The 57,671-nt window shown below is 74.0% G+C and carries 50 protein-coding genes and 1 riboswitch (2 of these 51 running past the window's edge); of the genes, 28 read left to right on the forward strand and 22 right to left on the reverse strand.

Annotated elements, in window-relative coordinates; all coding sequences use genetic code 11:
* The 4 genes from RZ50_RS27155 to RZ50_RS27170 all read right to left on the reverse strand — a co-directional run.
* Positions 1-206, reverse strand: partial view of an FtsX-like permease family protein gene (locus tag RZ50_RS27155; RefSeq protein WP_196952445.1) — the 5' portion only. It extends 2,389 nt beyond the left edge of the window; only the first 206 of its 2,595 coding nucleotides appear in the window; the start codon lies at positions 204-206; its stop codon lies beyond the left edge, outside the window.
* The gene (locus tag RZ50_RS27160; protein WP_196952444.1) at positions 203-1,009 is read right to left on the reverse strand and encodes an ABC transporter ATP-binding protein; all 807 of its coding nucleotides are present in this window, start codon (positions 1,007-1,009) and stop codon (positions 203-205) included. The genes RZ50_RS27155 and RZ50_RS27160 overlap by 4 nt, the downstream gene beginning before the upstream one ends.
* Before the next feature lie 149 nt (positions 1,010-1,158).
* A complete protein-coding gene (locus tag RZ50_RS27165; protein ID WP_196952443.1) occupies positions 1,159-1,947 on the reverse strand; it encodes an aminotransferase class IV in 789 nt (262 codons plus the stop codon).
* Entirely contained in the window at positions 1,940-2,953 is a 1,014-nt protein-coding gene (locus tag RZ50_RS27170; RefSeq protein WP_196952442.1) for a GNAT family N-acetyltransferase, read from the reverse strand. The genes RZ50_RS27165 and RZ50_RS27170 overlap by 8 nt, the downstream gene beginning before the upstream one ends.
* A 159-nt stretch (positions 2,954-3,112) precedes the next feature.
* Between RZ50_RS27170 and RZ50_RS30250 the strand changes: the two genes are divergently transcribed.
* Both RZ50_RS30250 and RZ50_RS27180 read left to right on the forward strand, forming a co-directional pair.
* Positions 3,113-4,501: a glycosyltransferase 87 family protein gene (locus RZ50_RS30250; protein WP_308272346.1), complete on the forward strand. Its 1,389-nt coding sequence runs from the start codon at positions 3,113-3,115 to the stop codon at positions 4,499-4,501.
* Positions 4,411-5,517: a glycosyltransferase family 4 protein gene (locus RZ50_RS27180; protein ID WP_374200000.1), complete on the forward strand. Its 1,107-nt coding sequence runs from the start codon at positions 4,411-4,413 to the stop codon at positions 5,515-5,517. The genes RZ50_RS30250 and RZ50_RS27180 overlap by 91 nt, the downstream gene beginning before the upstream one ends.
* 148 nt (positions 5,518-5,665) lie before the next feature.
* Here the strand turns inward: RZ50_RS27180 and RZ50_RS27185 are convergent, their stop codons facing one another.
* The 4 genes from RZ50_RS27185 to RZ50_RS27200 form a co-directional block, all read right to left on the reverse strand.
* On the reverse strand, positions 5,666-6,028 hold the full coding sequence (locus RZ50_RS27185; RefSeq protein ID WP_196948397.1) for a hypothetical protein: 363 nt from the start codon (positions 6,026-6,028) through the stop codon (positions 5,666-5,668).
* Positions 6,029-6,094: 66 nt separating this feature from the next.
* Positions 6,095-6,751 carry a response regulator transcription factor gene (locus RZ50_RS27190; RefSeq protein ID WP_196948398.1) on the reverse strand — a complete coding sequence of 219 codons (657 nt, stop codon included), beginning with the start codon at positions 6,749-6,751 and terminating at the stop codon, positions 6,095-6,097.
* Positions 6,736-8,091: a sensor domain-containing protein gene (locus RZ50_RS27195; protein ID WP_308272349.1), complete on the reverse strand. Its 1,356-nt coding sequence runs from the start codon at positions 8,089-8,091 to the stop codon at positions 6,736-6,738. The genes RZ50_RS27190 and RZ50_RS27195 overlap by 16 nt, the downstream gene beginning before the upstream one ends.
* 9 nt (positions 8,092-8,100) lie before the next feature.
* A complete protein-coding gene (locus tag RZ50_RS27200) occupies positions 8,101-9,012 on the reverse strand; it encodes a DMT family transporter (protein ID WP_308272350.1) in 912 nt (303 codons plus the stop codon).
* 171 nt (positions 9,013-9,183) lie between these two features.
* Here RZ50_RS27200 and RZ50_RS27205 point away from each other — a divergent pair, with 171 nt between their 5' ends.
* On the forward strand, positions 9,184-10,068 hold the full coding sequence (locus tag RZ50_RS27205; protein ID WP_196948400.1) for a LysR family transcriptional regulator: 885 nt from the start codon (positions 9,184-9,186) through the stop codon (positions 10,066-10,068).
* 309 nt (positions 10,069-10,377) lie between these two features.
* Entirely contained in the window at positions 10,378-12,024 is a 1,647-nt protein-coding gene (locus RZ50_RS27210) for a translation initiation factor 2 (protein ID WP_308272352.1), read from the forward strand.
* A gap of 150 nt (positions 12,025-12,174) precedes the next feature.
* Here RZ50_RS27210 and RZ50_RS27215 read toward each other — a convergent pair whose 3' ends face one another.
* Positions 12,175-14,235, reverse strand: a complete 2,061-nt coding sequence (locus RZ50_RS27215) for a tetratricopeptide repeat protein (RefSeq protein WP_196948401.1) — start codon at positions 14,233-14,235, stop codon at positions 12,175-12,177.
* Positions 14,236-14,453: 218 nt separating this feature from the next.
* Between RZ50_RS27215 and RZ50_RS27220 the strand changes: the two genes are divergently transcribed.
* Positions 14,454-15,770 (forward strand): carbohydrate-binding protein, encoded by a 1,317-nt coding sequence (locus tag RZ50_RS27220; RefSeq protein ID WP_254803069.1) that lies wholly within the window; start codon positions 14,454-14,456, stop codon positions 15,768-15,770.
* A 104-nt stretch (positions 15,771-15,874) separates the two neighbouring features.
* Here the strand turns inward: RZ50_RS27220 and RZ50_RS27225 are convergent, their stop codons facing one another.
* From RZ50_RS27225 to RZ50_RS27245, 5 genes are all read right to left on the reverse strand, one after another.
* Positions 15,875-18,805 (reverse strand): hypothetical protein, encoded by a 2,931-nt coding sequence (locus RZ50_RS27225; RefSeq protein WP_217680867.1) that lies wholly within the window; start codon positions 18,803-18,805, stop codon positions 15,875-15,877.
* A complete protein-coding gene (locus RZ50_RS27230) occupies positions 18,805-20,679 on the reverse strand; it encodes an HSP90 family protein (RefSeq protein WP_217680869.1) in 1,875 nt (624 codons plus the stop codon). Before RZ50_RS27230 ends, RZ50_RS27225 begins: the two co-directional genes overlap by 1 nt.
* Positions 20,680-20,843: 164 nt before the next feature.
* On the reverse strand, positions 20,844-21,896 hold the full coding sequence (locus RZ50_RS27235; RefSeq protein WP_254803070.1) for a hypothetical protein: 1,053 nt from the start codon (positions 21,894-21,896) through the stop codon (positions 20,844-20,846).
* 193 nt (positions 21,897-22,089) lie between these two features.
* The gene (locus tag RZ50_RS27240; RefSeq protein WP_217680871.1) at positions 22,090-22,917 is read right to left on the reverse strand and encodes a hypothetical protein; all 828 of its coding nucleotides are present in this window, start codon (positions 22,915-22,917) and stop codon (positions 22,090-22,092) included.
* A gap of 148 nt (positions 22,918-23,065) precedes the next feature.
* Positions 23,066-24,508, reverse strand: coding sequence for a glyceraldehyde-3-phosphate dehydrogenase (locus tag RZ50_RS27245; RefSeq protein WP_196948808.1), 1,443 nt, complete (start codon positions 24,506-24,508; stop codon positions 23,066-23,068).
* A gap of 299 nt (positions 24,509-24,807) precedes the next feature.
* Here RZ50_RS27245 and RZ50_RS27250 point away from each other — a divergent pair, with 299 nt between their 5' ends.
* The 15 genes from RZ50_RS27250 (at position 24,808) to RZ50_RS27320 (ending at position 41,783) form a co-directional block, all read left to right on the forward strand.
* The gene (locus RZ50_RS27250; RefSeq protein WP_308272354.1) at positions 24,808-26,958 is read left to right on the forward strand and encodes a UvrD-helicase domain-containing protein; all 2,151 of its coding nucleotides are present in this window, start codon (positions 24,808-24,810) and stop codon (positions 26,956-26,958) included.
* A gap of 120 nt (positions 26,959-27,078) precedes the next feature.
* Positions 27,079-27,558, forward strand: coding sequence for a GreA/GreB family elongation factor (locus RZ50_RS27255; protein WP_196948809.1), 480 nt, complete (start codon positions 27,079-27,081; stop codon positions 27,556-27,558).
* 280 nt (positions 27,559-27,838) lie between these two features.
* Complete coding sequence (locus RZ50_RS27260) at positions 27,839-29,104, forward strand: MFS transporter (RefSeq protein WP_196948810.1); 1,266 nt, start codon at positions 27,839-27,841, stop codon at positions 29,102-29,104.
* Between the two features lie 21 nt (positions 29,105-29,125).
* Complete coding sequence (fdhD, locus tag RZ50_RS27265; protein WP_196948811.1) at positions 29,126-29,989, forward strand: formate dehydrogenase accessory sulfurtransferase FdhD; 864 nt, start codon at positions 29,126-29,128, stop codon at positions 29,987-29,989.
* Entirely contained in the window at positions 29,990-30,907 is a 918-nt protein-coding gene (locus RZ50_RS27270) for a LysR family transcriptional regulator (RefSeq protein ID WP_196948812.1), read from the forward strand.
* A gap of 101 nt (positions 30,908-31,008) precedes the next feature.
* Positions 31,009-33,324, forward strand: coding sequence for an FdhF/YdeP family oxidoreductase (locus RZ50_RS27275; RefSeq protein ID WP_196948813.1), 2,316 nt, complete (start codon positions 31,009-31,011; stop codon positions 33,322-33,324).
* Between the two features lie 87 nt (positions 33,325-33,411).
* A riboswitch (M-box (ykoK) riboswitch) is annotated at positions 33,412-33,589 on the forward strand.
* 388 nt (positions 33,590-33,977) lie between these two features.
* Positions 33,978-35,627, forward strand: a complete 1,650-nt coding sequence (locus RZ50_RS27280; RefSeq protein ID WP_217680873.1) for an NRAMP family divalent metal transporter — start codon at positions 33,978-33,980, stop codon at positions 35,625-35,627.
* Positions 35,628-35,794: 167 nt separating this feature from the next.
* On the forward strand, positions 35,795-36,073 hold the full coding sequence (locus RZ50_RS27285; protein WP_217680875.1) for a hypothetical protein: 279 nt from the start codon (positions 35,795-35,797) through the stop codon (positions 36,071-36,073).
* 86 nt (positions 36,074-36,159) lie between these two features.
* Positions 36,160-36,420, forward strand: a complete 261-nt coding sequence (locus RZ50_RS27290) for a hypothetical protein (protein ID WP_217680877.1) — start codon at positions 36,160-36,162, stop codon at positions 36,418-36,420.
* A 103-nt stretch (positions 36,421-36,523) separates the two neighbouring features.
* Positions 36,524-36,934: a winged helix-turn-helix domain-containing protein gene (locus RZ50_RS27295; RefSeq protein WP_217680879.1), complete on the forward strand. Its 411-nt coding sequence runs from the start codon at positions 36,524-36,526 to the stop codon at positions 36,932-36,934.
* Positions 36,935-36,979: 45 nt separating this feature from the next.
* Positions 36,980-37,534, forward strand: a complete 555-nt coding sequence (locus RZ50_RS27300; RefSeq protein WP_217680880.1) for a hypothetical protein — start codon at positions 36,980-36,982, stop codon at positions 37,532-37,534.
* Positions 37,531-37,896, forward strand: coding sequence for a VOC family protein (locus RZ50_RS27305; RefSeq protein ID WP_217680882.1), 366 nt, complete (start codon positions 37,531-37,533; stop codon positions 37,894-37,896). Before RZ50_RS27300 ends, RZ50_RS27305 begins: the two co-directional genes overlap by 4 nt.
* Before the next feature lie 84 nt (positions 37,897-37,980).
* Positions 37,981-39,738 (forward strand): ABC transporter permease subunit, encoded by a 1,758-nt coding sequence (locus RZ50_RS27310; protein WP_217680884.1) that lies wholly within the window; start codon positions 37,981-37,983, stop codon positions 39,736-39,738.
* An 11-nt stretch (positions 39,739-39,749) separates the two neighbouring features.
* Complete coding sequence (locus RZ50_RS27315; RefSeq protein WP_217680886.1) at positions 39,750-41,135, forward strand: nitrate/sulfonate/bicarbonate ABC transporter ATP-binding protein; 1,386 nt, start codon at positions 39,750-39,752, stop codon at positions 41,133-41,135.
* 84 nt (positions 41,136-41,219) lie between these two features.
* Positions 41,220-41,783 (forward strand): nucleoside deaminase, encoded by a 564-nt coding sequence (locus RZ50_RS27320; RefSeq protein WP_254803071.1) that lies wholly within the window; start codon positions 41,220-41,222, stop codon positions 41,781-41,783.
* A 223-nt stretch (positions 41,784-42,006) separates the two neighbouring features.
* Here RZ50_RS27320 and RZ50_RS27325 read toward each other — a convergent pair whose 3' ends face one another.
* The 5 genes from RZ50_RS27325 to RZ50_RS27345 form a co-directional block, all read right to left on the reverse strand.
* On the reverse strand, positions 42,007-42,426 hold the full coding sequence (locus RZ50_RS27325) for a metalloregulator ArsR/SmtB family transcription factor (RefSeq protein ID WP_217680888.1): 420 nt from the start codon (positions 42,424-42,426) through the stop codon (positions 42,007-42,009).
* A gap of 194 nt (positions 42,427-42,620) precedes the next feature.
* A complete protein-coding gene (locus RZ50_RS27330; RefSeq protein WP_217680890.1) occupies positions 42,621-43,277 on the reverse strand; it encodes a response regulator transcription factor in 657 nt (218 codons plus the stop codon).
* Complete coding sequence (locus tag RZ50_RS27335; protein ID WP_308272358.1) at positions 43,241-44,557, reverse strand: histidine kinase; 1,317 nt, start codon at positions 44,555-44,557, stop codon at positions 43,241-43,243. The genes RZ50_RS27330 and RZ50_RS27335 overlap by 37 nt, the downstream gene beginning before the upstream one ends.
* A gap of 175 nt (positions 44,558-44,732) precedes the next feature.
* Positions 44,733-46,670: a hypothetical protein gene (locus RZ50_RS27340; RefSeq protein ID WP_217680892.1), complete on the reverse strand. Its 1,938-nt coding sequence runs from the start codon at positions 46,668-46,670 to the stop codon at positions 44,733-44,735.
* Complete coding sequence (locus tag RZ50_RS27345; protein WP_308272360.1) at positions 46,655-47,461, reverse strand: ABC transporter ATP-binding protein; 807 nt, start codon at positions 47,459-47,461, stop codon at positions 46,655-46,657. Before RZ50_RS27345 ends, RZ50_RS27340 begins: the two co-directional genes overlap by 16 nt.
* A 306-nt stretch (positions 47,462-47,767) precedes the next feature.
* On the opposite strand from RZ50_RS27345, the gene RZ50_RS27350 reads away from it, so the two are divergent.
* The 8 genes from RZ50_RS27350 to RZ50_RS27385 all read left to right on the forward strand — a co-directional run bounded on the left by RZ50_RS27350 (position 47,768) and on the right by RZ50_RS27385 (position 54,986).
* Positions 47,768-48,673: a sigma factor gene (locus tag RZ50_RS27350; protein ID WP_308272362.1), complete on the forward strand. Its 906-nt coding sequence runs from the start codon at positions 47,768-47,770 to the stop codon at positions 48,671-48,673.
* Positions 48,674-48,730: 57 nt separating this feature from the next.
* A complete protein-coding gene (locus tag RZ50_RS27355) occupies positions 48,731-48,895 on the forward strand; it encodes a hypothetical protein (RefSeq protein ID WP_217680894.1) in 165 nt (54 codons plus the stop codon).
* A gap of 148 nt (positions 48,896-49,043) precedes the next feature.
* A complete protein-coding gene (locus RZ50_RS27360; protein ID WP_217680896.1) occupies positions 49,044-49,922 on the forward strand; it encodes an aldo/keto reductase in 879 nt (292 codons plus the stop codon).
* A 30-nt stretch (positions 49,923-49,952) separates the two neighbouring features.
* A complete protein-coding gene (locus RZ50_RS27365; RefSeq protein ID WP_217680898.1) occupies positions 49,953-50,348 on the forward strand; it encodes a DUF427 domain-containing protein in 396 nt (131 codons plus the stop codon).
* Positions 50,349-50,799: 451 nt separating this feature from the next.
* Positions 50,800-53,184, forward strand: coding sequence for a glycoside hydrolase domain-containing protein (locus RZ50_RS27370; RefSeq protein WP_217680900.1), 2,385 nt, complete (start codon positions 50,800-50,802; stop codon positions 53,182-53,184).
* Positions 53,181-53,528 (forward strand): hypothetical protein, encoded by a 348-nt coding sequence (locus tag RZ50_RS27375; RefSeq protein WP_217680902.1) that lies wholly within the window; start codon positions 53,181-53,183, stop codon positions 53,526-53,528. Before RZ50_RS27370 ends, RZ50_RS27375 begins: the two co-directional genes overlap by 4 nt.
* Positions 53,525-54,238 carry a hypothetical protein gene (locus RZ50_RS27380; RefSeq protein WP_254803072.1) on the forward strand — a complete coding sequence of 238 codons (714 nt, stop codon included), beginning with the start codon at positions 53,525-53,527 and terminating at the stop codon, positions 54,236-54,238. Before RZ50_RS27375 ends, RZ50_RS27380 begins: the two co-directional genes overlap by 4 nt.
* A 274-nt stretch (positions 54,239-54,512) precedes the next feature.
* Positions 54,513-54,986, forward strand: coding sequence for a MarR family winged helix-turn-helix transcriptional regulator (locus RZ50_RS27385; RefSeq protein ID WP_217680904.1), 474 nt, complete (start codon positions 54,513-54,515; stop codon positions 54,984-54,986).
* A 55-nt stretch (positions 54,987-55,041) separates the two neighbouring features.
* Here RZ50_RS27385 and RZ50_RS27390 read toward each other — a convergent pair whose 3' ends face one another.
* The 3 genes from RZ50_RS27390 to RZ50_RS27400 form a co-directional block, all read right to left on the reverse strand.
* Positions 55,042-56,112, reverse strand: a complete 1,071-nt coding sequence (locus tag RZ50_RS27390) for an FAD-dependent monooxygenase (protein WP_217680906.1) — start codon at positions 56,110-56,112, stop codon at positions 55,042-55,044.
* A 179-nt stretch (positions 56,113-56,291) separates the two neighbouring features.
* Complete coding sequence (locus tag RZ50_RS27395; protein ID WP_217680908.1) at positions 56,292-57,320, reverse strand: transposase; 1,029 nt, start codon at positions 57,318-57,320, stop codon at positions 56,292-56,294.
* A gap of 176 nt (positions 57,321-57,496) precedes the next feature.
* Positions 57,497-57,671, reverse strand: partial view of an MFS transporter gene (locus tag RZ50_RS27400; RefSeq protein WP_217680910.1) — the 3' end only. The gene runs 1,058 nt beyond the window's last position; 175 of the gene's 1,233 nt are visible here — the last part of the coding sequence; its start codon lies off the right edge, out of view; its stop codon occupies positions 57,497-57,499.

Genomic DNA, 57,671 nt, shown 5'->3' on the forward strand with positions numbered 1-57,671 from the left:
TTCCGTTCGATCGTCACCTCCTGCCCGGCCGCCACCACCACCGGGCTCGCGGCGTAGCGCACCGGCGGGAGGCTCGCGGTCAGCCCGGTCTGCAACAGCGTGCCGCAGGCCACCACCACGGCGGCGCCCAGCAGCAGGGCGACCAGGGTGCCCACGAAGGAGGCGGGACGGAAGCGCACCGAGGCGCGGGCGAGTCCGTTCGTCATGCCGCCACCGCCACGCCCACCGGGCGGGCGGTCAGCGCGACCATCCGGTCCGCGACGGCCTGCGGGCCCGGGTACGGCAGGTCGTCCACGATCGCGCCGCCGGCCAGGAACAGCACCCGGTCGGCGAAGGAGGCGGCCACCGGGTCGTGGGTCACCATGACGACGGTCGCGCCCAGGTCGTCCACCGCCCGGCGCAGTAGTTCGAGCACCTCGTGCGCGGTACGGGTGTCCAGCGCGCCGGTCGGCTCGTCGGCGAACACCACGTCCGGGCGGGTGATCAGCGCCCGGGCGATCGCGACCCGCTGCTGCTGGCCGCCGGACAGCTGCCCGGGGCGGCGCCGGGCGTGCTCGCCCAGCCCCACCTGCGCCAGCAGCTCCCGCGCCCGGGCGCGGTCCTGGCGCTCACCGGCGAGCCGCTGCGGCAGCAGCACGTTCTGCTCGACGGTCAGCGAGGGCAGCAGGTTGAAGGACTGGAAGACGAAGCCGATCCGGCTGCGGCGCAGCTTGGTGAGCCGGTTCTCGCTCAGCTCGGTCAGCTCCTCGCCGCCGAGCCGGATCCGGCCCTCGTCCGGGCGGTCCAGGCCCGCCGCGCACTGGAGGAAGGTCGACTTGCCGGAGCCGGAGGGGCCCATGACGGCGGTGAAGCTGCCGTGCCCGAGCGCCAGGTCGATCCCGCGCAGCGCCTGCACGGTCTCGCCGCCGCGACCGTAGCTGCGGCGCACCCCGAGCAGTTCGATCGCGGGGCCGGCTTGCGGTGCGGCGGCGTACGGACCGGTGGTCGGGCGGTCGTGGCGGCGTGCCATGGATGGGGCCTTCCTTCGGGAATCGTCACTGGTCGGCGACGTGTTCCACGCTAGGGAGGCGGGCGTCCGCGAACCATGGAGGCCGCTGGCGGACGCGGGGTGGGGCTATCCCTACCAAGTGGGGCCGTCCCTACCAAGTGGGGCTGTCCCTACACCTCGCCGGAGGCGACCCCCAGGTAGGCGGCGCGCAGCTCGGCGAGCAGCGGGTGCGCGGGGTCGAAGGCGGTGGAGTCCACGGCGGCGAGCGGGCGCGGGCCGACGCCCGCGTTCACCGCGAAGGCCGCGTCGAAGCGGCCGAGCTCAGCCACCCGGAGCGGCTCACGGGACTGCGGGCCGCCGTACGCCCCGGCCAGCAGCGCCTCGGTGACGCCGGGCAGGCTGGGGCCCTCCGGCCACACCAGGTGCTCCCCGGCCAGGAAGCCGACGTTCCAGGTCGCGCCCTCGCACACCAGGCCGTGCTCGTCGGTCAGCAACACGTCGTCGAAGCCGGAGAGTTGGGCCAGGCGGCGGTGGTGGACCAGGCCGAACAGGCCGACGTGCTTCACCCCGGGCAGCTCGCGCCGGTACGCCGTCGTCCGCACCCGCAGCGGGGCGGGCGCGACCGCCCCCGCCGGACGGGTGGTCACCAGCAGCGCGGGCGCGGCCGGGGCGGCGGGGCGCTCCAGGCCGAGCGCCGGGTCGTACACGGTCACCCGGACGATCACCGGCGCGCCGTCGGCGGGCAGCACCGCGCGGATCCGCTCGCGCACCGCCGCCCGGTCCAACTCGGCGGCGAACAGCGTCCGGCAGTCACGGACCAGCCGGTCCAGGTGCAGCTCCAGCCCGCGCGCCCGGCCCGCCTCGACACGCAGGGTGGTGAAGTGCCCGTAGTTGAGCAGCCCCAGGGCAGCGAGCCGCGCCGCGTCGGCGGGCGCGCCGTCGATCTCGATCTCAGCCATCCCCCGAGTCTGCCAGCTGCGGGGACGCCGCCGGCCCGGGTCCGGGCTTCCGCTCCGGTTCGCACCCGGGTTCGCACTTGGGCTCGGGCTCGCGTTCCTGTCCAGGCAGGCGCACCGGGCGGTACGGGCTCACCGGCGTGCGCCCCGCCGTACGGGCGGCCTGCTCGAACTCCTCGATCTTGTACGCCAGGCCCTCCGGCTCGCCCGCGTCCGACCAGCGCCACGCCTCCGCCCACCACTGCGGCCCGCGCACCAGCGGACGGCCAGCGAGCGCCAGGTACAGCGCCAGCGTCGAACGGGCGTACTCGTGCACCCAGCCGTCGCAGCCCCGGTAGTCGGCGGTCTCGTCCAGCCGCAGCCAGCGGCCCTCCCGCCCGGCGGCCAGTATCGGCACCCAGCCGCGCGCCCGGTCCGCGACCAGCAGGAGCAGCCGCCCGTCCTCCTCCCGCACCCGGTGGAGCGGGAGTTGGGGCATCCGGGCCAGCGAGATCGACCGCTTCCAGCCGACCACCCACAGGCCCCGGCGCAGGTAGTAGCGCACGGCCGACTGCCAACTCCAGTGCGCCTCCAGCTGGAAGCCCGGCAGGCCCTCGGCCGTCGCCGCCCCGTACACCTCGTCCAGCGCGGCGGCGGCCAGCCCCCGGCCGCGCGCCCCGGGCCGCACGTAGAGGGAGGAGACGGCGAGTTGGCTCGGGCCCTTGGTCCAGTTGTCCACCGCGACCGTCCCGGCGACCGCGCCCCGCTCGTCCAGGATCCAGTAGCGCCGCCGGTACAGCTCACCGCCCGGCCACTCCCGGCCGCTCTCCCCCAGCCGCTCGCGCCAACCACGCTCGACCGGCGGCGCCAGCCCGTCCGGATCCACCAGCTCGCCCAGCTCGCCCTCCACCAGGGACGCCAAGTCCCAGAGGGCGAACCGCCGTTCCTCCCCCGCCAAGCAGGCCCGCAGCCGCGTCCCGGCCCCCAGCCGGTCCTGCGCCCGCTCCACCGCCGCATCCCACGACCTCACCACAGCGCCACACCATAGCGGCCCTCCGGGCACGACCCGTAATCCGTCAGCCACCGAACGTCAGCCCGATCCGGGGCCGGGCGATGGTGGGGAAAACCCGACCACAGGAGTCGACTTGGCCGTGCTGACCGCGCCGACCTGCGCCGATGCAATGGAGGGGTGAGCGAACGGGCGTGGTGGTGGTGCGGCGGGTGGCTGGTCGCGGCCGGGTGGGCGGGGGTTTTCCCGCTGGTGTCCGGGCTCGGGCCGCACCGGATGTGGGGGGCCTGCGCGGCCCTCGGGTACGGGGCGGCGGCGCTCGCCGCGGTGGTGGTGCGGCGGCGCGGACGCGAGGTGTCCGTGGCCGTCGCGCTGGTCGGGTCGGTGCTGGTGCCGCTGCTCGCGCTGGTGCTGACCGGGCGGGGGCAGAGCGAGGTCGGGGTGATCGAGCGCTCCGGGGTGCTGCTGCTGCACACCGGGACGCCGTACCTGGCCGAGCCGCGGACCGTCGACGAGTACAACCCGTACCTGCCGGGGATGGCCCTACTGGGCCTGCCCCGGGCGGTGCTCGGCGCCTCGCCGTTCGGGTCCTCGCCATTCGGCGATGCGCGGTTGTGGTGCGCGCTGGTGTTCCTGCTCTGCGCGCTGCGGACGGTGCCCGCCGGGCGCCGGCTCGGCGGGCACGCGCTCGGCGGGTACACGCTCGGCAGGCACGCGCTCGGCGGGTACGCGCTCGGCGGGCACGCGCTCGGCGGGTACGCGCTCGGCAGGCACGCGCTCGGCGCCTACACGCTCACCGCCTCGCCGGTGGTCGCCCTGCCGTTGTGCGTCAGCGGCGTCGACCTGCCGCTCACCGGCCTGTGCTGGCTCGCGCTGGTACGGGCCGGTGAACGGCGGCCGGTGGCGGCCGGGTTGGCGCTGGCGGCCGCCTGCTCGCTCAAGTGGACGGCCTGGCCGGCCGTCGCCGTGGTCGCCGCGCTGCTGGCGGCCACGGCCGGACGGCGCGCGGCGCTGCGCGGGGCCGCCGTCGCGGTGGGCGGGGCCGCGCTGCTGGTGCTGCCCGGCGCGCTGCGGTCGCCGGGGCCGCTGGTGCGGCAGGTGTTCGCCTTCCCCACCGGGCGCGGCGACCTGCCCACCCCGGCCGCCAGTCCGCTGCCCGGGCAGCTACTGGCCGGGTTCGGCCCGCCCGGCTGGTACGCCGCCGTCGGCCTGCTGCTGCTCGCCGGGCTCGCCGTCGGGGCCTCCCTGCTGCTGCGCCCACCCCTGAACACGGCGGGCGCGGCCCACCGGCTGGCCCTCGGGCTCACCGCGGCCTTCCTGCTCGCGCCCGCCGGCCGCTTCGGCTACCTCGCGCTGCCGCTCGTCCTCGTCCTGCTCGCGTCCACATCCGTTCGGAAAGGCCTGCCATGGGCTCCACCCTCGTCGTCACCAACGACTACCCGCCCCGCCAGGGCGGCATCGAGACCTTCGTCCACGCCATGGCCGCCCGCCTGCCCGGGGAGGTCGTGGTCTACACCTCCGCCGAGCCCGGCGCGGCCCGCCACGACGCAGGCCTCCCCTTCCCGGTGATCCGCGACCGCGCCCGCACCCTGCTGCCCACCCCGCGGGTCACCCGCCGCGCCGCCGAACTGGCCCGCGCGCACGGCTGCGACCGGGTCTGGTTCGGCGCGGCCGCCCCGCTCGCCGCGATGACGCCCGGCCTGCTGCGCCTGGCCCCGGACATCCGGCGCACCGTCGCCACCACCCACGGCCACGAGATCTGGTGGGCCCGCACCCCCGGCGCCCGCCGGCTGCTGCGCCGGATCGGGAGCAGCGTGGACGCGGTCACCTACCTCGGCGAGTACACCCGCGCCCGGATCGCCCCGGCGCTCGGGCCGGACGCCCGGCCGGCGCGGCTGGTGCCGGGCGTCGACCCGGCGGTGTTCCGGCCGGCCGGCGGCGTCCGGGGGCCGGGCCCGGTGATCCTGTGTGTGGCCCGGCTGGTCCCGCGCAAGGGGCAGGACGTGCTGATCCGCGCCCTTCCCGCGATCCGCCGGGCCGTCCCCGGGACGGTCCTGGTGCTGGTCGGGCGGGGCCCGTACGAGGACCGGCTGCGCGCGCTGGCGCTGCGGCACACCGAGCCGGGCAGCGTCGAGTTCGCGGGCGGCCTCGACCACGCCGCGACCGCCGCCCACTACGCGGCCGCCGACGTGTTCGCCATGCCCTGCCGCACCCGCCGCCTGGGGCTGGAGGCCGAGGGCCTCGGCATCGTCTACCTGGAGGCGGCTGCCGCCGGCCTGCCCGTGGTGGCCGGCCGCTCCGGCGGCGCCCCCGACACCGTCCTGGACGGCGTCACGGGTTCGGTCGTCGACGGCCGCAACCCGGCGGAGGTCGCCGCCGCCCTCACCCGGCTGCTCCTGGCGTCGCCCGCCGAGCGCGCCCGGATCGGCGCGGCGGGGCGGCGCTGGGCCGCGGAGCACTGGAGCTGGGAGTCCTCGGCGCGGCGGCTGGCCGAACTCCTGGACCCTGAGCTGCCGTTCACCGCTCCGGGCGATCCGACGTCGGCGCCCGGCCGGGTCACTCCGGCTGGCCCCGCCGGAGCCTGACCAGTTGCGCGACCGCGTGCGTCCCGCCGCCGCGACGGACCGCCTTCACCCACTTGCGGGCCTGGCTCCGCATGTCGTCGCGGCGCGGGCACGCGTAGCTGAACGCCTGGGCCCTGTCCGGGCGATCCGATGTCGGCGCCCGACCGGGTCACTCCGGCTGACCCCGCAGGCGCCTGACCAGTTGCGCGATCGCGCGTGCCCCGCCGTTGCCCTGCACCGCCGCCACCCACCTCCCGGCCTCGCCCCGCAGGTCGTCGCGGCGCGGGCAGGAGAAGCTGAACAGCCAGACGTGGGCGGACAGATCGCGTTCCGGCAGGGCCTGCCAGGCCTCGCCCCCGGCCTCGTCCAACGCCTTCGCGCAGGCCGCCAGGGCGCGGTCGCCGTCCGCGTCCCACTCGTGCCGCAGCCACAGCAGGAAGTTCGTCTCGGCCGCCGTGGCGTCGTCCCTGCTCGCCTCGCCCTTGAGCAGCCGGTTGACGATGGCGCTCTGCGGTTCCCGTACCCTTGCCATGACGCCATCGTTGAGCATCACCACCACGGTGACAAGTGGGCGAATCGGCTCCGCCCCGCGGCGGGTTCACTCCCCCCGCAGGTGCGCCAGCACGGCCAGCACCCGCCGGTTGCCCTCGGTCGGGTCCAGGTCGAGCTTCATGAAGATGTTGCCGCAGTGCTTGACCACCGAGGCCTCGGTGATGCTCAACCGGCCCGCGACGGCCTGGTTGTTGAGACCCTCCGCCATCAGCGCCAGCACCTCGCGCTCGCGCGGGGTGAGGCGGGCCAGCGGCCGGTCGGCGGACTGGGAGCGCAGCAGGACCCGGACCACGTCGGGATCGATGACGGTCTCCCCGGCCACGACCCGGCGCAGCGCGTCGAGGAAGTCGGCGACGTCGCCGACCCGGTCCTTCAACAGGTAGCCCAGGCCCGCCGGTTGGGCACCGGCGGCGGCGAGCAGCCGGGTGGCGTACGGGGTGGCCACGTACTGGGAGAGGACCAGGACGGGCAGGCCGGGGTGGCGCTCGCGCAGGGCGAGGGCGGCACGCAGGCCCTCGTCGGTGTGGTCGGGGGGCATCCGGACGTCGGTGACCACGATGTCCGGCCGGTCGGCGTCGACGGCCGCGACCAGGGCCTCGGCGTCGCCGACGGCCGCGGTGACCTGGTGGCCGCCGAGGCCGAGCAGTTCGACCAGTCCGGCGCGCAGCAGCACCGCGTCCTCGGCGATCACGACCCGGAGCACGGGACCTCCAGCCGCAGCGTCGTCGGGCCGCCCTTCGGGCTCGTCACCATCAACCGTCCTCTCAGCAGTGCCACCCGGTCGGCGAGTCCGGCCAGTCCGGCCCCGGCGGCCGGGTCGGCCCCGCCGCGGCCGTCGTCGGTCACCTGGACGACCAGCCGGCCGCCCACGACCCGCCCGTGGACGGTGATCGCGGTGGCGCCGCTGTGTTTGGCGGCGTTGGTGAGCGCCTCGGTGACGGTGAAGTAGGCGGTGGTCTCCACCGGCGCGGGCAGCCGCTCCGGGAGCTCGACGTCGGTGGCCACCGGGATCGGGTGGTGCAGCGCGACCTCGGCGACGGCGGCGGCCAGGCCGTGGTCGGTGAGCACCTGCGGGTGGATGCCGCGCACCAGCGAGCGCAGCTGCTCCAGCGCCTGCCGGGCCTCGCCGCGCGCCCGGGCGACCAGCTCCGCCGCCCGGTCGTCCGGGGAGGCCGGTTCCGTCGCCTGGTCCGCCCGCGAGGTCGCTTCCGCCGTCTGCGCCGCCCGGCCGCGCAGCTCGTACTCGGCCAGCCCGAGCGTCATGCTGAGCGCCACCAGCTGCTGCTGCGCGCCGTCGTGCAGGTCGCGCTCGATCCGGCGCCGCTCGGCCTCGAAGGCGTCCGCCAACCGGGCCCGGGAGCGGGTGAGTTCGAGCACCTGCCGGCCGAGGTCGTCCTCCCGGGGCCCGAGCAGGAAGCGGGCCAGCGCGACCTCCACCCCGGTCAGCAGCGCCCCCGCGTACGCGCAGAGCAGCAGCCCGGCCAGCCCGGCGGCGCTGAACGGCAGGGCGGCGGCCGGTCCGGACACGGCGTGCCCGGGCAGGAGCATCACGCTCTCCGGGGCGAGCGCCCAGACCACCAGCGGGGAGAGCAGGAACGCGCCGGAGAGCAGCAGCAGGGCGGTGCAGCCGAGCGAGGCGGCGGCCAGCACCGTCGAGGCGAGCCCGGCGTGGGCCAGCTCGCGCCAGGTGGCGCGCTCGCGCAGCCGGGTACGGATCCGGGCGCGGCGCCCGGCCCCGGGCAGCCGGCGGTGCGGGTCGGGCACCGGGACTGGCTCGACCAGCCGCAGCCGCCACCGCTGCACGGTGGCCACCGGAATGCCCGCCAGCGCGAGGGCGAGCAGCAGCGGCAGCCCGATCCCGACCACCGACAGGCCCACCCCGGCGACCAGCAGCACCGCGAGCACGGCCAGCAGCGGCGGCCCGAGCAGCACCCCGCCCAGCAGGTGCGCCCAGCAGCGCGGCACCCAGCCGGTGAGCGGGAAGCGCAACGGACGGGCCCGCAGTGCGGCCCAGACGGCCACCGGCTGCGGGTCCTCGTTCACCCGATCACTCTAACCAACCCGCTGACGGTCCTTCGGGGCGGCGACGGGCACCTTGCGGGGCCTGGTCAGGGCGACGGCGGCGATCACCAGGGCCCCGCCCACCAGCGCGTTCCAGCCGACCGGCTCGGCCAGGAAGGCCGCGCCGAGGGCGGTGGACCACAGCGGCGTCACATAGGTGACCGCGGAGGCCACCGCCGTGCCCGCCGCCCGGACCAGGCCCAGGTTGAGCAGGTACGCCAGGCCCGTACCGAGCGCGCCGAGCACCAGCAGGGCGGCGGCCGCGGCGCGGCCCGGCCAGTGCGGGGCGCCCGCCACGACCGGGGCGACCAGCGCCAACTCGACTGCGGCGCAGCCGATCTGGAGCGCGGAGAGGGTGGTCACCGACTCCGGGCGGCCGGACAGGAAGCGGCGCAGGTACGCGAACCCCGCGCCGTAGCAGCAGGCCGCGGCCAGGCACGCCAGGCCCCCGACGATCACGCCGGAGCCGAGGCCGTGCCAGACCCCGAACACGGTGAGCACCCCGAGGAAGCCCAGCGCGAGGCCGGAGAGCCGACGGGCACCCGGGCGGCGCTCCTCGGGAACGGTGAGCACCGCGAACAGCAGGGTGAACAGCGGGGTGGTCGCGTTCATCACCCCGGCGAGCACCGAGCTGACCCTGGTCTCGCCGAACGGGAACAGGATGAACGGCACCGTGTTGAGCAGCACCGCGACCACCGCCGAGTGCCCCCACAGCGCCCGGTCGCGCGGGGCCCGCTCACCGCGCAGCAGCAGGACCGCCCACAGCGCGACGGCCCCGAACAGGCAGCGCCACAGCGCCACCCACACCGGCGGCACGCCCGCGTCGACCGCCACCTTGATCAGGGCGAAGCTCGCGCCCCAGATCGCCGACAGTGCCACGAAGCCCGGCAACCAGCGCCGCACCCCGACCACCTCCGTCCTCCCGTTGTCCGCTGCTCGCGGCTCGCCGTTCGCGGCTCGCCGTTCGCTGTTCGCTGTTCGCTGTTCGCTGTTCGCTGTTCGCTGGACAGAGCGTGGCCCTTCGGCAGAGCATGAGTCCAACAAGTGGCAGTGCCGGATGGATGAGGAAGTCTCATGGCCTCGGAGGTCAACCTGGCCCAGCTCAGGGCGCTGGTCGCGGTCGCCGACACCGGCGGCTTCGGCGCGGCCGCCGACGAGCTGGGCATCAGCCAGTCCGCCGTCTCGCACGCCGTCGCCGCGCTGGAGCGCACCCTCGGTGCACCCGTACTGCGGCGCGGTAGCCCCTGCCGGCCCACCCCGCTCGGCGAACAGGTCCTGCCGCACGCCCGCACCGCCGTCGCCTCCGCCGCCGCCGTCCGCACCATCGCCACCCGGCACACCGGCGGCCTGACCGGCACCGTACGGCTGGCCGCGCCCACCACCGTCTGCCAGGCGCTGCTGCCCAGGCTGCTGCACGAGTGGAAGGCGGCGTACCCGCAGGTCACCGTGCGGGTCTTCGAGGGCGAGGACGACGAACTGGCCGCCTGGCTGGAGGCCGGCACCGTGGACGCCGCCGTCCTGGTGGACGCCGGGCCGCTGCCGCCCGGGGCGGTCACGCTCGGCGCCGACTCGATGCACGCGCTGCTGCGCCGCGACCACCCGCTCGCCGGACAGGAGAGCGTGCACGTCGCCGAGTTGGAGGACGACGACTTCCTGCTCTCCGAGGGCGGCTGCGAGCGCCACATCCGTGAGGCCTACCGGCGGGCCGGCACCCGCTTCACGCCCCGGCACCGGATCCGCGACCTCAACACGCTGATCGGCATGGTGCACGCGGGCGTCGGAGTCTCGGTGATGCCCGCGCTGGCGCTGACCATGCTGCCGGCCGACTGCGTCCTGGTGCCGATCCGCCCGGCCACGCACCGCACCCTCACCCTGACCGGGCCGACCGGACGGCCCTGGACCCCGACGGTCAGCGGGCTGCTCGCGGGGGTGGGGGCGGGAGTGACGGTCGGCGCCTGACCTGCCGGAACGGCTCCGAGCCGGGTCGCGTAGATTCGGTTCCGGCTGACGGGGCGTCCGGTGAGGGGGAGCGGTGGGGCGGAATGCGCTGACCCCCGCCGTCCGCACGCCCCGACCGTTACCATCGCCCCTATGCCGCCGCAGGACCGCCCCGACCACGCCGAGCCGGTGCCACCGCACCCTCGACGGGGGGTGCTGAGGTGTGCTACCGAACCATCGGCCCAGCCAGCCAGCCAGCCAGCCAGCCAGCCAGCCAGCCAGCCAGCCAGCCAGCCGACGCCGCCCCGCTCCTCGGACTCCCCCGCCGAGGTGCTGTTCGCCGTGCGCTCGGCGGCCGCGCTGCACCGGCTGCTCGACCTGCTGCCCGTCTTCGAGGGTGACGACCGCGTCCGCTGCCGCTTCACCCTGGTGCCCGGCTCCCACTTCTCGGCCGACGCGCTCGCGGCCGTGGACGCCGCCGGGGCGCGCTGCATCCCGTGGGCGCAGGCCCTCGCCACCCCGCACGACCTGATCCTCACCGCCAGCCCCAAGGGCGGGCTCGACGGCCTGCGCGGCCGACAGGTGCTGCTCCCGCACGGGGCGGGCTTCAACAAGGCGCTGCCGCAGGAGGGCTCGCCGGAGCTGCCGTCCGGCCTCGACCCGGCGTTCCTGCTCAGCGACGGCCGCCCCACCGCCGCCCTGCACGCCCTCGCCCACCCCGACCAGGTCGAACGGCTGGCCGCCCGGCTCCCCGAGGCCCGGCGGCACGCCGTCGTGGCCGGGGACCCCACGCTCGACCGGATCCTGGAGTCACTCGACCGGCGCCCCGCCATCCGCGCCGCGCTCGGCACCGGCGGCCGGCGACTGGTGGTGCTCTCCTCCACCTGGGGGCCGCAGTCGCTGCTCGCCCGCCGCCCCGAACTGCCCGCCGAGCTCGCCGCCCGGCTGCCGTACGACGGGTACCAGCTGGCGCTGATCGTCCACCCCAACGAGTACAGCCGGACCGGCTCCTTCGACCTCGCCCGGCGCCTGCGGCCCGCCCTGGACGCGGGGATGGTGCTCACGGCGCCGTACGAGGAGTGGGCGGCGCTGCTGGTCGCCGGGGACGTGCTGGTGACCGACCACGGCTCGGTCGCGCTGTACGCCGCCGCCCTGGACCTGCCGGTGGTGGCCGCCTGCGACGGCGCGGGCGAGCTGGTCCCCGACAGCCCGATGGCCCGGCTGCTGGCCGCCGTACCGCGTCTGGACCCGGCGGCGCCCGCCCTACCGGAGAGGCTGAGCGGGCCGAACGGGCCGGGCGGCACCCGGCGGTTCGCCGACCAGGCCTTCGCGCTCGCCGGGCGGTCCCTGGAGACGCTGCGGCCGGAGCTGTACAAGCTGCTCGACCTCGCCCCTCCGCCGTACCCCGTGCAGCCGCGCCCGCTGCCGGTGCCCGACCGCGCCCCGCACACCCCGGCGGCCTTCGCCGTCCGGGCGTCGATCGAGGGCGGCCTGATCGCCGTCGACCGCCTGCCGCCCTGGGCCGACCCGCCCTTCCACCACCGCGCCGCCGAGTACGGCCGGGCCGGCACCCGTCAGCTGCAGAGCGCCGCCCTGCTCTACCGGCGCGCCAACACCACTGCGGTGGCGGCCGGTTGGCACCAGGAGTACCGGACCGCCGCCGACTGGACGGCCGAGGTCTTCGAGGAGTACCCGAACTGCCGCACGGCCGCCGTGGTGCTCTCCCCCACCGTCTGCCTGCTGCGCCGCGACGGTGGCACGCCCTTCAGCGTCCACCTCGCCCCGGCCCGCACCGGCACCCGCGTCCTGCGCGCCGACCCCGCCGCCGCCCTCTCGGCCGTCCACACCTGGCTCGCCGCCCACCCCGATGGCAGCCACCCCCTCCTCCCCGCCACCCTGACCGCCCGCCTCGGGCCCGCCACCCACCGCATCCGGCTGGAACCCGCCACCGAGGCGGAGTCGGAGCAGCTGGTCTGACCCGCCGCCCACCGCGGGTGCCGGCCGGGCGGCCGGATGACAGCGAACAGAAGACAGGAAACAGATGACAGATAACAGATTTCGAAATCTGTTATCTGTCATCTGTTTCCTGTTTGCCTCACCGGGGCCCCACGCTCCCCCCGCAGCGGGCTACCCGCGCAGTCGCGCCGCCTCGGCCCGGTAGCCGGCGGCCTCCTCGGCCTCGCCCAGTTCCTCGTGGAAGGCCGCCAGCCGGTCCAGCACCCGCAGCTGGTCGGTGGACGACTGCCGGGCGCGGGCGCCGGCGAGGGCTGCCCGGTAGTGCGGCTCGGCCTCGGCCGGGCGGCCGGCCGTCCACAGGGCGGTGCCGAGCTCGAAGGCCGTACGGGAGATCATCCGGTCGCGCCGGAGCTCGGTGGCGACCTCATGGGCCTCGGTGAGCAGGGTGACGGCCCGGTCCGGGTCGCCGAGGGCGAGGGCGGCGCGGCCGAGCAGGTAGGTCTGGAGCATCGCGCCGTAGCGGTTGTCGATGGCGAGGTGCTCGGCCCGGGCGGCCTCGAAGTCCGGGATGGCGGCGGCCCAGTCGTTCTGGACGGAGGCCAGCTTGCCGCGGAACTCGGCGGCGGAGGCGCGCAGTTTGCGCTCCAGCACGGTGGAGCCGAGGAGCCCGGCGCGCTCGACGGCGATGTGCAGGTTCTCGGCGGCCTCCTCGTAGCGACGCTGCTCCCAGAGCGGGCGGGCGAGTTGGCAGCGCATCCGGACGGCGGCGAGCGGGTCCTCGGCCCGGTCCGCGGCGGCGACGCCGAGGCCGAAGGCGTCGATGACGTCGGCGTAGTGCTGGTGGTCGAGGAAGTGCGTCCAGAGCGGCTCGCACAGCGCGACGGCGTCGGCGTCCAGACCGTCCTCGTAGGCGATGCGCACGCAGCCGTACAGGGCGAGGTGCTCGCGCTCCAGCCAGTGCATGGCCTCGTGCGGGGAGGCGAACGACACGTCGAAGGCCACGTCGGGCTCCTCGCCGGGCGTCCGGGAGACCACCAGGCGCGGGCCGGCCGCGACCAGGTCCGCGCGGGCGGCCTGGCGCCGGTACCAGCCGACCAGTCGGCGCCGGGCGGCCGCGGCGTCCTCCGCCTCGTCGCCCTCGGCCAGTCCGGCCGCCCGCCGCCGCGCGTGGCCGCGGATCAGGTCGTGCAGCCCCAGCCCGTCGGGCCTCGGGTGCAGCAGCCCCGCCTCCTCCAGCTCCTCCAGCGCCTCCTCGGCGGGCTCCGCGCCGGAGTCCAGCAGGGCCGCGGCCGCCCCGACGGTGACCACCGGCCCCGGGTGGTGCGGCAGCAACCGGTACAGCCGGGCCGCACCGGGGCTCAGGCTGGCGTACGCGGCGTCCCAGACGGCTTCCACCACAGGCACTCCGTCCCGGTGCAGCTCGACGGTCAACTCCTCGATGAGTCGCCCCAGTTCGCGACTGCGGTGTTTGCGCACCCAGCGCCCGGCGACCTGCAGGGCAGCGGGCAGCCCGGCACAGCGGCGGGCGAGTTCGGCGGCCGCCTCAGGGTCGGCGGAGAGCCGGGGGTCGGAGACGGTGGCGCGCAGCAGGCCGGTGGCGTCCTCGCCGTCGAGCGGGCCGAGCGGCAGCTCGACGGCGCGGGTGCCGTCGAGGTCGTGGAGGCGGCCGTGGCTGGTGACGATGACGATGCCGGCGGCCGAGGAGGGCAGCAGCGGCAGCACCTCGGCTCCGCTGCGGGCGTTGTCGAGGACGAGGACCAGCCGCTTGTCCTGGCTGGCGGACCAGTAGCGGCGGCGGCGGTCGGCGTAGCCGGGCGGGAGGACGGCGTCGGGGTCGAGGTCACGGGTCAGCCGGCCGAGGGCGTCGGCGAGTTCGACGGCGCCGTCGCGGCGCAGGTCGTCCAGGTCGAGGTGGAGGATGCCGTCGGGGCAGCGGCCGCGGTCGCGCAGGACGCGGGCGAGCTGGAAACCGAGGGCGGTCTTGCCGATGCCGCCCATACCGCTGAGGGCGACCACCAGCGGGCCTCCGGCCGTGGGCACCTCGGTGGCGGCGGCCAGGACCTGCTCCTGCTCGCCGGTCCGGTCGGCGAAGTGGACCAGGTCGGGCGGCAGCTGCCACGGGACCACCGGCGGCCGCTCCGGCGGCAGGTACAGCCGCTCGACGGTGTGCGCCTGGACGATGGCACCGGCCCGCACCTGGCCGCCCACCCTGTTCTCGTTCTCCTTGGCCACCCGTCAACTCTAGGGCCTGCTGTACGGCGGCGGTCGGCAGCGGCAGGCAGCGGGTGGCTTGACCATTTTGGGGTTGACCGTCATTCCTCGACAGGTCTATACCAGTGAAGACCTTCGGCAACTACCAGCCGCCGATGGCCCGTTCGGCCGCCACGCCACCCCCCACACCCGGCGTGACCAGGCCCGATCCCCCCACTGCCGCTCCTGGAAAGGTTCCGATGGAACGCGCCCTTCCCCCACAGCACACCCCGCCGGCCCCCCGCCGACGCCGCCGCAGCCGGGCCGCGCTCGCGGTGGCCGGGGTGCTCGGCCTGGTCGCCGGAGGCGCCGCCGCGCTGACCGGCACCGTCTCCGCCTCCGCCGCTGCGACCGCCGGCACCACCGGCCTGGGCAGCAACTGGTACGCCTCGGCGCCGTACCTGATGCCCGAGGACAACAGCCCGCCGGACGCCGCCGCCGTGATGGACGCGACCGGACAGAAGGCCTTCCAGCTCGCCTTCATCCTCGCCCAGGGCAACAGCTGTTCCCCGGCCTGGGGCGGCACCTCGTCGATCGACTCCGACACCACCATGCCGAACGTCATCCAGACCATCCGCGGCAAGGGCGGGGACGTCTCGGTGTCGGTCGGCGGGTACGGCGGCACCAAGCTGGGCCAGGTCTGCGGCACGCCCGAGGCGACCGCCGCCGGCTACCAGCAGGTGATCACCAAGTACAACCTCAAGGCGATCGACTTCGACCTGGAGGAGCCGGAGTACGAGAACACGGCCGCCATCCACAACGAGATCGGCGCCGCGCGGATCCTCCAGCAGAACAACCCCGGCCTGTACATCTCGATCACCACCGCCGGGACCAACGCGGGCACCGGCTGGTTCGGCACCCAGATGCTCAACGAGGCCAAGTCCCAGGGCTTCACGCCCAACAACTTCTCGATCATGCCGTTCGACGGCGGCTTCAACGGCGCCGCGGCGCAGACCGACGCACTGGTGAAGTTCAACCAGATCCTCCAGACGACCTTCGGCTGGAACGAGGCCACCGCGTACGCCCACGAGGGCGTGTCGATGATGAACGGCCGCACCGACGCCGCCGAGTACTTCCACCAGGCGGACTTCCAGACCGTGCTGGACTTCGCCACCGCGCACGGTCTGGCCCGCTACACCTACTGGTCGGTCAACCGGGACCGCCAGTGCCCGGGCACGGTCGACCCGGGGCTGTCCGGCTCCTGCTCCAGCGTGGCGCAGAACGACTGGGACTTCACCAAGTACACCGTGAAGTTCGCCGGGGCGACCCCGCCCACCACCCCGCCGACCACGCCGCCCACCACTCCCCCGACCACCCCGCCGACGACTCCCCCCACCACGCCGCCGACCACCCCGGGCACCTGCACCGCCCCGGCGTGGAGCGCGAGCACCACGTACAACGCGGGCGCCAAGGTCTCGTACAGCGGGCACAACTACCACGCCAAGTGGTGGACCCTGAACGAGGTGCCGAGCGCCAGCGGCCAGTGGGGCGTCTGGGCCGACGACGGCCCCTGCTGACGGAACCCCCAGGAACCCCGAGGTCAGGGGGCGGGCGTCCACGACGCCCGCCCCCTTTCCCGTTCCTACCGGTCCTGCCAGTCCTGCCGGTCCAGCCGGTCCCGTCAGTTCGACGTGAACCGCTCGCGCAGCTCCGCCAGCACCCGCGCCGCGTCCGGCAGTCCGGCCGCCTCGCAGCGGGCGATCCCGGCGGTCAGCCGGTCCACCGCCGCCCGGGGCCGGCCGAGGTCGCTGCCCTCGATCAGCGCGGCCAGCCGGAGGGACTCCGCCCGCGGCGACTCGGCCCGCTCGCCGCCCCGCTCGTACACCGCGATCGCCCGCTCGGCCTCGGCCAGCGCCTCCTCGTGCCGGTCGGCGATGGCCAGGCAGCGCGCCCGCTCGTAGTGCGAACCGCCGCGCAGGTACCAGTCGCTGTACTCCTGGCCGAGCCGCTCGGCGGCTTCGCCGACGGTGTCCGCCTCGGCCAGCAGGGCCAGCGCCGCGTCCAGCCCCTCGGCACCCTGCGCCCGCATCGTCAGCCGCGCCAACTCCCGCAGAGTCGCGGCCAGTTGGTCGACCTGCGGGGCCTTGCCGTGGGCCTCGCGGGCACGCGCCAGGGCGGCCTCGGCGGCGTCCCAGCGGTCGGCCTGGGCGAGGGCCAGGGTGGCCTCGCAGGCGACCATGGTGTGGGTCTCCTGGTCCTCCCAGCCGGCGACCAGGTCGGCCAGGCGCAGGTACTCCTCGGCGGCGTCCCGGTGCTCCTCCAACTCGGCCAGGCCCCGGGCCAGGTCGAGGCGGGCCTGGGCGAGCATCCGCACGTCCAGGCCGTCGGTCGGGCCGTCCAGCACCGACTCCAGGACGGACACCGCGTCGGCGGCCCGTCCGGTGCCGCGCAGCACGTCGGCCAGTTGCAGCCGTACCTGGGCGGCCTCCTCGACGGCCGAGGCGCCCTGCCGGTCGTAGCGGGCGGCGGCCTCCGACAGCGCGCGGATCGCACCGCCGAGGTCCTCCACCTGCATGCAGGAGTGGCCCAGCATCATGTACGTCGGCGCGTACGGGTAGGAGTCGTCGCCCCAGCGCACCGCCTCGGCCAGCGCCCGGTGGAACACCTCGACGGCCCGGCCCGGTTCGCCGTTCTGCAGCAGCACCTGGCCGAGCAGGCCGAGCGCCCGCGGGGTGTGCCAGGGCAGTTCGGCCGCGTCCAACTGCGCCAGCACCTCGCGCAGTTCGGCCGTCGCGTCGTCGAGGCGCCCCTGCCGGGCGGCGGCGTCGGCGGTGTACTGCCGGCTGGTCGCGGCCCGGCGCTGGGAGCCGAGCGCGACGGCGGTCCGCCGGTAGCCGCCGACGGCCGCCTCGAAGCGCTCGGCGACCTCCTCGGAGGGCTCGGGCAGCGCCTCGATCAGGTCGTGGTGGGCGGCGTAGGCGCGGGTCTGGAGGATGATCAGGTAGTCGTCGTCGGCCAGGTCGCCGGCCGCGCGCAGCTCCTCGGCCCGGACCAGCGCCGCGTCCAGCTCCGCCCAGTCGGCCACCGCGCCCTCGACGTCGCCGAGTTCGACGATCAGCGCGCGGGTGCGCTCCATCAGCGCCGTACCGGGCATCCCGGCCTGCTCGAACAGCTCCGCCGCGACCAGCAGTTCGGTCCGCCCCTCAAGGTGCGCGTCGCGCCGCAGCGCCTCGTGGGCGCGCTGCTCGGCGAGTTCGGCGCGCAGCCGCTCCTCGCCGCCGAGCTCGGCGTTCTCGGGGTGGACGAAGCCTTCGGCGGCGGCCCGCTCGGCGATCCGCCCCCAGAGCCGGTCGGCGTCCGGGTGCCCGACGAGCTCCAGCTCGCGGGCCCGGAGCACCAGGGCGGTGAAGTCCTCCGGCTCCGGCTCGACGGCGCGGCGCGACGCCGGGGCGGCGGACCGGCCGGCGGACCGGGCGACGGACTCGGCACCGGACAGCTCCGGCGCCACCGCGGCCCGCACGCCCAGCGCCAGCGGCTCGGCCAGCAGCGGCTCGACGGCCAGCCGGGCGCGGCGCGCGGCGCTCACCGCGTCGGTGCCGTTGCGGGCGTCGAAGCGGGCGGCCAGCGCCCCGGCCTCGGTGCGCAGGTGGGCGAGCAGGGTGTCGACCGTCCAGGAGGTGCCGGGCGGGCCGCTGACCACGAGCTCGCCGTGGCCGGCCGCGGCGAGGCCCGCGATCAGCACCTCGACGCCGGTCAGGAAGTCCAGCCGGGAGGCGGGCTCGCCGGTCACCGCGAACAGGTCGCGGTTCTCGGCCAGCAGCTCCAGGCCGCGCGGCTCGTTGCCGGACAGCGCGCAGAACTCGATGTGCAGGCCGACGGCGCCCATCATCGCGGCCTTGCCCCGGGCGTAGCGGTAGCCGGCCAGGTGGCCGGAGCGGGCCTCGTCCAGCCGGCCCTGGCGCAGCATCGGCAGCAGGGCGGTGGCCTGGCTGAGATAGGGCTCCTGCTCGCAGGTGCTGCGGCCGTCCAGCACCGGGGTGAGGACGGTCAGCGCGCGGACGTCGTCCCCGGCGTCGGCGAAGTGCCGGGCGCGGGCGCGGGTCTCGCAGGCGTGGCAGTCGCTCATCTCGGTGCGCGGGCGGGCCGCCCACAGCTCGTAGGCGTCCTGGACGCCGGTGCCGGTGAACGCGGCCAGGTGGTAGCGCTCGGCGTAGTACGGCTGGAGGCCGAAGTCGGCCGCGCGGTAGCGGTCACGCAGTTCGTCGAGCCAGCGCCCGACGGCCGTCAGCGGGACGTCCGGGTTGTCCCGCAGCGCCCCGGCCACCCACTTGAAGCGCCAGAACACCTGGTGCCGGGCCCAGTCGCCGAAGCCCTCCGGGTCCTGGTCCCAGAGCTTGAGCACCCGGGCGAAGACCACCGGGCTCTTGCTGCGCTCGCCGTCGTACTCGTAGGCCTCCATCAGTTCGAGCAGGGCCATCGAGCGGACCCCGGTGTCCTCGAACTGCTCGGCGGCGTCGACGAGCTCCTCGGCGGTGACGGTGCGGGTGCGGCCGTACGGGCGGCCGTCGTTCTCGCGCAGCGCGGCCATCACCGCATCGGGGGTGTCCAGCATCACGCCTCCTTCGCTTCGTCGGGGCCGGCCGACTCGCGGGCCTCGTGGCCGAGCATGGCGTGGTCGAGCAGGCTGATGAACGAGCGGTTGAGCAGCGCGGACTCGCTGGCCTTGAGCGGGCGGCGGGTCATCAGCACGGCCTGCCCGTACAGCGCCTCGACGGCGGTGACGGCCAGCTCGCGGTTGGTGACGGTGGCGGCGCGGCGCACCAGCGGGTTGAGGTGGTTGAGCACCAGCTGGGCGCGGGGCACCTCGGCGCGCAGCGAGCCCAGGATGTCCGCCCACAACCCGTCGGCCTCGTCGGCGAGCTGGGCGCGGGTGCGCTCGTGCCGGGCCTCCCGGTTGTCGAGCAGCAGGGCGGGCGCGTTGGTCGGGTGGAAGCTGCGCAGGGCCACGTCGCAGTCGAAGCGGCCGACGACCTCGCGGGCGATCGCGAGGAAGGCGTTGGCGGCCAGCTCGGCGGCCGGGTCGACGGTGTCCAGGTGCGCGGTGACGGTGCCCGGGTCGAGGTCGGCGACGGAGACTCCGGGGCGGATCTCGGGCAGCCGGTGCACCAGGTCGCGGTCGTAGGTGTAGCCGCCGTTGACCACGCCGAGGCCGGCCGCGCCGGCGATCGGGGCGACCTGCCGGAACTCCTCGACCGTACGGGTCACCAGCAGCACCGGGTGGCTGCGGGCGAACTCGTCCAGGGTGACGTTGCCGTCGGTGGTCTCGAACGGCAGCCACGGCAGCATCATCCGCAGCAACTCGTCGTCGTAGCGGGCGAGTTCCTTGACGGCCAGGTGGTGGACGGAGAGGAAGCGGTGCAGCAGCGCGGGGTCGCTCGCGGACAGGCCGGTCAGCCAGTCGCGGATCCGGGCGCCGAGCGCGTCGCGGACGGCGGCCAGCGTCTCGTCGGCGTACAGGCCCTCGCGGGAGGCCGTGGGGCGCAGCCCGTCGGTGTCCACCACGCAGCGGACGAAGAAGGCCCAGTCCGGCAGCAGTTCGTCGGCCTGGTCGGAGAGCAGCATGCCCTTGAGGTGCACCCGGTGGCCGTTGCGGCGCGAGGGCGGGGCGGCGTCCGGCAGGACGTAGGCGACGCCGCGCAGGCCGACCAGCGGGAGGTCCAGCTCGATGGTGTCGAGCGGGGTGAAGTCGAAGGTGGCGCGGCAGTACTCGGCGAGCGCGTCGCGCCGGGCGAGCGGGGAGGCGTGTCGCTCGGCCCACGGCGGGGTGCGGTTGACCTTGTGCTCGGTGCCGTTCGCGTCGACGACGGTGACGTCGTGGCGCAGCAGGCTGCCGAAGTCCCGGGCGAGGGACAGTACCCGGCCGGAGCGGGTCCACTCGGCGGCGTCTGCGCGCGGGGCAAGGGTGACGGTGGTGCCCGGCTCGGGCTTGGCCGAGGCGGGCAGGGTGCGGATGGTGTAGCTGCCGTCGGAGCTGCCGCGCCACTCGATCACCGGGGCGTCCGGGGTGGCGGCGGAGCGGGTGACCACGGTGATCTCGTCGGCGACCACGAAGCAGGCGAGCAGGCCGATGCCGAACTGGCCGATGAAGTCGCCGCGGGCCTTGGCCAGCCCGGCGCCGTCCAGGCGGCCGTCGGCGTCGCGCTTGGAGCTACGGCCGATGGTGGCGAGGAAGGTGTGGACGTCCTTCTCGGTCAGGCCGATGCCGGTGTCGGTGACGGACAGTTCGTCGTCGGCGCGGACGGTGATCGCGGCCGGCGCCTCGGGGTCGAGGGCGCGGCGGGCGGAGATCGCGTCGACCGCGTTCTGCAGCAGCTCGCGCAGGTAGACCCGCGGGCTGGAGTAGAGGTGGTGGGAGAGCAGGTCCACCAGGCCGCGCAGGTCCACCTGGAAGGTGTGCGCACTCGTCGGGTTGTCGGATGGGGACACCGGAGGCTCTTTCGATCGCGGAGGTTGGGTGACGTTCGGGGGACGCCGCTCGGCGTCGGCGGGTGTGTTCGGCGGGTGTGTTCGGCGCGTCCGTACGCGGCACGGCGGTCGGTCGCGGCGGTGTGCGGCGGTCGGTCGCGTCAGCGTGCGGCGCGGCGCTCGCGTCAGTACGCGGCGCAGCGGTCGCGGTGGGCGCGGAAGACCTTGACCGGGTCGCCGGACAGGTAGTGCCAGGGCGACTCGGTGACGAAGCCGTCCAGCGCGTCGAACAGCAGCCGCGCGGTCTTGCGCTGGTCGGCGAGGGAGAAGGCCATCGCGAAGGCGTTGAAGCTCGCCTGCCAGCCGCGGGCCGGCACGAAGTCCGGGTGCAGGACGGACCGGAAGGCGGCCTCCTGCAGCTCGGCCAGCACGGTGGGGCTGGACAGGTAGGCGTGGTCCTCGCCGTCCGGGAGGTCCAGCCAGCGCTCCAGGTGGGCGAGCACGACCAGCTCGCCGAGCGGGCTGCCCTCGGGGGCGGCGAGCATCGCGGAGCGGGCGAACTCGTGCATCTCGTCGTGCGAACCGCCCCACTTGGCGCACAGCTGCTGCAACCGCTGGCGGTGCGAGCCCGGGTGCCCGGGCGTACGGCGCACAGCGGCCTCGAAGCGGGCGGTGGCGACCTCGGGGCCGAGCGAGGCCCCACGGGCGCTGATCTGCAGGAAGTACCAGGGGGCCAGCCAGCCGGGCTCGCGCTCGGCGGCCTCCAGCAGCTGCTCCTCGGCGACCTCCAGCCGCTCGTGGAACAGCTTCCACTGGTCCTCGGTCACGTGCTTGGCCCGGGCGCCGGTACGCGCCTCCCAGGCCCAGGTGACGTGCCGGGCGCCGGACAGCAGCAGCGGCAGCGCGTCGCCCGGGGCGTCGGCCAGCGCGCGGGCCGTCCACTGCTCGACCCCGGGCACGTCGGCGATCGCCCCGGCGAGCCAGGTCAGCTCGGCGCCGTCGGCGCCGTCCGCGGCGGCGGCCAGCGCCGGGCGCAGCGCGGCCCAGTCACCGGCCCCGGCCTGCCCGAGCACCTGGCGGACCGTCTCGTCGCCGAAGGTCGGATCGAGCCTCGGCGCCGCGCCGGTACCAGCCGCCGGCGCCTCGGCGGCCCGTCTACCGAACCCGAACCCGAGCCCGCGCCGGCCGGCCCGGTCCTGCGCGCCCTCCCCGCCGGAGCGGCGTCGGAACAGCGGCATGTGTGGCCCCCTCGAACATCATCGGCATCTATCGCATGGCCGCACTGCGGCCACCCGAGATGAGTACATATCACGGGTGGCCGACATCCGTTTCCCCAGCCCAGCCCGGCGAGGGGTGGACCGGTGCGCCGACGACCGGGCCGATGACCCGTCAGGCCAGACCGATGACCCGTCCGACCGTACCGGTCATCCGTCAGGCCGGACCGAGCCCGGCGTCCGGCGCCTTCCCGGACTGCGCCTGTTCGATCCGCTTGACCAGCATCACGGCGAACCGCCGGGCGCCGGCCACGTCCACCGGGCCGCCCTCGGTGGTCACGCTCGCCACCACGGTGCCCGAGCGGACCACGATGCTCACGCCGTCGCCGCCGGCCAGCGGCCCGACGAAGGCCTGGCTCTCACTGCCCAGCCCGGGGGCGTCCACCTTCTGGAACGGCCCGACGGGGTACGAGGCGTAGGTCTCCTTCAGCCGGTCCCTGGCGGCGTCCCGGCTGGGCAGGGTGTCCACGATGAAACGGGTGACGAGGTCCCCCGAGGAGAACCGGACCGACCCGCTGAGCGGCTTTCCGGTGCAGGGCGCGGCGGCCGTGCAGGTGGTGGCGTGGTCGGCGGTGTCGACCTTGCGCTTCTCCTCGTCCCAGCCCGTCATCGCCTTGGCGTCCGGCAGCACCTGCCCGACCACCTTGTCGTCCAGCAGCACCGCCTCCAGGTCCGCCCCGGGCGTCGCCGCGACGGGCGGCGGCACCGGCGCCGCGCTCCCGCCACCGGCCGCCCCCGCGTCGGCGGGCGCCGACGCCCCGGCGGTCCCGGCGGTCGCGGCGGCCGCCGGAGCCGTGGCCGTGGCCGTGGCCGTGGCGGCGGCACTCGCCCCGCTCGTCCCACCCGCTCCGCTCGTGGCCGTCGAACTCGCCGCCGCCGCAGCGCCCTTGGTCTCCCCGGACCCTCCGGACGCGCACCCGCCCAACACCCCCACCAGCACTCCGACCGCGACCCCGACGGCGACCCGCCGACCACCCGTCCCCATAGCCCGCTCCCTTACGGCTGTCCGTGACCCCTCAAGATAGCGGCCGCCCCGCCCCACCCGTCCGCCGGGCTCCCGCACACGAACCGGGAACGCCAGCGGGGCGGTGACCGTGGTGGTCACCGCCCCGCCGTCACCGTCCGTCGGGCGATCAGGCCGCCGGAGCCGGGAAGGTCGGGTACTCGACGCCCGAGATGTGCTGCACGACCCGGATGACCTGGCACGAGTAGCCGAACTCGTTGTCGTACCACAGGTAGAGGATCGCGTTGTCGCCCTCGACCTTGGTCGCACCGGCGTCCACGATGGAGGCGTGGCGCGAGCCGATGAAGTCGCTGGAGACCGCGTCGGGCGAGTCGGTGAAGTCGATCTGGCGCTTCAGCGGCGAGGTCAGCGAGATGTCGCGCAGGTAGTCGAGGACCTCGTCGCGGGTGGTCTCGCGCTTCAGCTGAAGGTTGAGGATCGCGATGGAGACGTCCGGCACCGGCACGCGGATCGAGCTGCCGGTGATCTTCGCCTGGAGGTCCGGCAGGGCCTTGGCGACGGCCGAGGCGGCGCCGGTCTCGGTGATCACCATGTTGAGCGGTGCCGAGCGGCCGCGGCGGTCGGCCTTGTGGTAGTTGTCCAGCAGGTTCTGGTCGTTGGTGAACGAGTGGACGGTCTCCACGTGGCCGCGCAGCACGCCGTACTCGTCCTCCATCGCCTTCAGCGGCGGGACGATGGCATTGGTGGTGCAGGAGGCGCAGGAGATGATCTGCTCGTCCGGCTTGATCATGTCGTGGTTGACGCCGTGCACGATGTTCGGGACGTCGCCCTTGCCCGGGGCGGTCAGCACGACCTTGGCGATGCCGGGCCGCAGGTGCTTGGACAGGCCCTCGCGGTCGCGCCAGCGGCCGGTGTTGTCGATCAGGATCGCGTCGTTGATCCCGTACTCCGTGTAGTCGACCTTCGTCGGGTCGTCGGAGTAGATCACCGTGATCTCGTTGCCGTTGGCGATGATCTTGTTGTTCGCCTCGTCGACGGTGATCGTGCCCTGGAACTGGCCGTGGATCGAGTCGCGCCGCAGCAGCGAGGCGCGCTTGACCAGGTCGTCGCCGCCGCTGTCGCGCACGACGATGGCCTTCAGCCGCAGGCCGTTGCCGGAGGCCTTCTCGATCAGCAGACGGGCGACCAGGCGGCCGATGCGGCCGAACCCGTACAGCACGACGTCCTGCGCGGACCGGCGCTCCAGCTTGTTCTCACCGGTGGCGCCGGTGACGGCCCGGGCGGTGAACTCCTCCACCGACAGGCCGTGGTCGTCCGCCCGGTAGGTCGCGGCGAGCATCCCGAGGTCGATCTGCGAGGGGCCGAGGTCCAGGGTGGTCAGCGCCTTCAGGAACGGCATGGTCTCGGTGACCGAGAGCTCCTCGCCGGCTATCTGCCGGGCGAAGCGGTGCGTCTTGAGGATGCTGACCACCGACTTGTTCACCAGGGACCGGCTGTGGAGCAGGACGGTGACGTCCTTCTCCCGGTGCAGCCGCCCGATGATCGGGATCATCGACTCCGCGATCTCCTCGCGGTTCTTCCAGTCCGTGAACACGTCGTCGTTGACAGTCACAAGTCCATCTTTCGAGCTGAGGGTGTTGCGCACATGGTAGCTTCGCCCGCTCCCGTCCCATCCGCCGGTCCCTCCCCCAGCCGTCACGCCCACCGTCCCCACCTGCGCTTTCTCCCGCCGCCCCACCCCGATGGTGACCATCACCACCCCTCGGACCGTCCGTTGCCCCACCGGCGGACAGGGCTCCCTCCGGCCGAAGGAGCCCGTGTACGGCGGGCGTCACCTGCGCGCCCCGAGATGATCACCGGTCAGTACAGTGAGCGCACTGCCCGACCGGACAGAGGCGCGAGGGGGCCTGCGTGGGGACGCTGGGGATGCACCGGGACTTCCTGCTGGAGTTCGCGGCGTTGGAGAAGTCGGTGCAGCGGCGGGTCTTCGAGACCTTCGAGAAGTTCACCGGGGCGACGCACGCCGGCGCTCACCTGGAGAAGCTCACCCATCAGCGGGATCCCCGGATACGGACCATCCGGATCACCGACTTCTGGCGCGGAGTCGTCCTCAAGGCCGACCGGGGCGACGGCTACCTGCTGTTGAAGGTCCTCCCCCACGACAAGGCCAACGACTGGGCGTGCAAGCACCGGGCCTCGGTCAACGCCGCCACCCAGGGCGTGGAGATCCGCAACGACGTCGCCCTGGAACGCGCCACCGAGTCGCTGAGGACCCTGGCCTCCGACGAGCCCCGGCGGCTCTTCGCCGACCGTTCCGACAAGGTCCTGCGCAGCCTGGGCATCGACGAGGAGATCCTGCCGATTATCCGGCTGCTGCCCGACGAAGCCCATCTGGAAGCGCTCCACCGGGTCCTGCCGGAGCAGCAGTTCGACGTGCTGATCGGCCTCGCGAGCGGGATGGAGCCGGCCGACATCGACCGCGAGATCGTCCAGGCCTACGCGCGGGCGGCGGCTCCGGTGAGCGCCGCGCAGCCCGGGGACGGGCTGGTCTCGGCGATGGCCCACGCGCGCGGCCGGGTCGCCCTGGTGTCCGGCCCCGAGGAACTGCAGGAGATCCTGGAGCGCCCGTTCGACGCGTGGCGGATCTTCCTGCACCCGGCCCAGTACCGGATCGCCTACCGGGAGTCGTACAACGGGCCCGCCCGCGTCACCGGCGGCCCCGGAACCGGCAAGACCGTGGTGGCCCTGCACCGGGCCTACCACCTGGCGCGCCGGCTGCCGCCGGACGCCCCCGACGGGTCGGTGCTGCTCACCACCTTCACCACGGACCTCGCCGCGGAGCTGGAGCGCTGCCTCGCCCTGCTCGTCACGGACGAGCGGATCAGGGCGAAGGTCCGGGTGGTCACCGTCGACGCGTTGGCCAACGAGGTCCTCCGCCGCTCGCGCGGCGGCGCTCCACTGAAGATCGTCTTCAACCAGCGTGCGGTCCTCGCCCGTTGGGGCCGGGTCGCCCACCGGCTCGGGGTCGACTTCACCGACGTCTTCCTGGACCAGGAGTGGCGGCAGGTCGTCCTGGCCCAGGCGATCGAGAACCAGGAGCAGTACCTGAAGGCGCCGCGGCCCGGCCGGGGTACGGCCCTCGGTCCGCTGCAGAAGGCCCAACTGTGGCGCGCGGTGGCCACGTTCGAGGAGGAGCTGCGGCAGGCCGGGGAGCGGACGTTCCTTCAGGTCTGCGCGCGGGCCGCGCGGGTGCTCGACGAACGGGACGACCGCCCGTTCCGGCACGTGGTGGTCGACGAGGCGCAGGACCTGCACCCCGCGCAGTGGCGGTTCCTCCGCGCGATCGTCGCGCCCGGACCGGACGACCTGTTCCTCGCCGGCGACCCGCACCAGCGCATCTACGGGAACAAGGTCTCACTGCGCTCACTCGGAATCCAGGTGGTCGGGCGCTCCTTCCGGCTGCGGATCAACTACCGGACCACGCACGAGATCCTCAGCTGGTCCGCGTCCCTGCTCACCGGTGAACGCCCGGACGACATGGACGGCGGGGAGGAGTCCCTCGCCGGCTACCACTCGACCCTGCACGGGGCGCACCCCGAGACGCACGGCCACGTCGACAAGGCCGAGGAGATCCAGGCACTCGTCGCCCGCATCGAGGAGTGGACCGCCTCGGGGGTGGGCCCGGAGGACATCGGCGTCGCCGCCCGGACCGTCCGCCTCGGCCGCGACGTCGCCCAGGCCCTGGAGCAGGCCGGGACGTCGGCCTACCTGCTCGGCAACGCGCCGTCGCCCGGCGTGCGGATCGGGACCATGCACCGGATGAAGGGGCTGGAGTTCCGCTGCGTCGCCGTGGTGGGCGTGAGCGACGGCATCGTGCCCATGCGGAGCGCGATCACCCCGGAGGACGCCGACCCGCAACAGCACCAGGAGGACCTCAACGGCGAGTTGAGCCTGCTCTTCGTGGCGTGCACGCGTGCGCGGGAGGCCCTCTCCGTCTCCTGGCACGGGGCACCCAGCCCCTTCCTCGAACCGGTCGTCCCGGCGCAGCCGCGCGCCCGGTGACACGCCGCCCCGCCAGGGCGTCCGCGGGTACGGCGGAGGATTTGCCGGGGGCCTGGCGGGGTGGGGTAATGGGGAGTGGCCGGTGCTTGAGGGTGTGAGTGAGAGACCCGGGAGCTAGCGATGAGCGGTGGACCGGAACCGATCAGTGCCGAGGGGCTGCGCGCCGTGCGGGAGGAGTTGGCGCAGCTGCGGGCGGAGCGGGGGGAGGTGGCCGCGACGCTGGGCCGGGAGGACCCGGCGGGGGATCCGGCGGACGCGGCGGACGAGTTGCAGCGGGCGTCGGAGGTGGCGCGGCTGGACCGGCGGATCGCCGAGCTGGAGGGGCGGCTGCGGGAGGCCGAGGTGGCCGGGGCGCCGTCCGGGGAGGTGGTCGGGGTCGGGTCGACGGTGACCGTGCGGTTCGACGACGGGGCCGAGGAGACGGTGGAGATCTCGGAGCTCGCGGAGGAGCGGGAGCTGACCCTGGTGACCTACGACAGCCCGCTGGGGAAGGCGCTGCTGGGCCGCCGCGCCGGGGAGACGGTGAACTACGAGACGCCGGGCGGCGCGGCGAGCGCGGTGGTGCTGGCGGTGGGCGGCGAGGGCTCGCAGCCGGATTGAGCCGTCACGGATTCAGCCGTCGCCGGCCGCCGGGATTCTTGGCGGAATTCCTGGGGAATTGGCCGGGGAATCGTCATAGGCGGTGCTTATCGGACCACAGGGGCTGCCTCTTTGACGTGCGGTGATGGTGCGCGGAAGACTGAACGGGCGGTCCGGCGGAAACGTCCGGGAGCCCGGAGAGGGGAACAGTCCTCGGCATTCGCACCCTGCTCTGTATCGGATTCACCGAATTCGCGGGAGATCCGCCGGGGAAACCGAGCAGAGGGAACAGACCGAGCACATGCCCCGCCCCCGCACCACCACCCCCTGTCAGCTCCCCTGGCTCCCCGCCGCGGCCGCCGTGGCCGTCGCCGCCTGGGGGGCGAACCAGTTCACCGCCCTGGCCACGGTGTATCGGGCGCGCACCGACTGGTCGGCGCTCTCGCTGGCCGCGATGTTCTCGGTCTACCTGGTCGGCCTGGTGCCCGGCCTGCTGCTGGGTGGCGCCGCCGCCGACCGGTACGGCCGTCGGCGGACGGTGCGCGGCGCGCTCTGGCTGTCGGCCGCCGCCAGCGCCGTCCTCGCGCTCGGGGACGAACCGGCCGTGTACGCGGCCCGGCCGGTCACCGGTTTCGCGGCCGGGCTGGTGTTCCTGGCCGGGACGACCTGGCTGCGCGAGCTGGCCGGCCCCGCCGTGCCGCCCGAGGTATCGGCCCGCCGCTCGATGTACGCCACCGGTACGGGCTTCGCGGCGGGCGCGCTGGCCACCGGGGTGCTCGCCGAGTGGCTGCCCGGTCCGATGGTGCTGCCCGGCCTCGCCCACGTGCTGGGCTGCCTGCTGGTCCTGCGGGCCACCCGCCGCCTCCCGGAGACGACACCGGGCCGCAGCGCCCCGAGCCGTCCGGCGGCGGCCGTCCGCCACCCCCGCTTCCGCTACGTCGTCCTGCCCGCCAGCCCCGCCGTGCTCGGCGCCGCGACCGTCGGGTACGTGGTGCTGCCCCCGCTGGTGGCCGACCGGTTGCCCGGCTACGCGCCGCTGTTCAGCGGCCTGGTGGCGGCGCTGACCCTCACCATGGGCGTGATCGCCCAGCCCTTCGCCGCCCGGCTGGACGACGCGCACAGCGCCCGGGCCACCCTCACCGCGATGGCCACCGTGATCGCCGGGCTGCTGCTGGGCGCCCTCGCCGCCGCCCGCGGCTCGGTGGGGCTGGTGGTGGCCGCCGCCGCGGTGCTCGGCACCGGGTACGGGCTGACGCTCGGCGCGGGGCTGCACGAGGTGGAGCGGCTCACCCGCGCGGCCCCCGGCCCCACCTCCGCCTCGGTCTACCAGAGCACCACCTCCAGCGGCTTCCTCACCCCGCTGCTGCTGGCCGGGACCGTCGGCCACGCCTCCTATCCGGCGCTGCTGACGGGCATGGCGGCGGTGGGTGTGCTCTGCCTGGCGGTGACCGCCGCGCACAGCCGCCGCCACCTGCCCGTGCCGCTCCCGGCCCGGAGGAGCGAGGATTCATCCGTGGCACCCGCCATGAACGCGTCCGCGACCATGAACGCATCCGCGACGAGCTGACCGACCGAGGAGCCGACCACGATGGGCCGAGTGACCGTACCGCGCAAGGTGCTGCGCCTGCGCGAGGGCACGCCCTCGCACCGCCCCGACACCCTGGCCGCCGAGGAGCCGATGGAGATCCGGGTCGGCGGGCGTCCGCTGACGGTGACCATGCGCACCCCCGGCAGCGACTTCGACCTCGCGGTCGGCTTCCTGGTGAGCGAGGGCGTGCTGCACGCCGCCGACCAGCTGGCCGGGATCCGGTACTGCGCCGGGGCCACCGCCGACGGCGGCAACACCTACAACGTGGTGGACGTCGCACTGGCCCCCGGCGTGCCCGCCCCGGACGCCTCGCTGGAGCGCAACTTCTACACCACCTCCTCCTGCGGCCTGTGCGGCAAGGCCAGCCTGGACGCGGTGCGCACCACCGCGCCGTGGAGCGTCGCCGAGGACGGGCTGCGCGTCACCCCCGCGCAGCTGTCCGCCCTGCCCGACCGGCTGCGCGCCGCCCAGAAGGTCTTCGACCGCACCGGCGGCCTGCACGCGGCCGGGCTGTTCGACACCGAGGGGAACCTGCTGTGCCTGCGCGAGGACGTGGGCCGGCACAACGCGGTGGACAAGGTGGTCGGGCACGCGCTGCGCGAGGGCCTGCTGCCGGCCCGTGGCACGGTGCTGATGGTCAGCGGCCGGGCGTCCTTCGAGCTGGTGCAGAAGGCCGTGATGGCGGGCGTGCCGATGCTCGCGGCCGTCTCCGCGCCCTCCTCGCTGGCCGTGGACCTGGCCGAGGAGAGCGGGCTGACGCTGGTCGGCTTCCTGCGCGGCGACTCGATGAACGTCTACACCCGCACGGACCGGATCGACTGCACCCGCACGGACCGGATCGACACCGCCGTCGAGGTCGGCTAGATGCTCTTCCGGCAGCTCGAATACCTGGTCGCGCTCGCCCGCGAGCGCCACTTCGCCCGCGCGGCCCAGGCCTGCCACGTCTCCCAGCCGGCCCTCTCCGAGGCCGTCCGCAAGCTGGAGGACGAGCTGAAGGTGCTGCTGGTCCGGCGCGGCCGCGCCTACGAGGGCCTCACCCCCGAGGGCGAGCGGATCGTGCTGTGGGCGCAGCGCATCCTGGCCGATCGCGACGCCCTCCGGCACGAGGTGGACGCGCTGCGCACCGGTCTGAGCGGACGGCTGCGGATCGGCTCGGTGCCGACCGCCTCGGGCGCCGTCTCGCTGCTCACCGGACCGTTCTGCACCGCGCACCCGCTGGCCGCCGTGGAGCTGTCCACCGATCTGCGCTCCGAGGAACTCCTGCGCCAGATACGGAACTTCGAGGTCGACGCGGGCATCACCTACCTGCCCGGACCGGAGGCCGACGACCTGCGCGCCCTCCCGCTGTACGAGGAGCGGTACGTCCTGCTCACCGGCCTGGCCGACGAGCTGGCCCGGCACCCGAGCGCCACGTGGACGGAGGCCTCCCGGCTGCCGCTGTGCCTGCTGCACGCCGGGATGCAGGGCCGGCGGGTGCTGGACGAGGTGTTCGCGGGCCTCGGGCTGGCGCCGACGCCCCGGGTGGAGACGGACTCGGTGGCCTCGCTGTTCGCGCACGTCCGCACCGGGCAGTGGGCGAGCGTGGTGCCGTACGCCTGGCTGCACGTGTTCGGCGTGCCGCCCGGGATGCAGGCCGTGCCGCTGGTGGAGCCGGTGCACAGCGCGCCGATCGGGCTGGTGGTCGCGGCCCGGGAGCCGGGCTCGGTGATGGCCCGCGCGCTGCTGGAGGTGGCCCGGCGCACGGACGTCGCGGCGGTGCTCGGCAGCCTGCCGAGGGCCTGAGGCCTCGACGCGCGGGGCCCGGGCGGCGGACGTAGCCTCGACCCGAGCGCCGGGTGTCCGGCCCGCGCGACGGAAGGCGAGAACGACGGAAGGCGAGCACCGTGACCACCTCCGACGACGCCACTGCCGGATCCGAGCGGCAGGAGGAGGTCGGCCCCTCCCCCACCGACCCGCCGCGGTTCGAGCCGTACCACCACCCGGCGGCCGGCTGGGGCGCGGCGAAGAGCGTCACCCGCTTCCTGCTGCGCGAGGGCGCGTACGTGGACGGCCCGCGGGCGATCATGCGGATGAACCACGAGAGCGGCGGCTTCGACTGCCCCGGGTGCGCCTGGCCCGACGACACCAAGGGCCTGCACCTGGACATCTGCGAGAACGGCATCAAGCACGTCACCTGGGAGATGACCCGCAAACGGGTCGGCCGGGAGTTCTTCGCCGCGCACTCGGTGTCCGAACTGTCCGGCTGGAGCGACTTCGCGCTGGAGGACCAGGGCCGGCTGACCGAGCCCATGGTGTACGACGAGGCCGCCGACCACTACGTCCCGATCAGCTGGAAGGACGCGTTCGAGCTGGTCGGCCGCACCCTGCGCGAGCTGGACGACCCCAACCGGGCCGCGTTCTACACCTCCGGCCGGCTCGGCAACGAGGCGACGTTCCTGTACCAGCTGATGGCCCGCGAGCTGGGCACCAACAACCTGCCCGACTGCTCCAACATGTGCCACGAGGCCAGCGGGCGGGCGCTCCAGGCCTCGCTCGGCACGGGGAAGGGGACGGTCGACCTCAAGGACTGGGAGGTCACCGACGCGCTGTTCATCCTGGGCGTGAACGCGGCCTCCAACGCGCCCCGGATGCTCACCTCGCTCGCCGAGGCGTACAAGCGCGGCGCGCAGATCGTGCACGTCAACCCGCTGGTCGAGGCGGCGGCGACCCGGACGATCATCCCGCACGACTTCACGGACATGGCGCTGGCCAAGTCCACCCGCACCAGCACCCTGAACCTCCAGCCGCGGATCGGCGGCGACATGGCGCTGCTGCGCGGCATGGCGAAGGCCGTCCTGGAGCAGTCGGCGACCGACGACAAGGCGCTGGACCGGCTGTTCATCGAGCGCCACACCGCCGGCTTCGAGGCGTACCGGGACGTCTGCGCGAACACCTCCTGGGAGGAGATCGAGCAGCAGAGCGGGCTGGGCCGGGCCGAGATCCTCAAGGCGGCACGGATCTACCGTGAGGCCGACCGCTCGATCTTCAGCTGGTGCCTGGGCCTCACGCAGCACGAGCACGGCGTGGACACCGTGCGGGAGATCGTCAACCTCCTCCTGCTGCGCGGAAATCTGGGCCGGGAGGGGGCCGGGCCGTCGCCGGTGCGCGGGCACAGCAACGTCCAGGGCAACCGCACCTGCGGGATCGACCACCGGCCGACCGACGCCTTCCTGGACCGGCTCGCCGCGGTGTGCCGGATCGACCCGCCGCGCGCCCACGGCCTGGACACCGTCGGGACGATCGAGGCGATGCAGCGCGGCGAGGTGACGGTCTTCGTCGGCATGGGCGGCAACTTCGCGCTCGCCGCGCCGGACACCCCGTACACCCAGGAGGCCCTGGGCAAGTGCGAGTTGACCGTGCACGTGAGCACCAAGCTGAACCGCAGCCATCTGGTGCACGGCCGCCGGGCGCTGATCCTGCCGTGCCTGGGCCGCACCGAGAAGGACCAGCAGCGCGCCGGGGTGCAGTCCACCTCGGTCGAGGACTCGATGAGCATGGTGCACCTGTCGGTCGGCATGAAGCGCCCGGCCTCGCCCCACCTGCTCTCCGAGCCCGCGATCGTCGCCGGGATGGCGCGCGCGGCGCTGCCGGACAGCCCCACCCCGTGGGAGTGGTACATCGAGGACTACGACCGGATCCGCGACACCATGGCCCAGGTGCTGGACGGCTTCGAGGACTTCAACCGCCGGGTGCGGCTTCCGCTGGGCTTCCGGATCAAGCAGCCGGCCCGCGAGCTGGTCTTCCACACCCGCTCCGGCAAGGCCGAGTTCTCCGCGGCCGCACTGCCCGACGTCGTCCCCGCCCCGGGCACCCTGGCCCTGGGCACCATGCGCTCGCACGACCAGTGGAACACCACCATCTACTCGGACAACGACCGCTACCGGGGCGTGAAGAACCTGCGCACGCTGGTCTTCCTGAACCGGGACGACATGCGCGAGCGCGGCATCGCCGAGTTCGACCCGGTGGACATCACCAGCACCGCCGGCGACGGCAGCACCCGCTCGGTGCACGGCTACCTGGCCGTCCCGTACGACATCCCGCGCGGCTGCGCGGCGGGGTACATGCCGGAGCTCAACGTGCTGTGCGCGATCGGCGACCACAGCACCCAGAGCGACCAGCCGATCATGAAGCACCTGCGGGTCACCGTGACCAGAGCATGAACACGTCGACTCGAAATCAAAGGTAAAGGTTTAACCAAGTACGCAAGTAACGGCCTCCGCGCGTTCTATGCTTCTGGAGGTTTGAAGAAGGCACCTCGTTCGGTGAGGCTTCTTCACGGACACAGGCCACTGATCCGACGACGTCGAGAGACGCCCAGGGTTAGGACAGATCCTCCCGACCTAAGGGTTGATCCGAAGTGGCTTCCGGCCCAAGAGGGTTGGACACGCCGTGGAGTGCCAAAGCTCTGACGAGTTGGGGTGAGCCGGCGGTCGCTTCGCGCGCCGGCGAGCACCTTGCCGCGTCGATGACACGCACCACGGGGTGCGTCGGCCGGGAGGAGGCGAGAGACATGGACAGCAGTAGTCCGGGCCACAGTAGCCCCTGCACCCGCTTGTCCCGGTACAGCACGTACGTCACGTACACCACGTACACCACGTGCGTCATGCACAGCTCGCACACCTCCGGCACGCGGTAACAACCTTCCCTGCGCGTCCGCCTGACGGCGCATCACCTTCACCGACAGCACGCGGCTCCGCCGTGCCCGCACGGGCACGCCCCGCCGCGCGCCGGTGCGCCGTGCCCACTCGCAGGGGGAATTGCTGCTGCGCGCCCCCGAACCGCCCCACCTGCCGGGGCACACGGGAGGAACGTCATGACCATCAACACCACACTCGACTCCAAGGCCCACGAGCCGCGTTCGGCGGTACTGGACGACGCCCACGTCGGCGACATCAAGGGCGCGCTCGGCACCATCAGGCTCGACGACACGACACCTCGCCAGGGGCTGTCGGCGAGACTCAAGACCCTGCTCGCGATCGTCGGCCCCGGCCTGATCGTGATGGTCGGCGACAACGACGCGGGCGCCTTCTCCACCTACGGCCAGGCCGGCCAGAACTACGGCACCCAGCTGCTGTGGACCCTGCTCATGCTGGTCCCCGTCCTGTACGTGAACCAGGAGATGGTGCTGCGCCTGGGCGCCGTCACCGGTGTCGGGCACGCCCGGCTGATCCTGGAGCGCTTCGGCAAGTTCTGGGGCGCGTTCAGCGTCATCGACCTGTTCCTGCTCAACGCGCTCACGCTGGTCACCGAGTTCATCGGCGTCACGCTGGCGGCCGGGTACCTGGGCCTGCCGAAGGTCGCCTCGGTCGTCCTGGCGGCGGCGATCATCATCGCCTCGGCCTTCACCGGCTCCTTCCAGCGCTTCGAGCGGGTGGCGGTGACGCTGTGCGTGGGCTCGCTGCTGCTGGTGCCGATCTACTTCATGATCCACCCCAAGACCTCGCAGATGGCCCATGACTTCGTGGTGCCGAGCATGCCGGGCGGCGCGGGTGAACTGGCCGCCGTGATGCTGGTGATCGTCTCCATCGTCGGCACCACCGTGGCCCCGTGGCAGCTGTTCTTCCAGCAGTCGTACGTCATCGACAAGCGGATCACCCCGCGCTTCATGAAGTACGAGAAGGCCGACCTGTGGATCGGCATCGTGATCGTGCTCGTCGGCGCCGCCGCCATGATGGGCTTCACCGCCGCGGCCTTCGCGGGCACCGACGGCTTCGGCCAGTTCTCCGACGCCGCCGCCGTCGCCAGGGGCCTGGAGGACAAGGCCGGGCACGTGGTCGGCGTGCTGTTCGCGATAGCCCTGCTGGACGCCTCGATCATCGGCGCCTTCGCGGTGTCCCTCTCGACCGCCTACGCGATCGGCGACGTCTTCGGGATCAAGCACTCGCTGCACCGCGGAGTCAAGGGCGCCAAGGGCTTCTACGCGGTCTACGCCGGCCTGGTGGTCGCGGCCGCTGCCATCACCCTGCTGTCGAACGGCTACACCCAGGGCCTGATGACCCAGTTCGTCCAGGTGCTGGCCGGGGTGCTGCTGCCCTCGGCGACGGTGTTCCTGCTGCTGCTCTGCAACGACAAGGCCGTGCTCGGCCCCTGGGTCAACGGCCCCAAGACCAACGCCTTCACCTCAGCGGTCGTCGGCGTGCTGGTCATGCTGTCCCTGATCCTCACGGCGGCCGTGGTCTGGCCGGACATCAGCTCGGCGGCGATCCTCTGGATCATGGCCGGCTGCGGCGTGACGGGCGTGCTGGTCGCCGGGTACTTCTTCACCTTCGGCCGCCGGGGCACCAAGGAGGACCCGATCGACCGCACCGGCCGCGAGGAGTGGCGGATGCCCCCGCTGGAGACCCTCGCCAAGCCGGTGATGTCCACCGCCCGCAAGGTCGGCATGGGCGCCCTGCGCGCCTACCTGCTGATCGCGATGATCATGGTCATCATCAAGATCGTCCAGACCGCGCTCAGCCACTGATCCGCTGAGCCACCGAGCCGCCGAAGCGCCGACGCGACAACCCGCCGAAGCACTGAAGCGCTGATCCGAGCACCGGGGCGGCGACGCCCGGCACCAGCCCGCCGCCGCCCCGGCCCCACCCGGAACCCTCGACCGCCCCGCACCCGGGGAAGGAAGGAAGTACGGCCATGCGCACCACCCTGTTCCACCGCTGCCCGAGCGTCCGCCTCGCCCTGCACGACGGCGTCGAGCGCGACTACCGCCTCGACGACCCCGGCGCCTGCCCCCGCTCGGGCACGCCCAACACCCTGGCCTCCGCGTACGAGCCCCGCGTCCACCTGGCCTACCTGCTGGCCCGCCAGGGACACCGCCCGGACTGGCTCGCCCGATTCGCGGACCTCCCGCCGGCCGCCGCGCACCGCCTCACCCGCGCCGCCGCCCACCACCGGGACGCCCAAGCCGCCTGACGCACATCACACATGATGCTCCGTCAGCTCCTGCACCCTCGGTGCACCCGTTCACATTCATCGTTCCGTCACGGAGGTGACCAGCCATGTCCATCGTCGCCGCGTTCCAGCCCGTCCTCCCGTCCACCGACCGCGGCCGCCTGCGCGCCGCCCTCGCCGCGGTGGGCCGACGGCTGGCCTCCAGCCCGCTGGAGAGCTCCGTCCTCCAGACCGTCGCCGCCCCGGTCGGCGGCGCGCTCGGCGCCGCGCCGAGCGGCGGCCGGCTCCGGATGCGGGCCAGCTGGCACACCGTCGCCGCCCCGGACGGGACCACCCGGCTGGAGGCCACCTGGCACCCCGGGCACTGACCTCCCGCACTGACCGCCCGCAACGGCCGGCCCGTACCGACCGCCCCGTACCGACCGCCCCGTACCAACCCTTCTGTACCGACCAGCCGAAGGAGCATCCGCCATGGTCGTGCGCTACCCCAGGCTCGACGCCATCTTCTCGGACCACCCCGCCGCCGTCCGACGCCAGACGCCCGCCCCGAAGCCCACCGGCCCGACCAGGGGCGGCGACCCGGACACCGGCCTGGTGGTGAACCCCGAGCAGCGCACCGTCACCCTCGACGGCCAGCAGCTCGACCTGCCGTACCTGGAGTTCGAACTCCTCGCGCACCTGGTCGGCAACCCGCTGCGGGTGCACTCCCGCCGCCAGCTGATGGAGACGGTCTGGGGCCGGCCGGACACCGGCGACACCCGCACCATCGCCACCCACATCGCCCGGATCCGCCGCAAGCTCGGCCCAGGCCACCGGGAGGCGATCGCCACCGTCCGGCAGATCGGCTACAAGTACGACCCCCGGCTGGTCCGAGCCGCCTGAACCGGCTCCGCCCGCCCCCGCCACACCACCGGAGGAGGACACCGCATGACCAGAACCGCCCTACTCCCCTGGACCCGGAACTGGGCCTGGACCGGCAGAGGCACCGCGCTGTGCGGCGTCCTGCTCCTGCTCACCCTCCAGGGCGTCGCCGTCGGGGTCGCCCCCGGCCGGCTCCGGCTCTTCCTGTCCGGAGTGCTCATCGGCGCCTCGACCGCCGGACTGCTGCTCGCCCTGCTGCTGGCCCACAGCCAGCGGCGGGCGAGCCGCCCCGCGGCCGCCCGGACCGACACCACCCGGGCCGGCACCACCCGGACCGACGCCACCCGGGCCGACCTCGTCCTGGCGGCCGACGACGACACCCAGTGGTTCAGCGCCCGCTCGCTGGAGGGCTTCCCGATGGAGCAGGTCCGCCCCATCCTGCTCGCCCCCGGCGCCCCGGGCCTCAACCGGCTCTACACCGCCTGGATCTTCGCCACCCACGGCCACGACCCCCAGTGGATCGCCCAGCACCTCGACCTCCCCACCTCCACCGCCCGGCTGCTGGCCACCGCGGCCCGGCGGCACACCACCTCCACCCCCTCCGAGAGGAGGCCGCAGTGATCACGGCCCTCGACCACGTCCAGCTCTCCGCGCCGCCCGGCAGCGAGGCCCTGCTGCGCGCCTTCTACGGCGACGTCCTGCAGATGGCGGAGATCCCCAAGCCCGGACCGCTGACCGGCCGCGGCGGCTGCTGGTTCGCCGCCGACGGCGGGCGGGTGCGGCTCTACCTCGGCATCGAGGAGCGCTTCCGCCCCAGCACCAAGGCGCACCCCGGGATCGCGGTCTGCGAGATCGACGAGTTCGCGCTGCGGCTGTCGGAGCTCGGCGCCCAGGTGGTCTGGGACGACAGCCTGCCGCCGCGGCGCCGCTTCTACACCACCGACCCGGTCGGCAACCTGCTGGAGTTCGTCGAGGCCGCCTGAACAGCGGCCCCGGCCCGAGGTCATTTGCGTACGGACGTCGGGAGGGAGCAGACTGCCCGGGTTTGCGCGCCGGAGGTCCCCGTCATGCCCTTCCCGAAGTCCGCCCCGGGCCGGTCCCGGGGTTCGCTGCCGTCCCGGACGGTCGGCCGCCCGTCCCGGATGACCTGGGTCGACGTGATCGTGGCGGCCGCCGTCCTGGTCCTGCTCTACCTCGCGCTGCGGATCGGGCACGGCACGACCGTACGGTTCTCCACCGCCCGGGACGCCGCCGTCGACACCGACCCGGCCCGGCTGCCGTACGACGCGGCGCGCTCGCTGCTGCGGATGTTCGCCGCGCTCGCCGTCTCCGTCGTCTTCACCTTCGGCTACGCCTACGCCGCCGCCCGCAGCCGCCGCCTGGAGCGCGTGCTCATCCCGGCGCTGGACATCCTCCAGTCGGTGCCGGTGCTCGCCTTCCTGACCGTCGCCGTGACCGGCTTCCTCGCCCTGTTCCCCGGCTCGATGCTGGGCCTGGAGTGCGCCGCCGTCTTCGCCATCTTCACGTCCCAGGCGTGGAACATGACCTTCGGCTTCTACCACTCCCTGGTCTCGCTGCCGCGCGAACTCGACGAGCTGTCCCGCTCCTTCCGATTCAGCCGGTGGATGCGGTTCTGGAAGGTCGAACTGCCCTCCGGCATGATCGGCCTGGTCTGGAACGGCATGCTCAGCTTCGGCGGCGGCTGGTTCTTCCTCGTCGCCTCCGAGGCGATCAGCGTCGACAACCAGCGGTACGCGCTGCCCGGCGTCGGCTCCTACGCGGGCGCCGCCATCGCCGCCGGGGACCTCGGCCGGGTCGGCTGGGCGATCGCCACCATGGCCGTCCTCGTCGTCGGCGTGAACTTCCTGTTCTGGCGGCCGCTCACCGCCTGGGCCGAACGCTTCAAGAACGAGCAGTCCGAGGCCACCGAGGTGCAGCGCTCGGTCGTCCTCGACCTGCTGCGCCGCTCCCGCTGGCCCGCCCTGCTCGGCCGGGCGCTGCGGCCCCTCGGCGAGGCGCTGGGCCGGGCCGGGCGGGCGTTCGGCACCGATGACCGCCGGCTCGACGCCGGCCCCGGACGGCGACGCACCGGGGACGCCGCCTTCGCCCTCGTCTCCGGCGGCATCGTGCTGTGGGGCCTGGTCGACCTCGGCCGCTACCTCGCCGACCGCACCGGCCTCGGCGTCTTCGGCGAACCGCTGCTGCTCGGACTCGCCACCCTCGCCCGGGTGGTCGTGCTGGTCGCGGTGGCCACGGTCGTCTGGGTGCCGATCGGGGTGAAGATCGGCTTCTCCCCCCGGCTGACCCGGATCGCCCAGCCGCTGGTGCAGCTCCTCGCCAGCTTCCCCGCCAACTTCCTCTTCCCGCTGGTGGTCTGGCTGCTGCTGCGCACCGGACTCTCCATCGACCTCGGCGGCATCCTGCTGATGGCGCTCGGCGCCCAGTGGTACATCCTGTTCAACGCCATCGCCGGCGCCATGGCCATCCCCAGCGACCTGCGCGAGGCCATGGACAACCTCGGCGTGCGCGGCTGGCAGCGCTGGCGCCGGCTGATCATCCCCGGGATCTTCCCGGCGTACGTCACCGGCGGCATCACCGCCTCCGGCGGCGCCTGGAACGCCTCCATCGTCTCCGAGGTGGTCACCTTCGGCGGCACCACGCTCACCGCCACCGGCCTCGGCGCGTACATCGCGCAGGCCACCGCGCACGGCGACTACCCTCGGCTGCTCGCCGGGGTGGCGGTGATGAGCCTGTACGTCGTCGCCCTCAACCGCCTGCTCTGGCGCCGCCTGTACCGGCTGGCCGAGCGCCGCTACTCACTCTAGGTCTCACTCCCATGCGCTTCCCGTTCTCCCGCCCCGCGCCCACCGCCCCCGCTGCCCCTGCCCCTGCCCCTGCCACCGCCGCTCCCCCGGCTCCCGCCGACGGCGGGGTCCTGCTGGAGACCGTCGGCCTGACCAAGGCCTACGCCGGGGCCGACGGCGAACTGCCCGTGCTCTCCGGGATCGACCTCACCGTCCGGGCCGGCGAGATCGTCGCCCTGCTCGGCCGCTCCGGCTCTGGCAAGTCCACCCTGCTGCGCTGCCTGGCCGGCCTGATCCCGCCCAGCTCCGGCACCGTCCGCTACCGCGGCACCCCGCTCACCGGCGCCAACCCGGGCACCGCGCTGGTCTTCCAGACCTTCGCCCTGCTGCCCTGGCTGACGGTCCGTCAGAACGTCGAACTCGGCCTGGAGGCCCGCGGGGTGCCGCCGCGCGAACGCGCCCGGGCCGCCGACCAGGCCATCGACCTGATCGGCCTGGCCGGCTTCGAGTCCGCCTACCCCAAGGAGCTCTCCGGCGGGATGCGCCAACGCGTCGGCTTCGCCCGGGCGCTGGTCGTCGAACCGGACGTGCTGATGATGGACGAGCCGTTCTCCGCGCTCGACGTGCTCACCGCCGAGAACCTGCGCGGTGAGCTGATGGAGCTGTGGGAGTCCGGCCAGTTCCCCACCCGCGCCGTCGTCCTGGTCACCCACAACATCGAGGAGGCGGTGCTGATGGCCGACCGCATCGTGGTCCTCGGCTCCCGCCCGTACGGCACCATCCGCGAGACCGTCGAGGTCGACCTGGAACGCCCCCGCGACCGCGACTCCGCCGCCTTCGACGAACTGGTCGACCGGGTCTACCGGATCATGACCGGCCGCCCCAAGGAGACCCGACCGCCCGGCCGCCCCGACCCCGGCCGGGCCGACCGCCGCACCGTCGCCAACACCCCCCTGCCCACCGCCAGCGTCGACGGCCTCTCCGGCCTCGCCGAGATGATCGCCCACCGCGACGGCCGCTGCGACCTCGCCGGCCTCGCCGACGAACTCGGCCTCGACATCGACGACATGCTCCCCCAGCTCGACGCCCTCGACCTGCTCGGCTTCGCCGAGATCCACGGCGACGACCTGCTCCTCACCGAGGACGGCGCCGACTTCGCCGGCGCCGACGTCCAGGACTCCCGCGCCATCTTCGCGGGCGCGGCCGTCGAGGTCCCGCTGGTCCGGCTGATCGCCAACAGCCTCCGCGGCGAACCCGGCGCCACCGTCCGCGCCGGCTTCTTCCGCGACCTGCTCGCGCACCACTACACCAGCGAACAGGTCGACCGCCAGCTGGAGACGGCCACCGACTGGGGCCGCTACGCGGGGCTGTTCGGCTACGACGCGGCCCGACAGGAGTACCGGCTGGAGGAGGCCTAGTCGGGGCGATGACGCCGCACCGGTCGCCGCCACCGGTGGAGAATGACGTCCAGACCGGAACGTCAACTGGACGGAGAAGCAGGGATGTTGAACAGGCGTCGGTTCCTCGGAGCGGTCGGCGGCTCGGTCGGCGCGGCACAGCTGCTGCCGTACGCGGCGTCCGCCGCACCGCTGGGCCACGAGCACTTCATGGCAGCGGCCGTCGAGGAGGGTCGCAGGAACGAGCGCTACCCGTTCGGGGCCGTGATCGTGCGCTCGGGCACGGTGGTGGCCCGAGGCGTCGCGTCGGGCGACAACCCGACGTCCCACGGCGAAATGGTCGCCATCGACGACCACGTGGACCGGCTGGGCAACCAGGGGTGGGCGGACGCGACCCTCTACACGACGGCGGAACCGTGCCCCATGTGCATGAGCGCCTGCGCGTGGGCCGGGATCGGGCAGGTCGTGTGGGGGACGTCGATCGAAGGACTGCGCCGCACCGGCCTGGACCAGATCGACCTGGCGGCAACCGCCGTCGCCGAGGCCTCCAAGTCCTTCTACACCCCGAAGCTGCTCCTGGGCGGGGTGCTGGCCGACGAGACCGACGCCCTCTTCCGCCGCGCCCAGGACCTGCGGCGCGGCGGCGCGGAGGAGAACGGCGAGGACTGACGCGTCCCAGGAATCCGCCGGCGGCGCCGATCGTTCGACCCGGTACGTGATCGCCGCCGACAGCCACGAGGACCGGATCCGGCGGTTCCCGGAACGTCGCGTTCCACGAGCGCCTCGGCTTCGCGGTCACGGCCGAGGTCCGGCTCCCCGACGGCGGCCCCCACACCTGGTGCATGCGCAGGGAGCCCCGCTGACCCGCCTGACCCGCCAACCCGCCGGCGTGCTAGCCCGCCTGACCGGTGGCGGGGCGGCGGCGGACGGCGCGGACGGCGCGGGCGAAGGGCTGCTCGGCGGGCGCGACGACCGGGGCCGCTCCGCCGTCGCCGTCACCGTCGCGGCCCGGCAGGTCGTTCGCGATGAGGGCGGCCTCGGTCAGCAGGCCGCGCACCTCGGTGGCGCGGTAGAAGATCCGGGTGCCCTCCCGGCGGGCCACCACCAGGCCTGCGGCCCGCAGCTTCGCCAGGTGCTGCGAGGTGGCCGCGACATGGGCGCCCAGCAGCTCCGCCAGCTCGCTGACCGGCAGTTCCCGACGGCTCAGCGCCCACAGCAGCCGGTAGCGCGACGGGTCGGCCACCGCCTTCAGCACCGCGACCGCCCGTTCCGCCGCGTCGGTATCCCAGGCCTCTTCCTTCGCACCACCCATACAGGGATCGTACCGACGCGCGTCCGCCGCCCGCCGTCCGCCGTCCGCCGGAGACGGCGGACGGACGACAGATGACGGACGACGGGTGTCAGATGTCAGCGAACAGATAACAGATGACGGATGACAGATTTCGAAATCTGTCATCCGTCATCTGTTACTCGTCATCTGTTCGCCGCCGCCCCGCGCACCCGCCCTCAGGCCGGGCGGGTGCCGTCCAGGTACGCCAGCACCGCCAGCACGCGGCGGTTGTCGTCGTCCGAGGCGCCCAGCCCGAGCTTGGCAAAGATGTTGGACGTGTGCTTGCTGACCGCGCCCTCGCTGAAGTGCAGCCGCCCCGCGATCGCGGCGTTGGAGCGCCCCTCGGCCATCATCGCGAGGACATCCCGCTCCCTCGGGGTGAGCAGGGCGAGCGGCTGGTCGTAGGCGTTGCGGGCGAGCAGGCGGGAGATGACCTGCGGGTCCATGACGGTACCGCCGTCGGCGACGGTGTGGACGGCGTCCACGAACTGGTCGGCCTTGGAGACGCGGTCCTTGAGCAGGTAGCCGACGCCCCCGGTGCCGTCGGCGATCAACTCCCGGGCGTAGAGCTGCTCGACGTGCTGGGAGAGGACCAGGACGGGCAACCCGGGCCGCTCCCTGCGGGCCGCGAGCGCGACCTGGAGTCCCTCGTCGGAGTAGGTGGGGGGCAGCCGGACGTCGACCACGGCGATGTCGGGGCGGTGTTCGGCGAGGGCGGCGGCCAGTTCGGGGCCGCTCTCCACGGCGGCGACGACGTCGTGTCCGTGGGCGCTCAGCAACAGTTCCAGTCCGTCCCTCAGCAGGACGAGGTCCTCGGCGAGGACAACACGCACGGAATCTCCATGATCAGCCTGGTCGGACCCCCCGGGGGGCTGCTCAGCGTGAGCGTACCGTCGAACACGGCCAGCCTGCGCTGGATGCCCCGCAGGCCGCTGCCCCGGCCGGGGTCGGCGCCACCGCCACCGTCGTCGGACACCTCGGCCCGCAGCAGTCCGGCGGCATGGGTGAGTTCCACCGTGGCGCACCGGGCCCCACCGTGCTTCACGGCGTTGGTGAGCGCCTCGCTGACGGCGAAGTAGACCGCCGACTCCACCGGCGCCTCCGCCCGGCCGGGCAGTGCGGTCCGCACCTCGACCCTCAGCGGGACGTCCAGCGCCAGCGCCCGCACCCCCTCCGCGAGGCCGCGCTCGGCGAGCACCGGCGGGTGGATGCCGCGCACCAGGTCGCGCAGTTCCTGAAGGGCCGCGGTGACGTTCTCCTGGGCGTCCGTCACCACCCGCTTGGCCTGCTCCGGGTCGCGGTCGACGAGCGCCGCGACCGCGCCCAGCCGCAGGCTCACCGCGACCAGCCGGGCCTGGGCTCCGTCGTGCAGGTCCCGTTCGATCCGGCGCAGTTCGGCGGCCTGGGCCTCGGTGGCGTCCAGCCGGATCTCGGTGAGCTGCTCGACCCGCCGGGCCAGCCGGGCGCGCTCGGTCGGCCCGAGCAGGGCGCGGGTCCACCGGGCGTGCAGGCGCAGCGCGGGCCGGGCGAGGGCGAGGCCGCCCGCCACCAGGGCCAGGCCGGGCAGCGGGGCGAGGGCGCCGTCCAGCGGGAGCAGGTCGTAGCCGGGGCCGGGTGCCGGCAGGAGGGGCTGCGCGAGCCCGTACAGGCCGTAGCCGATCAGCAGCAGGGGCGCGGCGGTGATGCCTCCGCCGACAAGCGGGTCGGTGACGGCCCACAGGTTGTCGCGCCAGGTCGCCGGGTCGTTCCAGATCCAGCGGAGGTTGCGGGCCATGCTCGCGAACCGGCGGTTCCTGTGGTAGTCGTGACCGGTCCAGAACCAGCCGTGCAGGGTGCGCTCCAGCGCGGGGCGCGGCCGGTAGGGCGACGGTACGGGCACCTGCGACCAGTGCCCGGCCGCCCGCCGGGCGGCCTCGGCCGCGGAACGGACCAGCCGGACGGCCAGCAGGGCGAACGGGAACAGTCCGAGGCCGCACCAGAGCACGGCCGCGAGCACCACGAGCACGCCCAGCGCCACCCCGGCCGGTATCAGCACGGTCAGGACGGCGAGGCGCCCGAGCGCCTGGACGGCCGGGCGCAGCGCTCGGACGCCTGGAGACTGCGGGCTGCTCACTGGACCTCCGGGTTCGTGCGTCGCTGCGGCCGTGCGGAGACGGGCCGCGCACAGACGGGCCGCGCACAGACGGACCGTGCGCAGGCGGGCCGTGCCCGTACGGGCCGTTCATGATCGCAGCCGGCCCGCCCCGCCGGCGGAACGGGGCGGGCCGCACGCGGGCAACGGGCGGTGTTCACCGGGTCGTTGCCCGTTCGGAGGGTGCCTGAGCGGCCGGCACCGGCTCCGGGTCCGAGGGTGCGGCGGCTCGCTGACCCCGGTTCAGCCGGTGCCCCGCGAACAGCAGCCCCGCGCCGAGCAGGACGAACCCGCCGGCCGCCGGCGCCTGCCAGGCCGGGGGCAGGTACATGGCCGCGAACCAGCTCCGGTTGGTCGGCGCGAAGAACGACATCCCCATCGCCACCGCGCCCTGCGGGGCCACGCCCAGCATCCCGGCCGTGATCAGCAGTCCGACCGCCGCGGCGCGGCCGCGCGGGAGCCGGTCCCGGGCGTCCTGCTCCGCCTGCTCCGCCTGGCCCGTCGGCGCCCGCCGGGCGCCCTTGCGCATCACGTCGAGCAGCTCCGGCCCGTCGGCCTCCAGCCGCCGCCGGGCCGCCCGGCCGAGCCACCACGCGTACAGCAGTCCGGTGCCGAGGCCCGCCGCCACCCCGGCCCAGCGCAGCGGCGCGCTGTGCAGCAACGTGCCGGCGAGTACGACGCCCGCGGCGGGCAGGGCGGCGAGGAGTTGGAGCAGCAGGACGGCCAGGCCCTGCATCCGGCCCTGGTCGGCGCTCTCGTCGCCGAAGGCGTCCAGCGGGTTGCCGCCGGGCCGGTCCGGGGAGGGCGCGGGGCCGAGCAGGGACATCAGCGGTGCCAGTCCGGCCCCGGCGCCGAGGACGGCGGGCAGGACGGCGAGCAGCCAGGGCCAGACCCGCCCGGGCGGGGCCGCGACGGCCGGGGCCAGGGTGAGCAGCAGGGCGGCCGGGGCGACGACGATCAGCCAGGCCAGCTGCCGGGCCCGGACGTCGACCCGTTCGGCGCCGGGGACGAGAAGGGTCAGCCAGAGCGCGCCGGCGTCCAGGCCGTACAGGTTGGCGCACAGGGAGCCGGCGAACAGCGCGGCGACCACGCCCGTCCACGGCACCAGGGTGTCGAAGCCGCCGAGCAGCGGGAGCAGGCCGGTGAACACGCCGGTCCACAGCGCCGCCCGCAGGGCGCGGGCCCGGCGCGGGTCGCGCACCCACAGCCGCAGTTCCTTGCCGAGGACGGCGCCGGCCGGGGTGTCGGGGACGGCCCGCAGCAGGGCTGCCCACAGCGGTGCGGCGCGCCCGACGGCCGCCGGCCGTCCCCCGGCGGTGCCGCGCGCCAACTGCCGGGCGAGCAGCGCCGTCCAGGCCGCGAACAGCAGCGCGGAGAGGGCGAGCAGTCCGCCCAGGCAGGCCGCGACCAGGGCCCAGTCGGAGCGCCGGGCGGCGTCGACCGCGACCGCCGACCAGCCCGAGGGCAGCACCCGTACGACGGTGCCGGCCTCGGCGGACCACTCGCCGGTGAGCAGCCGGAGGAAGAAGCCGATCGCGAACCAGCCGGTGTTGAGGAAGCCGATGACGAGGCCGACCAGCAGCGCGGACAGCTCCCAGCCGAGCCGTGAGCGGGCCGCGCCGCCGAGGCTCTGGAGGGTGAGCTTGGACAGCACCACCACGAACAGCAGCTGCAGCAGCAACGCGGGGACGGCGACCAGGGCGGGCAGCGGCCCCAGCCCGGCGCCGAAGACGACCAGCACCGTGAAGGCGATCAGGCCGACCAGCGGGCTGATGCCGACGAAGGAGGCGCCGAGCAGCCCGAGGGCCAGGGTGCGCGGGCGTTGCGGCACCAGGGCGAGGTAATCGAGCCGCAGGGTCGGGTCGCCGCCGGTGACGGTCGGGGCGAGCGCCCAGCCGACCGTCCACAGCAGCAGCACGGCGGCGACCACGCCGACCCCGGCCCCGGGGGTGGGGAAGTCCGCCAGGCCGAGCAGCGCGGTGCCGACGGCCGCGAGGGTGCCGGTGACCGCTCCGAGGACCAGGCTCGCGGCCCGGGGGCCGGACATCGACCGCCGCAGGACGGCCAGCTTCATTCCGGTCAGGACGCCAACCACGACAGCCCCTCCACTCCCCCGCGGCGGGCGCCGACCAGGTCGACGAAGGCCTCCTCCAGACCGCGCCCGGCGCGGACCTCGTCGACCGGTCCGGCCGCCAGGACCCTGCCGTGGGCGATCACGCCGACGTGGTCGCAGAGCTGCTCGACCAGGGCCATCACGTGGCTGGAGAGGACCACCGAGCCGCCGGAGGCGGTGAAGCGGCGCAGGATGGCCCGGATGGTCGCGGCGGACACCGGGTCGACGGCCTCGAAGGGTTCGTCCAGCACCAGCAGCCGGGGGGCGTGCAGCAGGGCGGTGGCCAGGCCGATCTTCTTGCGCATCCCGGTGGAGTAGTCGATGACGGGGGTGTGCTCGGCGCCGTCCAGCTCCAGGACGGCCAGCAGCTCCTCGGCCCGGTCGTCCGCGGTGCGGGCCGGCAGGCCGCGCAACCGGCCCAGGTGGTGCAGCAGTTCACGCCCGGTGAGGCGCTCGGGCAGCATCATGCCGTCCGGCAGCACCCCGACCAGGGCCTTGGCCCGTACCGGGTCGCTCCACACGTCGGCCCCGAGGACCGCCGAGCTCCCGGCGTCCGGCCGCAGCAGGCCGACGGCCATCGACAGCGAGGTGGTCTTGCCCGCGCCGTTGGGGCCGACCAGCCCGTAGAACGATCCGCGCGGCACGACCAGGTCGACCCCGTCCACCGCGACGAACGACCCGAAGCGCTTGCGCAGTCCCGACAGCCGTAGCGCCGGGGCCCCTTCGTCCGCCCCCGCCCGGGGCCCCTGCCCCACGCGCGCCGTTGCCCGCACCTCGTCCTCCCCGCGTCCGCACGGCCGCCCCCGCTCGGGGCGGCACGTGATCAACGCTAGGGACGGCGGGGCTCCGGCAGAATCCACCTGCACCCCCGGCCGGGGGTGGGGCTGGGCCCACCCCAACGGCGGCGTAGGCGCCCGAGGCCCCGGCGGCCGGACGCGCCGCGAACGAAGTTCGTCCCGCGATATCGGTAATACACAGTGTGATCACTCCGCACGCCGAGTAAGGTCCACGGAACGAACGCGGGGCCGCCCCCTGGCGCCCCGCGGGTGAAGACCTCCGGCGACCGAGGGGTGTGGACCGTGCGCGACCATGACCGGCTGCCCGACCACGACCGGCCGGAAGAGCGGTTCGGGCTGATCCGGCCGCACCTGCGGGCCCTCGCGTACCGGCTGCTGGGTTCGCACGCGGACTCCGAGGACGCCGTGCTGGAGGCCTGGATCAGGCTCGGCCGGATCAATCCGGAGGAGGTCGACGACCTGCCCGCCTGGCTGACCACGGTGACCGGCCGGGTCTGTCTGAGCCTGCTCCGCGCCCGCGCCGCACGGCCCGGGGGCCCGGTCGGGGTGCACCTGCCGGACGTGGTCGTCGAGCCCGAGCCGCCCCACGACCGGGAGGGCAGGACGGCGCCGAGCGACCAGGTCGGCCTCGCGCTGCTGGTCGCGCTGGACGCGCTCGCCCCCGCCGAGCGGGTCGCCTTCGTGCTGCACGACCTGTGCCGGCAGCCCGTCGACCGGATCGCGACCGTCCTCGAACAGCCCACGGCGGCCACCCGCAAGCTCGTCGAGCAGGGGCGCCGACGGGTACGGGAGGCGCGGGAGGCGGACTCCGAGCCGGGCTTCGCGACCCGCCGCAGGCTGGTGGAGGCCTTCTTCGCCGCGGCGCGGGACGGCGATCCGGACGGACTGGCGGCCCTGTTGGACCCGGAGGCCGAGCTGCGCGCGGACGGCGGCACCGCCCTCCCCGCCGCCACCGCCGCCATCCGCGGCGCCCGCGGGGTGGCGGAGCATGCCGCGTCGCTCGGCCGGGGCGGGCCGACGGTCACCGCCGTGCTGGTCAACGGCGCCCCCGGCGCCCTGGTCAGCCGGTACGGCGTGCCGGTCGCGGTCGCGGGCTTCGCGGTACGGGCCGGGCGGATCACCCGGATCCAGCTCCTGCTGGACCCCCGGCGGCTCGCCCCGGTCGGCTTCGCCGCCTTCACGGCGTAACCGGCCGCAGGAGCGGGTCGCGGCCACCGAGCCGACTCCACGCTGCACGCCGGCCCGGTGGCCGGCGCCACCGCCGCGGACGTCGTGGACGGCCCGCGCCCGACGGGCGTCGGCGGCGGCATCGCCACCGTCGTCGGCGCCTTCTTCGCCCCGCTCACCAGGAAGGACGCACCGGCCGCCGACGAGTCCGAGGCCGCCGAGCGCCCGATCACGGCCGACTGACGCCCCGTTGACATCCCATCAGTCCGTCGAAGCCCACGAAGCCGCCAGGCCACTCCGGCCCCTGGCGGCTCCGCCCGCGGTCGTGCACAGTGCAGGAGGCAACCCAGGACCAGCAGTCAAGCCAGGACCAGCCGGAGGACAGGACCCCGTGACCACCGATTCGACGCCGACCACCCGCCCCGCCGAGGCCGCCGGAACCCTGCGGCTCGGCGGCGACCTGACCGTCAACCGCCTGGGCTACGGCGCGATGCGCCTCACCGGCCCCGGCATCTGGGGCGAGCCCAGCGACCCCGAGCAGGCCGTACGGGTCCTGCGGCGGGCCGTGGAGCTCGGCGTGAACTTCATCGACACCGCCGACTCCTACGGCCCCTTCACCTCGGAGACCACGATCCGGCGGGCCCTCCACCCCTACGCCGACGGCCTCGTCATCGCGACCAAGGCCGGCCTCACCCGGCCGGGGCCGAACGACTGGCGTCCGCTCGGTCGGCCGGAGTACCTTCGCCAGCAGGCCGAGTTGAGTCTTCGTCACCTCGGCCTGGAACGGATCGACCTCTTCCAGCTGCACCGGATAGACCCGGCCGTACCGCTGGAGGACCAGGTCGGCGAGCTGAAGCTGCTACAGGAGGAGGGGAAGATCCGCCACATCGGGCTGTCCGAGGTGACCGTCGAGGAGATCGAACGGGCCCGCGGCACCGCCGAGATCGTGTCGGTGCAGAACCTCTACAACCTGGCCGACCGCACGCACGAGGAGGTGCTGCGCCACTGCGAACAGCAGGGCCTCGCCTTCATCCCCTGGTTCCCGATCGCCACGGGCCGGCTGGCCGCACCCGGCGGCCCGCTCGCCTCCGTCCAGGTGTCCCGTGCCGCCACCGCCGCCCAGCTCGCGCTGGCCTGGCTGCTGCGGCACTCGCCCGCGCTGCTGCCGATCCCGGGCACGTCCTCGGTCGAGCACCTGGAGGAGAACACCGCCGGCGCGCTGATCGCGCTGTCGGACGAGGAGTACGAGGCGATCGGCGCCGCCGCCTGACAGCCGTCCGATACGAACAAGGAGTTCCCGATGTCAAACCCGAGCCGGCAGCACCGCGTGACGACCGTCCGCAGCACCCAGACGGTCACCGTGGAGATCGACGGCACCGTGGTGGCCAAGTCCGAGCGCCCGCTGGTGCTGTTCGAGACCGGCCTGCCGCCGCGCTACTACCTGCCCCCGGAGGACGTGGAGTTGGCCCTCTTCGAGGCCACCGACACCCACACCACCTGCCCCTTCAAGGGCGAGGCCTCCTACTGGTCGTACGTCGGCGCGGACGGCACCACCGAGGCCCGCACCGACGTCGTCTGGGGCTACCCGGACCCGCTGGACGCCGTCGCCGAGATCGCCGGCCATCTGAGCTTCTACGACGACGTCGCCACGATCCACGTCGAGGGCGAGCTCCCGGCCGAGCCCCCGGCCGCCTGACCGACCGCGGGCGGGTCGCGCCGGGGCTCCCGGCGCGGCCCGACACCCGGTCCCGCGCCCGGCCCCGCACCCACCCCCTGACGCAAACCAACAGGTCAAGGACGGTTCAAGCCCCGGCAAACCCCACCACCCCACTCGGACAAAGCGAAGCCGGGTCACAGAACTTGACGGATGGTCGATAATTTGACACCGCGCCCATCGCCACCCCTTGAAGATCCGTTCGTGCACCCGTAAGCTCTCCACTCGGTCGACACCGAGGGGGGAGTCGTCGACGCGCATCGGGGGGCCGAGGCCGGTGCCGAGCAGGCTTCTTCGGGTGCCGGACCGCCCGCCGGGGGCTGCCCGCACCGGAATTCACCAGTGGGTGGAATCCACCCGCCCGGCCCCTTTCTCCACCCTCCTCCCGGAATTGCCCTGCCGGTCAACCAGCCAACCGCACGGAGGGGAAAGCATGGCGGACGAGAAGGTGCTCGCTGCCCAGAAATGGGTCAACGCCACGTACGCGAACACACCGGGATACACCCGCTGTCCGGAGGACGGCCGTACCGGCTGGTCCACGATGTTCTCGCTGACCATGGGGCTCCAGGCCGAGTTGGGCATCAGTCCCGTGGTCGCGAGCTTCGGCGACGGCACCCTGGCCAAACTCACCGCCCGGGGTGACATCGGCTCGAACGAGCCGAACGTGAACATTCGGAAGATCATCCAGCACGCCCTCTTCTGCAAGGGCTACTGGGGCGGCGACGGAAACGGCACGTACGACGCGCTCATGGGGCAGTCGGTGGCCAAGCTCAAGATCAACGCGGGGCTCGACGGCACCAACGCCATGGTGCAGCCCAAGGTCTTCAAGGCGCTGCTGACGATGGACGCCTACGTCGTCCTGGCGGGCGGCTCGGAGAAGGTGCGGGACATCCAGCGCTGGCTGAACGGCCGCTACTTCAACCGCTCCACCTTCTTCGTCGGACCGTGCGACGGCCTCTACTCGCGCGACGTCCAGAAGTCCCTGATGAAGGCCATCCAGTACGAACTCGGGATCCCCGACAGCCAGGTGACCGGGAACCTCGGGCCGGCCACCCAGTCCGGCCTGCGGAGCCACACGGTGAAGCAGGGCGACTCGGGCATCTTCGTCCAACTGTTCTCCGCCGCCTGCGTGTTCAACGAACCGGTGATATCCACGTCGGGGTCCTCCTTCGTCACCTCGTTCAAGGACTCCTTCGACGACAAGCTGACGACCTTCGTCAGGGCCTTCCAGGAGTTCTCGGTCCTGAACTCCACCGGGGTCGGCGACTACGCGACCTGGACGCAGCTCCTCGTCTCGACCGGGGACCCGGACCGCCCGGTCCAGGCCTGCGACACCCGCTTCACGATCACCGCTTCCCGGGCCAAGTCGCTCTACGCGTCGGGCTACCGCTACGTGGGGCGCTACCTCTTCGACCCGCCGGGCAGCACCCTGGACAAGGCGATCAAGCCCGGCGAGCTCCAGGACATCTTCCAGGCGGGCCTGCGGGTCTTCCCCATCTACCAGGACAACGCGCGCAAGCTGGGCGACTTCGGCTACTCGCAGGGCTACCAGCACGGGCGCGCCGCCCACGAGTACGCCGCGGGCTACGGCTTCAACCGGGGCACGGTCATCTACTTCGCGGTGGACTACGACGCCACCGGCGAGGAGATCACCTCCAACATCATCCCGTACTTCAACGGGGTCTACGCCGGCCTCGCGAGCATGGGCAAGCGCTACGTCCACGGCGTGTACGGATCGCGCAACGTCTGCACCCAGGTCACCAAGGCGACGTACGCCCGGTACTCGTTCGTCTCCGGCATGTCCTGGGGGTTCTCGGGCAACCTGGGCTTCCCGCTGCCGCAGAACTGGGCGTTCAACCAGATCAAGGAGTTCAAGTACTCCGCCGGCACGGACACCTTCGACCTGGACAACGACGCCTACCGGCAGGAGTCGGACCCGGCGCAGAACAGCGTCAACCAGGGCGGCGACCCCGCGGGCGACTTCATCACCTACATCCAGCAGCTGTACGGCCTCGCCGTCCAGTACGGCAAGGGCGACCCCAACCGCCTCGTCATGGAGTACGTCCGGCACCGCTCCTACGGCGACGTCACCTGGTGGGCCCTCATCGGCGACCCGGACCAGGACTTCATCAAGTACGCCAACGACCGCGGGATGACGGTCCGGGGAAGCTTCAAGGACCCCTTCAGCGGGCAGGACATCGGCGCCGAGCACATGCTGGCCACCGCCAACGCCCACTACCTGAAGCCGCAGCAGGCCTCCGACATCAAGACGACCGGTGCGGGCGACGTCGGCGGCTGGGGCGGGGACATCATCACGTTCTACGGCGAGTGGCGCCGGGACTCGGAGACGACCTCCTCGGGCTACACCTACTGCATGAACCGGCTCGCCAAGATCGGCGTCTCCTCCACGTTCAGCTACACCGACCTGATCGAGGACGCGGACGGCTACCTCATCGCCGAACGCTGCCGGAGCACCGACATCGTGACGGCGGTGCGGGACCACTACACCGGCACCGGCGGCCTCACCCGCTTCACGGACTACTACCAGCGGCGCTTCGGCGGTTCCGTCGACACCGCCCTCGACATCGCCTGGAACATGCTGACGATGCAGTCGGACCCGGTCATCGCCGCCGGACGGCAGTTCCTCATCGACCGGATCGCCGGGGTGTTCACCCTGATGCCCAGCAACCTCCCGGACTTCAAGCTCAACGAGTTCTGCAAGGGCTTCGCCGAGACGCTCCGGGCCACCGCGGCACTCGAAGGCAAGCAGCAGTCCGCCCTCCGCGCGGCCCAGAGGATGAACCTGGCGGCTCGGTGACGCGCCCGGCCACCCCGAAGCGCTGGCTGCTCGGCGGGATCCTCTGCGTGCTGGCGGCGGGGGCCCTCTTCGTCCGGGGCGCCCTGTCCGGCTTCGCCCGGGCCGGAAAGCTCTGCGCGATCGAGGCCGGCCGGGGCCCGAGCGACCTCCCGGACGAGGTCCGGCAGAGGCTGATCCCGCTCTCCCACACGTGCCAGTGGCGCGACGGCACCTCCGTCGACCTCGTCCCGGGGTGGCTGAACCCCGCGCTCGCGGCCTGCCTGCTGGCGGCGGTCGTGTGCGCCCTCATGCTCGTTCGCTCCATCCGCAACCCGATCCGCAACCCGCACGAGGAGTCCGCATGATCGACCGGAGCGTTTCCACACCTCCGCCCTCACCGTCGCGGCCGAGCCGCCGCCAGCTGCTGACCACCGGTCTCGGCATCGCCGGCGGCACGGCGATCTGGGCCACCGGGCTGTCGGGCACCGCCTCGGCGGCCCCCGCGGCCGAGCCCGCCGCCGCGCCGCGGTCGGCGGCCGGAACGACGGGCAACGGCTGGCCGGTGATCGACCAGGCCGCGACCCAGCACCTTGAGGGCGCCTACGGCGTCGAGTTCGCCGTCCGGGACGGTGACGCCGCCACCCTGCTGACCCACCTGGCCCGCCGGTACCACTACGAGATCCGCACGCTCGCCGCCGGCGACGTCACCGGCCACACCGCCGAACTCACGACCGCCGCGCCCTACGAGAGCAACTACCGCTCGGGTACGGCGATCGCGATCCTCCCCCGGCTCTACCCGGCCGGCGCCTCGGGCGGGTTCTTCTCGAACGAGCTGACCGTGATCCGGGACATCCTCGCCGACCTGGAGGGCACCGTGAAGTGGGGCGGCGACGAGGCGCTGCCCAAGGAGTCGCACTTCCAGATCGACCTGCCGCCGAACGACCCCCGGGTCCGGAAGGTCGCCGCGAAGATCCGGCAGTGGAACGACAGCCCCGGCAAGGGTGCCGGCGCCTCCGATCCGCTGGCCCCCGGCCGGCTCCAGGCGGCCCGGGCCCTGACCCCGCAGGGCCGTTGACGGATGCGCGCACCCACCACCGGTGACATCGGTCCGGCCTAGAACGAGTCATGGCGCCCGGGCAGTGCCCGGGCGCCACACGGGGTTCAGGCGCCGTCGGGCTGCGGGGCGGCCGGGCCGACGAGCCCCTCGGCAGGCTCCTCCTTGCGAATATATTTGCATACGCGCTATATAAGCTCTGGCCGATATTTGGGGCCAGGGCTTATCCTTGTCCCTGACGCATCCGACCCCGAAGCACCCCGACCCCGTCGCACCTGGAAGGAGACCCGGGCTCATGACCGCCACTGACCCCGCGCTGACCGCCCTCGCCAACGGGTGGGCCGCCCTCTACCTCCTGTACGGCAGGATCGAGACGCACATCGAGCGGGCCCTGCAGTCCAAGCACGACCTGAGCGTGCGGGAGTACTCGCTGCTCGACGTGCTCAGCCGCCAGCACGACGACGAGGGCGGGCACCTCCAGATGAAGCAGGTCGCCGACGCGGTCGTCCTCAGCCAGAGCGCCACCACCCGCCTGGTCACCCGGCTGGAGGACCGCGGCCTGCTCTCCCGCTACCTGTGCCCCACCGACCGCCGGGGCATCTACACCAACGTCTCCGAGGAGGGCCTGAAGCTCCTGGAGGAGGCCCGGCCGACCAACGACGCCGCCCTGCGGGAGGCCCTCGACGAGGCCGCCAGGAACCCCGAGCTGGCCCCCCTGGTCAAGGCGGTGGAAGAGGTCAACCTCCCGCTGGCGCTCCCCCGGGTCTGATCACTCCCTCACCACCCGCGATCACCACCGATCACCACCGATCGCACCCGGCGGTTCAGCCGGCGCTCGCGAGCAGCCCCTCAAAGAGCGCCCACGGCCGCCGGGCACCCTCCCGGTCCTGCCCGCCTCGGGCCTGGTAGTCGGCGAGCCACCGGCGCACCTCCCCGCCCGAGGCCTCCCACGACCTGCCGAGGCCGACGGCGTCCTCCAGCGCGTGGTGCAGGCCCTGCGCCTCCGGCGGACGGGCCGGCTCGGCGGTGCCGCCCACCAGCGCGACCCGGCCACGCACCCGGACCGGGCCGGCCGTCCGGTCGGGCAGTGTCCGCGCCCGCCAGTGCCGGCCCGTCGTCAGGATGTCGCGAGCGGCGCACCCGAGGTCCGGGAGGGCCGCGAGCACCTGCTCCAGGTCCACCCGGGCGTCGTCGAGGTCCGCGCCGCCGTGGTGGTGGCGGGTGGCGGAGAGGCCCAGGTACCCGGCGCCGGGCAGCGGGTAGTGCGACACGTGCCAGCCCGCGCCGACCCACCAGGTGGCCGCGCCGTCCTGCCACCGGGCATCCACCAGCTCCATCGGGACGACGGTGCGGTAGACCGCGAGCCGATCCCCAGGGGCGCCACCGGACCAGCCCGCGTCATCGCGGACGACTGCGCGGGCGCCGCCCGCGAGGATCAGGGCGTCCCCGGTGACGCCGCGCCCGTCGGCGAGTTCGGCCACCACCGATCCGCCGTGCCCCGTGTAGCCGACCACCCGGCTGTCCGGACACAGCCGGACGGCGTCCAGCTCCCAGCAGGCCTCCAGCAGCGGCTCGTACACGTCCAGCCGGTGCGCCGTCGCGTGCACCGCGCGGGCCTCCCCGGGCCGGACGGGCAGCGGCACCGTGATGACCGGCTCCCCGGTGGAGCCGTCCATGACGCGGCACTCCTCGATCGTCAGCGACCGCTCGCGCACGGCGTCGCCGACCCCGAGCCGGTCCAGGAGCCGGAAGGAGTGCGGCGCCAGCCTGACCCCGGCACCGCTGCCGGTGAAGACCGGCCGCTCCTCCAGGACGAGGACGTGATGTCCCTTCCGACCCAGCGCGACCGCCGTGGCCAGACCACTGACACCACCGCCGGCAACCAGAATCCGCATGCCCCGATGATGGTCGGCCGGGGGCGGCGCGGGCGATGCGGCCCAGGCCCCTGTGTCAGAACTTCCGGGCGACCTGACACAAACCGAGGAAGGATGTTTGAGCACCGCGATGTCCGGTTCACGGCATGGGCGGCGAGCACCCCCGGCGAGCACCCCCGGCGAGCACCCCCGGCGAACGCCTACAGCGGACGGCCCATCTGCTCCATGGAGGCCATGCAGTGCGTCCACGGGCGGACGCGGGCCCGCGCGGCCGCGACCACCTGGGCGACGTGCGCGGCCGCCGCGAGGGTCATGTGCCGGTGCCAGCCGTCGGAGCTGCGCCCCTCGTAGTCGAGCGTCCCCACGTGGGACGCGGAGCCGGCGAAGTCCTGCTCGACGCGCCGGGTGAGCTGGCCGAGTCGCAGCAGGACCCCCAGGGGCGTCGCCGTCAGATTGGTCAGCCAGCACTGGACCGGCTGCTCCTGCCCGCCGTTCCACTGCCCCACCAGCAGCAACGGGTGGTTCGCCCACTCCACCCGCACGCCCGCGACCAGGCTCCGGCGGAGGGCGCCCGTCGCCGGGTCCGTCCACTCCGCCGGCCGCCCGAGCATCCGGTTGAGCCGCAACAGCCGGGCGGCGGGCAGCGGACGGCCGGCCCGCCCCTGCCCCGCACCCCGTTCCAGCACCGGCAGGTCGGCGGGCACGGCGGACAGCAGCGGCGCGCCCGCCCGCACGTACCGGTCGAAGACGGGACGCAGGTAGGCCGCCGGGACGTCCAGGACGACCGGGCGGGGCCCGATCGCGCTCGGGTCGCACACCGCCGTCGCCGACGCGACGTACTCGGCGGCCTCCTCGCCGGAGCCCAGCAGGTTCCACTTCACGGGCACGGCGACGTCCCTGGCCACCCCCCACACACCGATCGCCTGCCGGCTCCGCCTGGGGATCGGCTGCGCGTGCACCACCCAGGCGGCGAAGCGCAGTTCGTTGTCGGCGTGGCGCTGGAGGGCCTGGCTGACCGGCCCCCAGTCCCAGGTGGAGGAGGCGATGAAGTGGTGCAGGCTCTGCGCGAGTTCGGGGCCGCCGACCTGCGCGGCGATGTTCCGGATCGACTTGCGGCCCTGCGCCGCGATCAGCCCGCGCAGGTACAGGGCGCCCTTGGCCCGCTGGTCGCTGCGGGGCAGCGGGGCGAACAGCACCTCGGACAGCTCGTCCAGGACGCTGCCGCCCATCGGGCCGGCCGGAGCACGGCGGGGGTCGGGGCTTCTCCTCGCGGGGGCGGTTCCCATACCAGCGACAACGGGAGCCCGGGGGCGCCTATTCCGCTTCGGCCGAAATCGCCGGACTGACCGTCAAAGTACCGTTGTCGTAGGTGAGTTGAAAACGCCGGAGAGTACGTCCGGCTCGACTACGGGGCCTCCCCGGCGGGTTCGGCCGGCCCCGCGACTCCCGCGTCGAGCGCCGCGGGCTCCGGCGAGTCGCGGCGCGCGCGGGCCCACATCAGCAGCGAGAGGAGCAGGGCGGCCGCGGTGGCGAGGGCCGCGGTCAGGGTGACGGCCCGGACGTCGAAGCCGAGGCCGATG

The sequence above is a fragment of the Kitasatospora sp. SUK 42 genome, from assembly GCF_015776785.2.
Lineage (GTDB): Bacteria > Actinomycetota > Actinomycetes > Streptomycetales > Streptomycetaceae > Kitasatospora.

Bases quoted from the DNA above. Each gene is read 5' to 3' on its own strand.
- RZ50_RS27160 (WP_196952444.1), bottom strand. From the start codon at position 1,009: ATGGCACGCCGCCACGACCGCCCGACCACCGGTCCGTACGCCGCCGCA.
- RZ50_RS27165 (WP_196952443.1), bottom strand. From the start codon at position 1,947: ATGGCTGAGATCGAGATCGACGGCGCGCCCGCCGACGCGGCGCGGCTC.
- RZ50_RS27180 (WP_374200000.1), top strand. From the start codon at position 4,411: ATGGCCGCCCGCCTGCCCGGGGAGGTCGTGGTCTACACCTCCGCCGAG.
- RZ50_RS27185 (WP_196948397.1), bottom strand. From the start codon at position 6,028: ATGGCAAGGGTACGGGAACCGCAGAGCGCCATCGTCAACCGGCTGCTC.
- RZ50_RS27205 (WP_196948400.1), top strand. From the start codon at position 9,184: ATGGCCTCGGAGGTCAACCTGGCCCAGCTCAGGGCGCTGGTCGCGGTC.
- RZ50_RS27220 (WP_254803069.1), top strand. From the start codon at position 14,454: ATGGAACGCGCCCTTCCCCCACAGCACACCCCGCCGGCCCCCCGCCGA.
- RZ50_RS27225 (WP_217680867.1), bottom strand. From the start codon at position 18,805: ATGCTGGACACCCCCGATGCGGTGATGGCCGCGCTGCGCGAGAACGAC.
- RZ50_RS27235 (WP_254803070.1), bottom strand. From the start codon at position 21,896: ATGCCGCTGTTCCGACGCCGCTCCGGCGGGGAGGGCGCGCAGGACCGG.
- RZ50_RS27240 (WP_217680871.1), bottom strand. From the start codon at position 22,917: ATGGGGACGGGTGGTCGGCGGGTCGCCGTCGGGGTCGCGGTCGGAGTG.
- RZ50_RS27255 (WP_196948809.1), top strand. From the start codon at position 27,079: ATGAGCGGTGGACCGGAACCGATCAGTGCCGAGGGGCTGCGCGCCGTG.
- RZ50_RS27260 (WP_196948810.1), top strand. From the start codon at position 27,839: ATGCCCCGCCCCCGCACCACCACCCCCTGTCAGCTCCCCTGGCTCCCC.
- fdhD (WP_196948811.1), top strand. From the start codon at position 29,126: ATGGGCCGAGTGACCGTACCGCGCAAGGTGCTGCGCCTGCGCGAGGGC.
- RZ50_RS27270 (WP_196948812.1), top strand. From the start codon at position 29,990: ATGCTCTTCCGGCAGCTCGAATACCTGGTCGCGCTCGCCCGCGAGCGC.
- RZ50_RS27280 (WP_217680873.1), top strand. From the start codon at position 33,978: ATGACCATCAACACCACACTCGACTCCAAGGCCCACGAGCCGCGTTCG.
- RZ50_RS27285 (WP_217680875.1), top strand. From the start codon at position 35,795: ATGCGCACCACCCTGTTCCACCGCTGCCCGAGCGTCCGCCTCGCCCTG.
- RZ50_RS27290 (WP_217680877.1), top strand. From the start codon at position 36,160: ATGTCCATCGTCGCCGCGTTCCAGCCCGTCCTCCCGTCCACCGACCGC.
- RZ50_RS27295 (WP_217680879.1), top strand. From the start codon at position 36,524: ATGGTCGTGCGCTACCCCAGGCTCGACGCCATCTTCTCGGACCACCCC.
- RZ50_RS27300 (WP_217680880.1), top strand. From the start codon at position 36,980: ATGACCAGAACCGCCCTACTCCCCTGGACCCGGAACTGGGCCTGGACC.
- RZ50_RS27310 (WP_217680884.1), top strand. From the start codon at position 37,981: ATGCCCTTCCCGAAGTCCGCCCCGGGCCGGTCCCGGGGTTCGCTGCCG.
- RZ50_RS27315 (WP_217680886.1), top strand. From the start codon at position 39,750: ATGCGCTTCCCGTTCTCCCGCCCCGCGCCCACCGCCCCCGCTGCCCCT.
- RZ50_RS27320 (WP_254803071.1), top strand. From the start codon at position 41,220: ATGTTGAACAGGCGTCGGTTCCTCGGAGCGGTCGGCGGCTCGGTCGGC.
- RZ50_RS27325 (WP_217680888.1), bottom strand. From the start codon at position 42,426: ATGGGTGGTGCGAAGGAAGAGGCCTGGGATACCGACGCGGCGGAACGG.
- RZ50_RS27365 (WP_217680898.1), top strand. From the start codon at position 49,953: ATGTCAAACCCGAGCCGGCAGCACCGCGTGACGACCGTCCGCAGCACC.
- RZ50_RS27370 (WP_217680900.1), top strand. From the start codon at position 50,800: ATGGCGGACGAGAAGGTGCTCGCTGCCCAGAAATGGGTCAACGCCACG.
- RZ50_RS27380 (WP_254803072.1), top strand. From the start codon at position 53,525: ATGATCGACCGGAGCGTTTCCACACCTCCGCCCTCACCGTCGCGGCCG.
- RZ50_RS27385 (WP_217680904.1), top strand. From the start codon at position 54,513: ATGACCGCCACTGACCCCGCGCTGACCGCCCTCGCCAACGGGTGGGCC.
- RZ50_RS27390 (WP_217680906.1), bottom strand. From the start codon at position 56,112: ATGCGGATTCTGGTTGCCGGCGGTGGTGTCAGTGGTCTGGCCACGGCG.
- RZ50_RS27395 (WP_217680908.1), bottom strand. From the start codon at position 57,320: ATGGGCGGCAGCGTCCTGGACGAGCTGTCCGAGGTGCTGTTCGCCCCG.